Consider the following 57,671-nt stretch of genomic DNA (forward strand, 5'->3'; position numbering starts at 1 on the left):
TGCGCAGCGATGCGCAAGCTGCTGAACATCGCCTATGGCGTCTTGAAATCGGGCCGGCCATTTGACGCAAAACTGGCCCTTGCTCACTAGGAATCAAGACGGTATCTACATCGCCTGGCACCTCTTGCCCGCACGGACGTCCCCGCCGGGTAGGGTGGATAACGCTCTTTTTATCCACCGGCGGACTCGCCCCAAACACCAACGCCACGCCCCGCTCCCGTGGGAGCGAATTCATTCGCGATGGAGCTGCCGGCCACTCGCAGCCGAGAGCCGGCGGCGAGCCTTTCGCGGCTGAAGCCGCTCCCACAGGTGCCCGGCCCAGCACCGTAGCGGTGGACCGGTGAAGCGCGGTCCACCTTACATCGCCTGGCACCTCTTGCCCGCACGGACTCCCCCGCTGGGTAGGGTGGATAACGCTCTTTTATCCACCAGGCGGACTCGCCCCGAACACCAATGCCTCGCCCCTCGCTGTGGGAGCGAATTCATTCGCGATGGAGCTTCCAGCCACTCGGAGCCGAGAGCCGGCGGTGAGTTTTTCGCGGCTGAAGCCGCTCCCACAGGGGGAGGCGGTCCAACCGCGCATCGCCTCAAGCGGTGGCTTTCTTCTCGCGGATGCAGGTCGGGCCGGCGCGGTGTTCGATGGCCTGCTCGACCTCTTTGCGCATGCCGAGCATGAAGCCCAGCTCGGCGACCACGAACAGCGGGCCGACCACCAGGCCCATCAGGTCGTCGACGAACGCCGGCTTGCGGCCCTCGTAGTAGTGGCCGACGAACTGGATCACCCAGCCCACCACGAACAGGCCGAGGCCGGCGCTGAGCCACAGGGCGGTGGACTGCACGGCCAGCGCGGCGCCGGCCCAGAGGCTGAGCCAGAGGAGCGCGGTCATCACCAGGCCGAAGCGCAGGTCGAGGCGGAAGTAGAAGACGGCGGAGGCCAGCGCCACCAGGGCCGCCGGAGATATCCACAGGCCGGCGGCGACCAGGCCGGGGCGCGACAGCAGCACGGCCACGGCGACGACGATCAGCGGGATGCCGATGAAGTGGCTGAAGATGTTGCGCCGGTCGCGGTGGTATTCGGCGTACTGGGAGAGATGATCGACGAGGGTTTTCATTGTTATGTCCTCAGGTTGCAGGCAGTTGCGTCGATAATGGCGCCTGTCCTGACCTATCCTCTGTCAGCTAGCCGACAAAGCCCATCGCCCGATGCCCGAACTTTCCGACTGCCGCACCTCCCTGCTCACCGGCCACTGGTTCGCCGGCCTGCCCGCACGCCTGCAGGACGCACTGGTGAGCCACGCACGCCCCCTGAACCTGGCAGCGGGCGAATGCCTGTTCCGCCGGGGCGATCCGCCCTGCGGGCTGTATGCGGTGATCGTGGGCGCGGTGCGCGTGGGGGTCAGCGCGGAGAACGGCAAGGAGGCGCTGCTGGCCCTAGTGGAGCCGCCGCACTGGTTCGGCGAGATCTGCCTGTTCGACGGCCAGCCACGCACCCATGACGCCTTCGCCGAAGGCCCGACGCAGTTGCTCAACGTGCCCCAGGCGGCGCTGCAGAAGATGCTGGAGACGGAGCCGGCCTGGTGGCGCGAGTTCGCCCTGCTGATGAGCCAGAAGCTGCGCCTGGCCTTCATCGCGCTGGAGGAGATGAGCCTGCTGCCGGCGCCGCAACGCCTGGCGCGGCGGTTGCTGATGATCGCCGAGGGCTACGGCGAGACGAGTGGCCGGCGCCGGGTCATCCACCTGGCCCAGGAGCAGCTGGCGCTGATGCTGGCGGTGTCGCGGCAGACCACCAACCAGATCCTCAAGGAGCTGGAAGCCCAGGGCGTGGTGCACCTGAACTACGGCGAGATCGAGATCCTCGACCTCGCCGGCCTGCGCCAGGCGGCGAGGCTGTGAGGGGTCAGGCCGGCCCGCGCAGGGCCTCGGCGAGCTGACGGCCCAGCGCCACCGCGTCTTCCAGCCGGGCTTCCAGGCGCGCCATCTCCTGGCGCCAGGCCTGCTGGTTCTCGTGCTGCAGCGCCCAGTGATCCGGCAGCGGCGCCAGCGCCTCGTGCAACTGCACACCCTGCCCGTCCAGGCCGGCCATCCGATCGCCCAGGGGCTCCAGTGCGGCCACGCCCCCGGCCAGCCCGGCATCCTGCCCGGCCAGGTGGGCGACGGCGGCGGCGGTCTGCTGCTGGATGTCCTCGGCCATGCGCCCGACTTCCTCGGTGGCAACGGCGGTGCGCGCGGCGAGGTTGCGCACCTCGTCCGCCACCACGGCGAAACCACGCCCGGCGTCACCGGCACGAGCAGCCTCGATGGCGGCGTTGAGCGCCAGCAGGTTGGTCTGGCTGGCGATGGACTGGATGCTCTGGGCGACCTTCTGGATCTCGCCGCTGCGCTCGGCCAGGGCCTGGACGCGCTCGCGGCCGGTGCCGCTCTCGGCGAGCAAGGCGGCGAAGGCCTGGCGGGCCTGGTCCAGCTCGGCGCGGCCCTCGGTGCCGGCCTGCTGCAGCTGCTTGGCCAGTTGTTCGAGGCGGTCGAGATCGGGCGGCACCATCCCGGCGTCCTGCCGCTGCAGCCAGATCGCGCCGTCCTCCAGGCGCTGGCGCAACAGGCTGTCGAGCTGGCTGGCGAGGCCCTCCAGGCGCAGCCGTTCGGCGGCGTGGCGGTCGGCCTGCACCGCCAGTTCGGCCAGGCGCGGGGCCTGGTCTTCCAGCGGCTCGTCACGCGGTTCCTCCGGTACTTTCCAGGGCCCCAGCCAGGGCCACAGCGCCAGCACCAGGTAGGCCGGGATGCTCCAGGCGGGCGGCACCTGCCAGCGCGTGTAGACCAGCATCAGCAGGGCCAGGCCCAGGGTGTGGAACGCGACGGCATAGGGATGGCGGGCGTAGGCGGGACGCATGGGCTTCTCGGATGGTTCTTGTTAGTGGGGAGGATTCTGGCCGTTCGGCTGGCGACTGGCCAGTTCTGGCACGCGTGCGAAGAGCCTCTGGAGCACGGATGCCTTGCGTGAAGGCTCAACGCCCCAGGCTTTCGCGGTACTGGCTCGGCGCCTGGCCCGTCCAGCGCTTGAAGGCGCGGCTGAAGCTGCTGGTGTCGGCGAACCCGAGCAGGTAGGCGATCTCGCTGATGGAGCAGCGCGGGTCGCGCATGTGCAACAGGGCCAGGGCCTGGCGGGTGTCGCCAAGCAGTTGCTCGTAGCTGCTGCCCTCCTCCGCCAGGTGGCGCTGCAGGCTGCGCAGGCTCAGGTGCAGGGACTGGGCGATACGCTCGGCCGAGGGTTCGCCATTGGGCAGCTGGGCCTCCAGGCAGGCGCGCACCTTGCGCGCCCAGGTGGGCACCTGCAGTTGTTCCAGGGTGCGCTTGAGCACCGTCTCGTTGTGCTCGGCCAGCTCGGCGTTGGCGTCTTCCAGGGGCCGTTCGAAGTCCTCGCAGGCGAATTCGATCAGGTCTTCCGGGGCGCCGAAATGCAGCGGGCAGCGGAAAACCTGGTGCCAGGGTGCGGGGTCGGCCGGTTGCGGGCGACGCAGGTGCACGGCCAGCGGCGCGTAGTCGCGGCCCAGGCGGTTGCGGCAGGTGCGCACGTAGATGGCGGCGAAGGCGTCGACCGCCTCGGGCGCTGGCGAGGGGCCTTCCTCGGGTACCTGCAGGCGGAACTCGTAGCGCTCGCCGCGCCGGCTCAGCTGCAGGGCGAGCGCGTCACTGACCACCTGGTGGTAGCGCTCGATGCGCTCGAAGACCTCGCGCAGGCTGGCGCTGGCGATCAGCGCGTAGCCCAGGGCGTGGAAGGTGGTGGGGCTGACGTAGCCGGAAATCTTCAGGCCCAGTGCCGGGTCGCCGCTGGCCTGGACCGCCAGTTGCCACAGGCGCGTGGTGGCGGAGAGCGGGTAGCGGGCGTTGGGGTCGTCCATCAGCGCCGGGTCGAGGCCGGCCTGGCGGCACAGGCCGTCGCTGTCGAGGCCGAGGGCGTCCAGCTGCTTGCGCAGGGCTCGGGTCCAACTGGCGAGGGTGGAGGGCTCGTCGCTCATGCAGGTTGGCGTATCCGGTCAACAGGTTGGCGTTCAGGGTCAGGCGTGGCGCGCACCGCCTCGGCAGAGTGGGCACACGACGAGCAAGAGGATGTAAGCATGTCCCCGACTACCGCAAGCCCCGCAAAGCTGAATGATCAACAGCGATCAGCCCATATTCGTGAAGTGGTGATGGCCCACGGCGCAGAGCTGCGCCAGCGCTACCCGATCCTCAACCGCCAGGACCTGATCGGCGCCGGCATCCTCGCCTTCGCCCTCGCCGGCATGGTCGGCTCGGCGGTGCTCTACCTGAACGGCGCGATCGCCTGGTGGGGCTGCCTGCTGGTCAACGCCTTCCTCGCCTCGCTGACCCACGAGCTGGAGCACGACCTCATCCACAGCATGTACTTCCGCAAGCAGAAGGTGGCGCACAACCTGATGATGGCGCTGGTGTGGCTGGCACGGCCGAGCACCATCAACCCGTGGGTCCGCCGCCACCTGCACCTGAACCACCACAAGGTCTCCGGCACCGAGGCCGACATGGAGGAGCGCGCCATCACCAACGGCGAGCCCTGGGGCATCGCCCGGCTGCTGATGGTGGGCGACAACGTGATGTCCTCGCTGATCCGCATGCTCCGGGCCAGGAGCTGGGAGCACAGGAAGTTCATCCTGGTGCGCACGCTGAAGGTCTATGCACCGCTGGCGCTGATGAACTGGAGCGCCTGGTACGTCTTCCTCGGCTTCCACGCCATCAACGGCGTGAGTGCGCTGCTGGGCGCGCCGGTGGCCTGGTCGGACACCACCCTGGCGGTGATGCAGGGTGTGGATATCGCCGTGGTGGTGCTGGTGGGCCCCAACGTGCTGCGCACCTTCTGCCTGCACTTCGTCAGCTCCAACATGCACTACTACGGCGATGTGGAACCGGGCAACGTGATCCAGCAGACCCAGGTGCTCAACCCCTGGTGGCTGTGGCCGCTGCAGGCGTTCTGCTTCAACTTCGGCAGCACCCATGCGATTCACCACTTCGTGGTCAAGGAGCCCTTCTACATCCGCCAGATGACCGCCCCGGTGGCACACAAGGTGATGCGCGAGATGGGCGTGCGCTTCAACGACATCGGCACCTTCGCCCGCGCCAACCGCTGGCGGGCGCAGCCGCAATCGGTGGCCGAGCGCGCACAGACCGCCTGACGCCTGCCCCGTAACCCCAAACCTAAGATGGGCCGCCTCGCGGCCCTTCTGCGCCTACTATCGCCGCCATTCCGCCAACGACAGCGCCCCGGGCCACCCACGGCCCGGCAGGCATCGCGCCGCGGAAAATCCGCTCAACCGTGAAGAAGAACGAAGAGGTACCGGCATGAAAACCTGGATCTGTGTGGTCTGTGGCCTGATCTACGACGAAGCCAAGGGCTGGCCCGACGAGGGCATCGCCGCCGGCACCCCCTGGGCGGACGTGCCCGAGGACTGGATCTGCCCCGACTGCGGCGTGGGCAAGATGGATTTCGAGATGCAGGAAATCTGAGGGCACGGCCGGGAAGTCCGCCCGCAGGGACTTCCCAGATACCGGATATCCCGCACACACACCGCGTAGGGCGCCTGCCCCGCGTATCAGAGCGGCTGTGGATCACCCTGGCCGCGCCGCTCCAGCGCCTGCATCAGCAATTGGCGGCCAGCGCCGAGAACCTCTTCCTGCAAGGGCTCGCTGGCGAGCATGCGCGCGATCACCAGGGCGCCGGCGCACTGGGAGATCACCGCCCAGGCCAGTTCGCCGTCTTCGAGGATTTCCGCCCAGGCCTGCTGCAGTTGCAGCATCCAGTGCTCGGCGGTCTCGCGCACCGGCAGGCCGGCACGGGCGATCTCGGCGCCCAGGGCGGGAATCGCGCATCCGCCTTCGGCATTGCGCACATGGGCCATGCTCAGGTAGTGCTCCAGGCAGCGCTGCAGCCGCGCCTGGTCGAAGCCTTCACCCTGGGCGACCTGGCCGATCAGGCTGCGTGACAGCTCGCGCTCGACGATGGCGGTGAACAGGTCGTCCTTCGACGGGAAGTGGCTGTAGAAGGCGCCGCCGGTGAGGCCGATGGCTTTCATCAGGGCATCCACGCCGGTGCTGGAGAAGCCGCCGGCCTTGGCGATGGCGCCGCTGCTTTCCAACAGTTTCTGCCGGGTTTCTTCCTTGTGGGTGGGGGAATAACGCATGTCGACCTCCGCAAGACACACTGCTTGACGCGGGTTGGACTGTAGCATAACGTCCGTTCAGCTAACGACCGTTTAGTTAAAGGTGACTGCCATGAATACCGAATCGAACAACAACAAGGTGGTGCTCGTGATAGGCGCCGGTGATGCCACCGGCGGTGCCATCGCCCGGCGTTTCGCCCGCGAGGGCTACATCGCCTGCGTGACCCGGCGCAGCGCGGACAAGCTGCGGCCGCTGGTGGACAGCATCCGCGCCGAGGGCGGCCAGGCCCACGGTTTCGCCTCCGACGCGCGCAAGGAAGAAGAGGTGGCCGAGCTGGTGGAACGGATCGAGCGCGAGATCGGCCCGATCGAGGCCTTCGTCTTCAACATCGGCGCCAACGTGCCCTGCAGCATCCTCGACGAGACCGCGCGCAAGTACTTCAAGATCTGGGAGATGGCCTGCTTCTCCGGCTTCCTCACCGGCCAGGCCGTGGCCCGGCGCATGGTCACCCGTGGGCGCGGCACCATTCTCTTCACCGGTGCCACGGCGGGCCTGCGCGGCGCCGCCAACTTCGCCGCCTTCGCCGGCGCCAAGCACGGTATCCGCGCCCTGGCGCAGAGCATGGCGCGCGAGCTGGGGCCACGGAACATCCACGTCGCCCACGTGGTGGTGGACGGCGCCATCGACACCGATTTCATCCGCGACACCTTCCCGGACATCTACGCCCGCAAGGAGCAGGACGGCATCCTCGACCCCGAGCACATCGCCGAGAACTACTGGTTCCTGCATAGCCAACCCCGGGACGCCTGGACGTTCGAGCTCGACCTCCGTCCCTGGATGGAACGCTGGTGATTACCGACGGCCGGCTGCGCGACGCTCAGGCGTTGTTGGCGTGGCGCCGTGAAATGCTCATTGGCAGACGCCAACTCCGCTTTCCCGACGCCCCGCCGCCTAGCCTGAGTGCCGCTCGCTCGGCCTCGACTCCGTAGAGTTATTCGAAGGACAAAAAATGAGCAAGAACGTCGAATTCTTCTTCGATCTGGGCAGCCCGGCCAGCTACCTGGCCTGGACCCAGTTACCTGCCCTGTGTGCCCGCAAGGGCGCGACCCTGGTGTACCGCCCGATGTTGCTGGGCGGGGTGTTCCAGGCCACGGGCAATGCTTCGCCCAATGCGGTGCCGATGAAGGGCCGCTACTCGATGATCGACCTGGACCGCTACGCCAGGCGCTATGGCGTGCCGCTGGTGTTCAACCCGCACTTTCCCATCAACACGCTGACGCTGATGCGCGGCGCCATCGGCATCCAGCTGCACCAGCCGGAGCGCTTCGAGGCCTACCTGGAGGCGATGTTCAGGGCGATGTGGCAGGAGCGGCGCAACCTGGGCGACCCGGCGATCCTCGGCGCGACCCTGGTCGAGGCCGGTTTCGATCCGCAGGCACTGCTGGCGCTGGTGGGTGACCAGGCGGTGAAGGACGCGTTGAAGGCGGCCACCGAGGAGGCGGTGAAGCGCGGGGTGTTCGGGGCGCCGACCTGCTTCGTCGGCACCGACATGTTCTTCGGCCAGGACCGCCTGGACTTCATCGAGGAGGCCCTGGGCTGAGCCCTCAGGCTGCCTGCAGCAGCCGGGCGGGCAGGCGCCGCAGCAGGTCGGGGTCGAGGCGCAGCAGGCGCGCGGCGCGTTCTTCCAGCAGCGCGCCGACATCCTGCCCCACGGGCAGGCGCAGCAGCCCGGCGCAGAGGTTCATCGCCAGCGCCTCGCGGGAGAAGACCCCGGCCCCCAGGCCGTAGAAGGCGGCCACCAGTTCGCGCAGGCCGAAGGGCAGGCGCCAGCGGATGCGCAGCGCGGAGCCGAAGCTGGCGGCGCGCTTGCGCAGGGTTTCCAGCAGCTCTTCATCACCGAGTTCGCCCCCGGCGTCCTGCCAGTCCTGCAGGCTGCGCAGCAGGGCCAGTTCGCCCATGTTGTGCAGCAGGCCGGCGGTGTAGCAGAGCTCCGCATCCAGATCGAGCTCGCTGGCCATCCAGTAGCCCAGCTCTGCACTGCGCTGGGAGGACTTCCAGGCGATCTCGGCCAGCTCGGCGAGGCGCGGGTCATGCAGGCGGGCGTTGCGTTCCAGGGCCATGCCGAGCACCAGGTTGAGCACGCGGGTGACACCCAGGCGGTGCAGCGCCTGGCCGAGGGTCTGGCAGGGCACGCCCAGGTGATGGGCGGCGCTGTTGGCGGCGGCGATGAGCTTGGCGGTGATCTGCGGGTCGCGGGAGAAGACGTCGTCGAGGTCACGCAGGTCGACATCGCTGGCCTGCAGGCACTGGCTGACGGCGTCGCGCACATCGCTGAGCAGCGGCGCGCCCTGCCCTTCCTCGCGCACGCTGTCGAGGTACTCCCTGAGGGTGCCGACCAGCAGCGGGGCCACCGCACTGCGGCCCTGGTCGGCACCGGGCAGCAGGGTACCCAGGCGCTGGCGCAGGCCTTCGGCATTGAAGGGCTTGCCCAGGTAGGCGCTGGGCGCCAGGGGCAGCGCGGCGCGCACGCTGCTGGCGTCGACCTTCTCGCTGATGAGGATGAAAGGCAGCACCGGGGTACGCGGGTGGCGCCGGAGCTGGCGCAGCAGCTCGAGGCCGCCGCCACCCTGCAGCTCGCCATCGGCGATCACCAGGTCGGGCAGGCGTCGCTTGCAGCGGGCCAGGGCCGCCTGGGTGTCGGTGACACGCACCAGGCTGGCATCGCCACGCACATCCAGCACCAGTTGCGCGAGCAGGTCCGCCGTCCAGGGGTCGGCCTCGGCAATCAGGATTTCCGGGACCTTGGCATGGGCGGGCATGTGAACCTCGAAGGGCAGCGCGATCCAGGGGCGTGGCCTGGAATCCGGGAATGCGATGGAGTTGGCAAAAAAAGCGAGCGCGCAGTCTAAACCGCGCTCCACGGGCTGGATAGTGGCCTTTTGGGGATATTGACCACCTGGATAGGAACGGCTTGATCCAGGGCAAAAAAAGACCCGCCGAAGCGGGTCTCAAGTACGCCTGGCTGGTGAGCCTCAGGCGAGTTCGTCGAAGCACTCGGCGACAATGGCCAGGCCCTTGTCGAGCTGCGCATCGGGAATGGTGACCGGCATCAGGAAGCGGATGACGTTGTAGTAGGTGCCGCAGGACAGCAGGATCAGGCCCTTGTCGCGCGCCTTGGCGACGATCTTGCCGACCAGCTCGGCAGCCGGCTTGCTCTCGTCGCCGCCTTCGAACAGTTCGATCGCGACCATGGAGCCGAGGCCGCGGACATCGCCGATGACCTTGTGCTTGGCCTGGATCTCACGCAGGCCGGCCTTGAGGCGCTCGCCCACGGCCTGGCTGCGCTCCAGCAGTTTCTCTTCGTCGAACACCTTGAGCACGGCCAGGGCCGCGGCGCAGGCGATCGGGCTGCCGGCGTAGGTGCCGCCCAGGCCGCCGGGAGCGATGGCATCCATGATCTCGGCCTTGCCGCAGACGCCGGAGATGGGGAAGCCGCCGCCGACGGATTTGGCGAAGGTGGTCAGGTCCGGGATCACGCCCAGTTGCTCGGTGGCGAAGAAGGTGCCGGTACGGCCGGCGCCGGTCTGCACTTCGTCGGCGATCAGCAGGATGCCGTGCTGGTCGCACAGGGCGCGCAGGCGCTGCATGAAGGGCTTGGAGTTGACGTAGAAGCCGCCTTCACCCTGCACCGGCTCGATGATGATCGCGGCGATGTCCTGGGGCTGGGCGTCGTTCTTGAAGATGCGCTCGATGCTGGCGATGGAGTCGTCTTCGCTCACGCCGTGCAGTTCGCAGGGCGCCAGGGCGCGGAACACGCCACCGGGCATCAGGCCCATGCCGGCGGAGTACGGGACCACCTTGCCGGTCAGCGACAGGGTCATCATGGTGCGGCCGTGGTAGGCGCCGGTGAAGGCGATCACGCCGGCGCGGCCGGTGGCGGCACGGGCGATCTTCACGGCGTTCTCGACGGCTTCGGAGCCGGAGGTCACCAGCAGGGTCTTCTTGGCGAAGTCACCCGGTACGCGCTTGGCGATCTCTTCGCAGAGCTCGATGTAGGGCTCGTAGGCCAGCACCTGGAAGCAGGTGTGGGACAGCTTGGTCAGCTGCTCCTGGACGGCGGCGACCACTTTCGGGTGCAGGTGGCCGGTGTTCAGCACGGCGATGCCGCCGGCGAAGTCGATGTATTCGCGACCTTCCACGTCCCAGACGGTGGCGTTCTCGGCGCGCTCGGCGACGACCGGGTGGATCTGGCCCACGCCACGGGGGACGGCGGCGGCACGGCGTTGCAGCAGGGATTCGTTGGTCTTGCTCATGGGTTCCTCACGGCCGCTCATCGGGCGGCGCAGCTTCAAGGATGAATGCCCCCGGCAGGTTGCAGCGCAGCATTCGATGATCGACTGCGCGGGCCTGCCGGAGGCTCGATGTGGTTCATGGGTACCGCTGGGGCGCCGCGCGCTCTTTCGCGCCTTGCCCCGTCTAGGGGAGCCTGCCGGGCCCGACACTGTTCTACTGCGTGAAAGCCGGCTTTGGCCATCTTTTCCGATTTCCCTCGTCAAATAGCTCGCTATTCTCCTCAGAAACTCGAAAAACCTGTCTCAAACCGGTCTTCCCCTCGCTACGAACGGTCGAGCCGGACAAGCTCCCAATCAGATACCGCCGAGGCAGAGGTACTTGATCTCCAGGTAATCCTCGATGCCGTACTTGGAGCCTTCACGACCCAGGCCCGAGGCCTTGATGCCGCCGAAGGGCGCCACTTCGTTGGAGATCAGGCCGGTGTTGATGCCCACCATGCCGTACTCCAGCGCCTCGGCCACGCGGAACACGCGGCCCAGGTCACGGGCGTAGAAGTAGGAGGCCAGGCCGAACTCGGTGTCGTTGGACATGGCGATGACTTCGGCCTCGTCCTTGAAGCGGAACAGCGGCGCCAGCGGGCCGAAGGTCTCTTCCTTGGCCACGGCGGCGGTTTTCGGTACGTCGACCAGGATGGTCGGCTCGAAGAAGGTGCCGCCCAGGGCGTGGGGCTTGCCGCCGGAGACGACCTTGGCGCCTTTGCTGACCGCGTCCTGGATGTGCTCCTGGACCTTGGCCACGGCCTTCTCGTCGATCAGCGGGCCGGTGGTGATGCCCTCTTCCAGGCCGTTGCCGATCTTCAGCTTGGCCACGGCCACCTTCAGCTTCTCGACGAAGGCGTCGTACACGCCGTCCTGCACGTACAGGCGATTGGCGCAGACGCAGGTCTGGCCGTTGTTGCGGTACTTGGAGATCAGCGCGCCGTCGACGGCGGCGTCGAGGTCGGCGTCATCGAAGACGATGAAGGGCGCGTTACCGCCCAGCTCCAGGGACACCTTCTTGATGTCCTGGGCGCATTCGGCCATCAGCTGGCGGCCGATCTCGGTAGAGCCGGTGAAGGACAGCTTGCGCACGATGGGGTTGCTGGTCAGCTCGCCACCCACTTCGCCGGCGCTGCCGGTGACCACGCTGAACACGCCTTTGGGGATGCCGGCGCGCTCGGCCAGCTCGGCCAGGGCCAGGGCGGAGTAAGGGGTCTGCGAGGCGGGCTTGAGCACCATGGTGCAGCCGGCAGCCAGGGCCGGGCCGGCCTTGCGGGTGATCATCGCGGCGGGGAAGTTCCACGGGGTGATGGCCGCGGTGACGCCGATGGGCTGCTTGATGACGATCAGGCGCTTGTCCGGCTGGTGGCCGGGAATCACGTCGCCGTAGATGCGCTTGGCTTCTTCGGCGAACCATTCGATGAAGGAGGCGGCGTAGGCGATCTCACCCTTGGCTTCGGCCAGCGGCTTGCCCTGCTCGAGGGTCATCAGGCGACCGAGGTCGTCCTGGTTCTCGATCATCAGCTCATACCAGCGGCGCAGCTTGTTGGCGCGCTCCTTGGCGGTCAGCGCACGCCAGGCCGGCAGGGCCTTGTCGGCCGCTTCGATGGCACGACGGGTCTCGGCGGTGCCCATCTTCGGCACGGTGCCGAGGATCTCGCCCGTGGCCGGGTTGTTGACCTTGATGGTCTGGCCGCTGTCGGCGTCCAGCCAGGCGCCATCGATATAGGCTTTCTGGCGGAACAGGGTGGCATCTTTCAATTGCATCGCTGTCTCCTTCACACCGGTTACAAGGAGCCGGGGGCACGTTGTTTTTGTTCGGCCAACACGGGATTGGCCAGGAGGGGGATCCGATTGGAACGGCCTGACTTGGCGTTTGCAAGGGGCGTTTGAAATCTCAAACGAATCCTAGGGCCAGAGGGGGTAAAGGGCAATAGCCTGTTCGATAAAACAGACGAAAAAGGGAAAATTTTGCAGGTTTTACTGTGCAGAATCGAGCACGAGCGTCATTTTCGTTCGAAATCACGAACATTCGTGCCAACGTGGACGCTGGCAGCCCTTGCAGGTATCATTGCGCGCCTCTTCAAGCATCCGTAGCTCAGCTGGATAGAGTACTGCCCTCCGAAGGCAGGGGTCGTGGGTTCGAATCCCGCCGGATGCGCCAGATCGATGTCCCGACCGTCCCATGACGGTCGCGGCTCCCGGAAAGCCCGCCTCGCGCGGGCTTTTTCGTTTCCGCCGTTCGGTGCGCCCATCGCGGCGGCTCACGCCCGGCCCGGTTCGGCGCGAGTCTGCTCGCGCAGCAGCTCCAGGTAGCGCCGGGCCGCCAGCCCGAGCGGGCGGTTCTTCAGCCAGACGACATCGACCCACAGCCGCATCTGGTTGGCCATGTCGGCGAACGCGACGCGCTCCAGCGCACCGGATGCGATCAGCGGCTGCACCAGTGGCTGGGGCAGGTAGGCCCAGCCGATCCCCGCCTGCACCAGGCCCAGCGTGGCGAGGTAGCTGTCGGTCAGCCAGACCCTGTGGGACAGCACGATCTGCGGGTCCGACGCCTTGGGGTCGCCCAGCGCGACGACGATCTGGCGGCGTTCGGCCAGGCGGGATTCGCTCAGCGCCGCCTGGCTGTAGCCGGGCGCCGCGACGGCGGCCAGCAACTGGCTCCCCGCCTCGATGAAGGCCTCGCGCTCGTCGATCCCCGGGCGCTCGAACACCAGCGCCAGCTGCACGCTGCCGTCATGCAGCATGCGCGTGGCATCGGCCTGTGCGGCGGAGCGGACTTCGATCTCCAGCGTCGGGAATTCGCGCGCCAACGTCGACAGCGGCTGGCTCCAGGCACCGCTTTGCAGCTCCGGCGCCATGGCCAGCACCAGGCGCGGCTCGAGCCCGGCATGCAGCTGCAGGGCGTGCGCGTCCAGCAGGTTGAGCTGGCCCGCCACCTGCCGGGCCTGGGGCTCAAGCGCCCTGGCCGCAGCGGTCGGCAGCGCCCGGCGGGAGGAGCGGTCGAACAGCTCCAGGTCCAGCTCCGCCTCCAGTTGGGAAATCGCCATGTTGACCGCCGACGGCACGCGCCCCAGGGCCCTGGCGGCCGCCGAGAACGAGCCGGCATCCAGCACGGCGAGGAAGACTTTCAGGGATTCGCTGCTAAAGGCCATGGGGTTGTCAGTTCTGCTGATAACGGTTGTCTTTTTCTATCAGCTAAACACCTTTAGCTTCCAGCTCAACACAGCCATGCGGGAGAGCAACCATGTCCGAACCAGCATTGATGGGCCAGGTGGCCCTGGTCAGCGGGGCCGGCAGCGAATCGGGGATCGGCATGGCCATCGCACGCCGCCTGGGGCGTGCCGGCGCGAAGCTGATCGTCACCGCGAGCAGCGCGCGCATCGCCGACCGGGTGGCCGAGCTGCGTGCGGAGGGGTTCGACGCGCAGGGGCAGCCGGCGGACCTCACCGACGAAGCCGCCGTGCAGGAGCTCCTGGCCTGGGCGCAAGGGTTGTGGGGGCGCATCGACATCCTGGTGAACAACGCCGGCATGGCGATGCAGGGCAGCCCGGAACCCTTCGCCGAGGTGGCGGGCATGAGCCTGGAGATGTGGAACCTGTCGCTCGCGCGCAACCTCACCACCGCCTTCCTGCTGACCCGGGGCGTGCTGCCGGGCATGCGCGCCCGTCGCTACGGCCGCATCGTCAACATCAGTTCCACCACCGGGACCCGGGGCAGCAACCCGGGCGAGGCCGCCTACAGCGCGGCAAAGGCCGGGATGCTGGGGATGAACATGGGGCTGGCGCTGGAAGTCGCGCGGGAGGGCATCACCGTCAACTCGGTGGCCCCGGGATGGATCGCCACCGCCTCGAGTACGCCCGAAGAGCAGCATGCGGCGCAGTTCGTCCCCATCGGCCGGGCCGGCCGCCCCGAGGAGATCGCCGCGGCCGTGGCCTTCCTCGCCTCGCCCGAGGCCAGCTACATCACCGGCGAAGTGCTGGTGGTCGACGGCGGCAACTGCCTCGTGGAAAACAAGGCGCCCTGAGCACAGCCCTTAGCCATGCGAGAGAACAGCCCATGAATCCCGTAGTCCTGATCACCGGCGCCGCCGGCGGCGTCGGCCGCGCGCTGGTGGAACGCTTCATCCAGGGCGGCTGGCGTGTGTTCGCCACCGACCAGAACGCCCCCTCGCTCCAGGCCCTGGCCAGCGAACGGCCCCTGGCCGGCCACCTGGCCGTGGACATCCGCCAGCCCGGCGCCTGCCGCGAGGTGGTCGGGGCCGCCATCACGGCGACGGGACGGCTGGATGCACTGGTGAACGCGGCGGGCGTGTGGCGTGAGGGCCCGGTCGAGTCCTGCTCGGAGGAGGATTTCGACCTCGTCCTGGACGTCAACCTGAAAGGCACCTTCTTCATGTGCGCGGCCGCCATCCCGGCGCTGCGCCAGAGCCGGGGCTGCATCGTCAACATCTCCAGCGACGCCGGCCGCCAGGGCAACCGCAACGCGGCCGCCTACTGCGCGAGCAAGGGCGGCGTCACGCTGCTGACCAAGACGCTGGCGCTGGACCTCGCGCCCGACGGCGTGCGCTGCAATGCGGTCTCCCCGGGCGACATCGAGACGCCGATGCTGAAGTTCCAGGCGGAGCGCTACGGCAACGGCGATCCACAGGGCTACTACCGCGAACTGCTGGCCAAGTACCCGCAAGGCGCCGACGCGCGCTTCATACAACCGGCCGAAGTGGCCGAGCTGGCCTACTTCCTCTGCCAGCCGGCCGCCGCCTCGATCACCGGGGCCGACATGGCCATCGACCGCGGGGTGTCGGCGGGGAACTGACCAGCCGGCGCCACGAGCGTGCCCCGGTTACGCAGCGCCCGGAGCACCCCGTAACCGCGTCACAGCCGTTGTGTGCGCAACATCGAGTGGGGTGGCAGGAAGATCGTCAGCGGCTATGAATGCTCAGCTACGCGGCAATGGCAGTACGACGGCCTGACAACCCACCGCGCCCTCTCGAAGGTAGAGAATGGAACATGGCAAGCATGCCCAAACCATCATTGCTGATGCAGAGCGGGCTGAAGAGGCAGTTGTAAACCAGATGCTTACAACTGCCTTCGATGGCAAGAGCTACCCGACGGGAGCCACCATCAGCCGCCCTGCCCCGCCACCATCAGCGTGAGCCGCGCATCCACCTTGCCGGTGGCCACCTTGTCGAGGCTGGCCTCGGTGAGGGTGACGCCGCGCTTGTCCAGCTCGGCCAGCCACTTCAGCATCGATTCGAACGAGGCCTGGGTCAGGGTGACCAGCAGGCCGCCGTTGCCTTCGTTGTCGAAGCGTTCCAGGGTCAGCCCCTGCTTCTGCGCGGTGCTGGTGACCAGGCCCTGGAGCTGGTCGGGGGCGAGTTCCACCCGGGCGCTGGCGGCCTGGCGGCGGGCCTGCCCGGCGTTGGCCTGGATGTAGGTGAACAGCGCCTGCTGCTGTTGCTGGTAGGCACGGGCGCGCTCGACCCGGGCGGCGACCGGCGACCAGACCGCCAGGTAGAACAGCGCCAGGGCGAGGAAGCCGCCCAGCAACGAGAGCGCCAGACGATCCCGCGGCGGCATGTGCTGCCAGCGTTGCCACAGCGGTGATTGCTCCAGCCCGGCGCGCAGGCGCGTGCCGATCTCCGTCAGTGCGTTCATGCCCCACCTCCCAGTACCACGCGGGCGGTCACGCCCCCTTCCTCACGGCTGGCCGACCCCAGTTGCACGCTCAGGCCGGCCTTCACCAGGCGCTTGCGCAGCTTCTCCAGGTCGGCGAAATCCTTGGCGCGGACCTGCAGCGCCAGGTCGCCACGGGTCTGGCTGTAATCGACGTTGGTGACCGTCAGGGCCGACTGGGCCTCGGCGATGGCGCTGGAGGCCTGGTCCAGCAGGCTGATGAAGCCGCCCTGCACGCGGGTGCCCTGGCTGAGGTGCTCGGCGAACTGGGCCTTGAGGTTGACGATGCGCTTGTCCTCGGGGAACAGCTGGCGATAGAGCGCATGGCTGGATTCGACGTAGGCATCGCCGCTGCGCTCCAGCAACCAGGCCTGCACCAGGTTGAAGGCGAGCAACAGCACCACGGCGACACCGGCCAGGGCCGCGAACGGGCGCCACACCGTCCAGGCGCGGTTATCGCTGCGCGGCGCGAACTCGCCCTGGGCCAAATCGATGGCACCCGCGCGGCCGGCCGCGAGCAGGCGGTAGGGCTCGTCTTCCCGCCGCGGCTGGGTATCCGCCGCGCACAGGTCGCCGAGGGCCGGCCAGTGCGCGAAGGGGAAGGCCAGGCGCGTCTCGCAGGCACCGCCCAGCAGGGCACGCTCGCCGATCACCAGCAACTGTTCGCCATCACGGGGCAGCAGGTCCGCGTCCAGGTGGATGGCGGCGACCTTCACGCCGAAGTCCTCCAGTTCCTCCAGCCAGGCGGCCAGTTGGGCACGGCGTAGCACCAGCACCGGGTAGCGGCCGTCGGCCAGTTGCGCGCCCAGGGCCAGGTGGAACAGCTCCACATCCTCGGCGAGCATCTCTTCCACCGCGTAGGGCAGCGCCTGGTGCATCAGCCGCGCCTTCTGGGTCGGCAGGCCCACCACGAAGGCGCTGGCCGCCTCCATGGGCAGCACCAGCGCCACCGGCCGCCCCTGCAGCAGCGCCGCGCATTCGGCCAGCGGCAGGCTGCGGCCTTCTCCGCTCGCCTCCTGCCAGTGCACCTGGCACGCGGGGCCGAGGACCGCCCCGCCAGCGGGCGGGATGAACAGGCAATCCATGATCATTCTTCCTGTGGTTCGAGGGGCGCCTGGGCCAGGTAGCCCGGCTGCCCGAGATCACGCTTGAGCACGCGGACCACGCCCTTCGGGTCGCGCTGCAGGGTGCTGAGCAACACCACCTTGCGCTCGCCCAGGCGCACCTCGCTGCGCACCTGGAAATAGGCGCTGCCCACGGCCAGGCCCGCCGCGCGCACGCCGGTGCCGGCCATGGCCGGCTGGTCGAGGAAGCTGCGGATGTCGGTGTAGCCTTCGCGCCCACGGCCGCTGAGCAGCGACTGGGCGGCGGCCGGGTCGAGGTTGTCGGCGAGGCAGGAGAGCACCAGGGGGCTGGCGGTGTTGACGTTGAGCGGCACCCTGGCCGGCAATGCCGAGACCCAGGGGGCGAGCAGGCGGTAGTCCTCCTCGGTCATGTCCAGCAGCAGGCGCAGCTCGGAGACGTCCTGCAGCTCGCGACCGGCGGTGCGGTAGGGGGGCTGGGCGAGCAGGTACTGGTTGTCCTCGGCGCCGTATTCGCCGCTGGGCTCCTGGTCCTTGTCCAGCCAGTCCACCAGGCGGTCGGCGTAGGGTTTTTCGATCTTCAGGCGCAGCAGCAGGCGGTTGAAGCGCTCGACGGAGAGCTTGTCCACCTTGTCGCCCTGCACCAGGCTGTTGAGGTTGAAGCGCCCGGCCAGGTCTTCGATGTGCACGCCGATCTCGCCCTGGTCGATGGGGAACACCGGCAGTGGCCGGGCCCAGTCCTCCAGGGGGTGGTCGATGGGCGCGCGCGGGTCGCTGCCGGGTTTCTTCAGGTCGCGCAGCAGCACCGACTGGCCCAGGGCCTCGCCGCCCAGGGCGTAGTGCCAGGCCTGCTGGATGGCGACGCGGTTGGCGGCGCCACGGATCGACAGCTGCTGGCGGAGGATGAGCCCCGCGCAGATGACGGTGACGATGGAGACCACCAGCAGCACGGTGACCAGGGCGACGCCCCGCTGGCGGGTCATGCGCCCTTCTCCTTGCCGGCGTCGGGCTTGGGTTCGGGGGTCGGTTTCCTGTCGTCGTCGGGGGGTGTACCGCCGTCGCTGGGCTGCTCTTCGACGCCCATTTCCGGCAACCGGTAGAGCCGGGTCAGCCCGCCGTAGTGGCGGTGCTCGAGCTTGAGTTCGACCGCCACGGGCAGGCGCCCGCGGGCCTTGGCCGGGTCGGAATCGCCCAGGCTCGGCGGCCACTGTTCCTGCCACTGGCCCTTGTCGTCGAGGTAGCGCAGCTCCACGGAGCTGACGCCTTCGAGCACCTTCTGCACCCTTGGCGGGCTGTCCACGGCCTGGTCGAGCACGGACCAATAGACGCGCTCCAGGGTCGAGCCGGCCAGGCGCCAGCGCACCCGCTGCAACTGGGAACGGGTGCTGCCCAGGGGGTTGCGCCAGCCGGCACGGCTGAATTCCAGGGCGGCGGTGCCGTCGGTGGCGCCCAGCTCGCCGACCAGGGCACCGCGCTCGTCGCCATAGGCGTCGCGCACCACGCGCGGCAGCGCCTGGCCCAGGTCACGGTCGATGGAGGCGAAGGCTCGGCCCAGCTCGCGCAGGGATTTCTCGTGCTCGCGGGTCATCTCGTCGGCCTTCATCACCGTGGCCAGCATGCGGTAGGTGCCGAGGCCAAGCAGGGCGAAGATGGCGATGGCGATCATCACCTCCAGCAGGGTGAAGCCACGCTGCCGGCTCATCCACGCACCGCCAGGAAGCCGGTGAGGCTGAACACGGAGCGTTCCTTGACCGGCGCACCGCCGCCGCGCTCGGGCTTGGGTGCCACCCAGACGGTGACGCGGCGCAGGCCCTTGTCGCTGGTGGCCTCGATCTCGCTGTGGGTTTCCCACTGGCGGCCGCCGTATTCCAGCACCTTGTCCTCGCGCCCCTCGCCCGGGGTGGGCTGCTTGATCTGCAATTCGGTGATGCGGTTGTCGGCGATCCAGGCGCCCAGGGTCTTCTCTTCCAGCTGCCCGGCGACGATCAGGCTGCGGCTGGCGGCGGTCAGCACCGAGGCGGCGACCGTGGCGAAGATGGCCAGGGCGATCAGCACTTCCAGCAGGGTGAAGCCACGGGCGCGGCGCATGCTCATCGCTCCTTGGCCTGCTCGGCGCTGGGCAGCTGGTAGCCGTCGCTGGCCAGGGCATAGGCGTTGCCGTCGGCGCGGCGCTCTTCCAGGCGCAGGCTGAAGGGCGTGAGTTCGCCGCTGGAGAGGATCAGCACCTGGGGCACGGGCTTTTCCTTGCGCGTGTCCTGCTCGGGCACGTCCTTGGCCAGGCCGGGGCGGCTCTCTTCCCTGGCCTTGGGCTCCGGCAGCTTGAGGGCCTCCCCTTCCAGCTCCAGGCTCAGGCGCATCCAGGCGGCGGGGCGCCGCTCCGGGCGGGTGGCGTCGTCGGCCCAGGTGCCGGAGGCGTTGTCGTAGGCCAGCACGCGGTAGCTTTCGGCGGTCACCAGCAAGCCGTACTCGCGGCCGTCCAGCACCGCTTCGTCGGCGAGGATGGCGATCGTCGCCGCCAGGCGCTCGGCCTCGTCACGCAGCTCGCGGCCACTGCTGGCATTGCCGTTGGCGAGCACGGCCACGCTGACCAGGCAGCCGATGATCACCAGGACCACCAGCAGCTCGATCAGGGTGAAGCCGCGCGCGCCCCCCATCAGTTGTCCCAGTTACCGATGTCGGCATCGGCGTCGGTGCCGCCTTCCTTGCCGTCGGCGCCGAAGGAGTAGAGGTCGTAGGCGCCCTTGGTGCCGGGTGCCAGGTACTGGTACGGGTTGCCCCAGGGGTCGACCGGCAGGCGCTTGAGGTAGCCGTCCTTGTTCCAGTTCTTCGGCTGCGGGTTGCCGCTGGGCTTCTTCACCAATGCCTCCAGGCCCTGCTGGGTGCTGGGGTAGGCGAAGTTGTCGAGCTTGTACATGTCCAGCGAGGCACCGATGGCCTTGATGTCGCCCTTGGCGACGGTGACCTTGGCCTGGTCCGGGCGGTTCATCACCTGCGGCACCACCAGGGCGGCGAGGATGCCGAGGATGACCACCACCACCATGATTTCGATGAGGGTGAAGCCTGCTTGCGTACGACCTGATTTCACGCGGTTACCCCACGAGCTGGTTGAGGGAAAGGATGGGCAGGAGGATGGCGAGGACGATGACCAGCACCACCGCACCCATGAACACCAGCATGAAGGGCTCGAACAGCCCCACCAGCATGGCGATGCGGGCGGCCAGGTCGTTCTCCTGATTGCGCGCGGTGCGGGCCATCATCTGGTCCAGCTCGCCGGACTTCTCGCCGCTGGCGATCATGTGCAGCATCATCGCGGGGAACTCGCCGGTCTGCTCCAGGGCGCGGGTCAGGCTGCTGCCTTCACGGACCTTCTGCGCGGCCACGACCACCTTGGCGCGGATGGCGCGGTTGGCCACCACCTGGGCGGCGATGCCCAGCGCCTCCACCAGCGGCACGCCGCTGCGGGCGAGGATCGCCAGGGTGGAGGCGAAGCGCGCGGTGTCGGTGGCGCGCACCAGGCGCCCCACCAGCGGAATGCGCAGCAGGATGACGTGGAAGCGCAGGCGCGCAGCGTCCCTGCGCAGCGATGCCTTGAGGCCGCTGATGGCCGCCACGGCCACCAGCAGGATCAGCCAGCCCCAGTGCTTGACCACGTCGCTGGCGGCGATCAGGCCACGGGTCAGGGCCGGCAGCTCCTGCCCGGTGTTGACGAAGACCTTGACCACGTCGGGCACCACGTAGCCCAGCAGGAAGCCGACGATGCCGAGGGAGGCGCACATCAGGATCACCGGGTAGAGCAACGCGAGCTGGACTTTCTGCCGCGACTGCTGGCGTTGCTCGGTGTAGTCGGCGAGCTGTTCCAGCACCGGCCCGAGGTGGCCGGCGTGCTCACCGGCCGCGACCGTGGCGCGGTACAGCTCGGGGAAGGCACTGGGGAATTCCTTGAGGGCGCCGGCTAGGCTGTGGCCTTCGAGCACCTTGGAGCGCACCGCCAGCATCATGGCCTTGACCCGGCCGCTCTCGCTCTGCGCGGCGACGGCGCCGAGCGCCTCCTCGATGGGCATGGCGGCCTGCACCAGGGTCGCCATCTGCCGGGTGAGCAGGGCCAGCTCCATGGCCGAGAGCCCGCGCTGGAAGCTCCAGCGGCTGCCCACCGATTCCTGGCGGGTGCGGGTGGGTTTCACATCCAGCGGGGCGAGCTGGCGGTCGCGCAACAGCTGGCGCACCTGGCGGGCGCTGTCGCCCTCCATCACGCCCTTCTTCTGCTGGCCCCGGCTGTCCAGGGCGATGTATTCGAAGGCGGCCATTTATTCTTCCCGGGTCACGCGCAGCACTTCTTCCACCGTGGTCGAGCCTTCGAGGATCTTGCGCCGGCCGTCATCGCGGATGCTGGGGCCGCTGGTACGGGCATGGCGGGTCATCTCCTGTTCGGAGGCGCCGTTGTGCACCAGGGTGCGCATGTGGTCGTCGAACACCACCAGTTCGTAGATGCCGGTGCGACTGCGGTAGCCGGACTGGTTGCATTCGCTGCAGCCGCGCGCGCGGTGGAGCGTCGGCGGCTGCGCCGGGTCGAGCCCCAGCACCTCGCATTCGGCGGCGTCCGCCTGGTAGGGCTCCTTGCAGTGGGAACAGAGCACGCGCACCAGGCGCTGGGCGAGCACGCCGAGCAGGGAGGAGGACAGCAGGAAGGGCTCGACCCCCATGTCCACCAGGCGGGTGATGGCGCCGATGGCGCTGTTGGTGTGCAGGGTGGAAAGCACCAGGTGGCCGGTGAGCGAGGCCTGCACGGCGATCTCGGCGGTCTCGCGGTCGCGGATCTCGCCGACCATCACCACGTCCGGGTCCTGGCGAAGGATGGCACGCAGGCCACGGGCGAAGGTCATGTCGACCTTGGCGTTGACCTGGGTCTGGCCGATGCCTTCCAGGTTGTATTCGATGGGGTCTTCCACCGTGAGGATGTTGCGGGTGCCGTTGTTCAACGTCACCAGGCTGGCGTAGAGGGTGGTGGTCTTGCCCGATCCGGTGGGCCCGGTGACCAGCAGGATGCCGTGGGGCTTGCGCACCGTCTCTTCCATCTGCGCACGGTCGCGCGGGCTCATGCCCAGGTGCTGCAGGGTCAGGCGCCCGGCCTGCTTGTCGAGCAGGCGCAATACCACGCGCTCGCCGTTGGCCGAAGGCAGCGTGGAGACGCGGATGTCCACTTCGCGCCCGGCCACGCGCAGGGAGATGCGGCCGTCCTGCGGGACGCGCTTCTCGGCGATATCCAGCTTGGCCATGACCTTGATCCGCGACACCAGCAGCGCCGCCAGCTCGCGCCGGGGCTGCACCATCTCGCGGAGGATGCCGTCGATGCGAAAGCGCACCACGAGGCGCTTCTCGAAGGTCTCGACGTGGATGTCGGAGGCGTTCTCCTTGATGGCCTCGCCAAGGATGGCGTTGATCAGGCGGATGATCGGCGCATCGTCCTCCTGCTCCATCAGGTCCTCGGTCTCCGGCACCCGTTCGGCCAGGCTGGCAAGGTCCAGCTCGTCCCCCAGCCCTTCCACCATCTGCATGGCCGCCGAGGAATCATGCTGGTAGGCCGCGCTCAACGCGGCATCGAAGGCCGCCGCATCCAGCGCCTGGAACGCCAGGGGCCGCCCGACGAAACGCAACGCTTCCCCCACCGCCGCCAGGGCCGTGCCCGGCCGGTACACCAGCCGCGCCCCATCCGCCCCGACCTGGACCAGCACCCCGTGGCGCTTGGCATAGGCGAACGGCAACCGACGCAGGCTGACGGCCTCGGCAGGGGAGTCGACGGGATCGAGAGGGCTGGCGCTGGGCATCGCAGAATCCATTGCGTTGGAGGCCGACGGACAGCAGGCGGAGTCCCGGCCTGCCAAAGCCTAGAGCGCCACCGCCCCCCGGGCGGGGAGCGATGGCACGGTGCAATTAAATCACAGATGAAGTGCCCGGGAATGGGCGGGAAAGCGAGGAATGTGGGGTGGTTCCGATGGGCCGCGACGAGTGGCGCTGCCCTATGTGAAGCGATTGGCCCCGTTGTTACGATGAGCCGTCCCGATCAACGGGCAAGACAAGGCAAAACTAGGTAAGGGTGATGATGAATACATCGAGTTCCGACAGAAAGATGCGCCACCGGATTCTCTCCTTGCACTCTGTAAAAGAGCCACGACCTTGAAACCACTGAAGTTGATCCTGTCACTGTGCATACCGGGCGCCCTATACCTATATAGAGGCCGGCTGTACCTCGCGATGCTGGCCCCGGCAATAGGCTTATTGACGCTCGTACTGCTGACGGCAACGAGAGCGATTACAACGACAACGGGAATAATTGTCTGTTTGTCCGCGATGGCCCTGGCTCACGTCATCTCTTGGGTTCATGGCGCCAGCCTGCCGAAGCATAAAGGCCTGTCTCTGCCCACTTGGCTCCTGGGCTGGGCGGCACTCGGTATCTTGAATGCTCTTGTGCCTCTGGCCTTCCACCCCTATCGGGCCCAGGCCCTGGGGATGGAGCTTTATTACATTCCGTCCAACTCCATGGCACCCACGATGCTTCCGGGCGATGTCGTCATCGCCGACAAGTGGCATGACCCTGCACGACTGAACGAAGGGGATATCGTAATTTTCGACCACCCGGAGATGCATGGGATCAACGTCATCAAGCGCATAGCCGAAATAACGCCCGACAATGTCTACGTACTGGGTGATAACAAGGAAAACAGCCTGGACAGCAGAACCCTGGGGTCTATTCCCCTGTCAGCCATCCAGGCGAAGGCCACAGCTGTCATAAGCGGGACAGATTACATGCCCCGCTCACTTACTCGCTGAAGTTAACGCTGACGTTGAATGCGTCACCGGTGACGGGGCTGTTCCGGTAGAAATACTGCTGCGCCATTTTATTGCAGCCCTCAGTCAGCGCACGCTTCTGCTCCTGACTCAACGCCCCACCGTCCACCACGACGTCGACATGCCCATCAAACAACAGCGTCTCCGGGTTACGCTCGGAGAAGTAGCCGAAGGCCTCATCCACCGCAGCGAGGGCCTGACGAACCAGCGCATCGTAGTGAACAGTGCGGGCAAATGTGATGACACAGGTAAACGACTCACCAGTGCTGCGCTTTTCAAATTCGAACAGCCGCTCTTCACACTCGATATCAACTGCATCGCCACTCAGGGCTTCTGTCAGGTACAGGACATACGCCAGGCCGTTCATCCGCTCCGCGTTGAACAGGCAGCATGCCAAGCCATCGCCAAACGCCTCCAACAACGCAAATCGAAACCCTTCAGCGGGGGAAAGGAGACGGGCGCGAACGTGCGACAACGCGGTGTCGTAGAGATAAAGAACAGGTTCTTCTTCGAACGATACGTATACGCCTTCCTGCGCTGGCAGATAGGACCGAACCTTCTTGCCCGGGAAGACTCGAGTCAGGCCATCAGGGCCCAGCAAGAACAATTCGTCACACCACAGAACTGTCCATGCGCCGTTGATCTCTATGGGGGTAGAAAAGCCGTCACTGTCCGAGTCGATAACATAGCTATCGACCACTGCCCTCTTGCCCAGGTCATACACGTCGCACCGGGCCTGGCCGTCTGCCAGCTGAACCGACATCAGCATGCAATTGCCGACGCACTGGGTGTGGGTCAGTTCATCGGCCTGGTAGAGCCGTTGCTCGCGCCCATCCGCCCCGACCGCAAAGAACTCCTTAGGGCTCCAGCGATGGAATATGAACACCCCACCCACGTGCCCCACGAAACTCAGGTAGCGCTCTTTGATTTCAAATATAAGGTGCCCATCTACGCGCGTTAGCCTGTGCAGCAGCGCCGGATAATCGCTTTCGTCTTCCGTGTGAATCACATCCCCATAGGCGACAGACTTCACCGGCTCATCGGCTTGAACAGTGGCAGGTGCCTTGGCGTTTACATCAGCCGCATCCAACCGATAGATACCATCAGACCGAACGGCAAATACCTGCCCATCGTCGTCGGTGAAACTCCCTTCCTGTGCGTCGCTGCTGTAGACGATGGGGCTGCCTTCCTTGGCCACGTTCCAAAGAAAACCAGAGGCCCGCACGAACAGCTTATCGGCACAAATCTGAAAATTACCTTCGGACCCCGAGCAGATGACTGCTTTACCGTGAACGCTCATTACTCACCCTGCCACATCAGATAGCTTGCCACCGGATTTGATGACTTTTTCCAGAACAGGAAGGAATTCCTGACGCATGAACGCCTTTATGGCCGCCTCATTGGATCCCTGGCCCTTCTGGATGATTTCAAGAAGCTTTTTATATTGTCTGTTCGCACCCGCCTTGTTAAGCACGGCCAGTACACGGTCAGGGTTTCTATTGGCGGAAGCCATCATGGCGTCAATGATCTTGCTGGCCTCTCCCGAGCGGGCGCCGAATATCCACTGCACATCAATCTTGCTCAGTTCCCCGCCATAGGCTCTTACCATATCGTGGAAAAGCTGGCCGGGCTTCTTGTCCGCTGCCTCGGTCGCACCCCGCATGGAGGTCCACAGATAGCCCGCGCCTTCGGGCATCATCCAGTTCTTCACCTCGATGTACATGTGCTTGCCGTCTTTGATCATGACCAGGTCGTGCACATGCGTGGTGGCAACGTCATCGAGGAATTTCGACTCCGTCCTGACCAGGGTCCACCCCTCGTCCATCATCTTCGTCATCTGGATCAGCGCTTCAGTTGCACCTTGCGCCGAGCGCAGTCCCTGGTTCTTGTCACCCGCCCGCCCCATGTCCCGGATGATCTCTTGAACGCTGGCCAATGCGGCATCATCTTTGAATTTATCGGCGTGCTTCGTGGCGATCTTGTCAAACAGACCGAAGAACGCCTTCATCGAATCAATCCCGCCAGGCCAACCACACGCACTTGGCGTGCAATGGAAGCGCCGAACCGATTCGATGATGTCCTGAGAGGGGATGGCTTTCTCGCCCTTCGACCCAATGTGCTGCATGTATATAAGGGCCGAGAGGAACTTGTCGTCCGCAACGATCTTGATCAGGTCTTCGTTGGTCAACTCATCGATCTTGCTGCCAAACTTGCTCAGCCCGTCCGTGAACAGCTCGCCGATATAGCTTGTATTGCCCTTGAAGAGGGGTGACTTGTTCGCTTTGGTCTGAGCCGCCTGCATATCGAAGATAAGCTTCTTTATGCCCTTCCCTGCCGCATCGGAGTTCCCCAGCAGCTTGAGCAAACCATCCTTGTCGATGGCATAGGCCCGCACCAGGTAGTGCCCGCCTGAGCCCTCCTCGGCGATCAACTCGGCGCCGGCCTGCTTTAGTGCGAAGTGGGCATAATTCATCATGCCCACGAGCTGTTCAGGTTTTATATTACTGAGTGCCTGGTACAGCTCCTTGACGTCGTCCTTGAACAAGATAACCGCCGCCGTCACCTGCAACAGTGGCATGGCAACCTTTATCGCCGGGATCAACTTGTCGACGTTCATCAGGTCGCCGTCCATCCTCTTGTAGAGGAATTCGGCCATGGCCCTCATGTAAGGCCCACGCATTATCTTGGCACCGGTCTTCGCACCCGCCAGCCCCAGGTTTATCGGGATACCCACACCCAGCAGGCTGGCCGCATCTGCAGCAATGCCAAGGCCAGAGAATACGTAGGTCGCGTAATCGAATTTCTCCATGTCGTTATCCCAGTAGAAATACTTACTGTGGATAGCGAAGTCCCTGAGATCGCCGATCAGGAAGAACGAAGTAATGATGTCGCAGACCGCACTTCCAACATCTTTTACATCACCCGTGATAGCCCCCTTCAAACACTGGGGCCCCAGGATCATCTGCAGCTCGACCATTTTCGTCTGCATGTAAACGCCGGTTAAAAGCCCCAGTTCCGCTACCGCAAGGCTTTTCTTGAAGACACCCGACTCTGTCCTGACGCTGATCAGCGCCTTCTTCATTCTTGGCAGTAATTTGCAGTCCGCCACGAAGTGTGCGTAAGCCGCACCGGCACCGATGATCTGGTCGAACTCATTCATCTTGGTCGGGTCAACAGGCTTGCAATCCTCTTCGGCGGCATAAGCCACTTCGAAGAACGTCGACCCTTCTTTGTCTTTCCAGTATTCAAGCCTGCGCTGCTTGGCCACAGCGAACAGATTGGCGGAGGACGCCCCTACGTTTATAACCGCCGTACCGCTGTTCCCTACGACGACGCTGCTCTCCAGACTACCGCCGTCGAAGCTGGCGACCTTCTCCGCGTCCCAGTCATACAGAGACAGATCGGATACCTGGCCCTGCATCCCATTGCCCAATACGAACCGGGTCGAGTCACCCGATGTGATCAGGGGGATCAGCTCGTCGCTTTTATAGACCGCGTCGTCAACCTGCAGTACCAGTTGCCCATTGATGAAGTGCGCACCCACTTTGTGCCAAGTGTTCAGGTCGACTGCAGCAGACGCCAGATCCAGTGTCTGATTGCCCTCTGTACGCGACAGCACCAGCCTCGAGGCACTATCCAGCTTCAACTTGAGCCCCAGGGCCGTCCACTCGGCAATGGTGCCGGGCTTCTGCGGGCGAATATTGACCACGACGCCAGGGTTTCGAATGGCTTTCAGGCGGCTGTAGTCGAGCGTTATCCGCCCACTGGCGCGCAAGTCATACGCGAATATGTTCTGTTCGAACTGACTCAAGACGCGCTCGGCATTCGATACCTGTGCGGGAACGCCGATGATGCTGTCTTGGATCTGTCCTTCCGTTGTTAACGACTGCATCGAGTAGTTAAGTTCTGCCAACAACGGGGGAGCCAGGTAATCCATCAAGGAGGCGGTCAGTACTTCGCCTGGCCTGCCCGAAACGGCAACCCCTGTCTGCGACGTGTATTCATAGGTGCGCCCCTCGAAATTGAAGGAGCCCTTGCCAGGGACGCCCGCCACGACCACGCGGTCAAGCAGTTTGACGGGCGAAGTGTCGACGACCTCGAAGTCCTTCCGCTCAATCCTGTCGGCGAAGGAGGCAAATACACGCCCCTCCCCGATGAAGTCGCCAACGAAGGCGCTGACGGTTACGGAGTTGCTGCTATCCAGCGTCTTTATGCGGCCCTGGACGGCCGCCCGTACGGTCCCGAGCTCAATGGCGAAGCCCTGGAGACTTCCATAACTACTCGATGCCGTTACCTTCAGGGGAACCGTGCTGCCTATCTCGATTTTCGAGGGGAAGTCGATCGTGAGCTTAACGTCGTGCACGTTGACAGCGATGACCTTCTTTATATCGCCGACCGTGATTTCCAGGTTCTGTACGCCCGGCGTAAAACCACCCCGTACCCGGATCGTGGCGAGCCCGGAAGTCGTGAACCGATCGGCATCTATTGTCAGATCGGAAGAACTGACATTGACGGCAGTACCGTCGCCAACCGGGTTATTGAATTGGTCCCTTACATCGATATCGACCTTGAATTCGCCAAAGCCGGTTACCGCGGTCTTGCCGGTCTCCTTGGCCTCCAGTTTCGCGGGCACACCCGGAATGATCTTGTAGGCCGCCGAGAAGAACTTGTTCTTTGCATTGTTCAGGTCACTGGCCAGGACCTGCACCACGGTGTCCGACTTGGTTGGCAGCTTTGCCAGGGTGTTGAACACACCACTAGGCGAATTCTGAACCGGAGGATCGAACGTGACTGATTCACTGCTGATCGCACTCCAGCGCATACCGACCGGTGCCTCGGGGGTCACCGGGTAGACGGCACTGTAGGGAACCGCGCCCGCATCATCGGCAGACAGGTCAACCAACGGAATCCCTGGGGAGGTTTCGGGGTACATGTACACCTTGTTGAAGGCGTACTCCCAGAGCACGTTGCCCATGTCGTTGTTGGTATAGAGCCGAAGCGTGAGGAAGTCGCTTTCCTCCAGGCTGGCCAGCTGCGCAATGTCCTGGAAGCGGATCGTCTTATCCGCGCCCACGGTGGCTTTTACTTCCCCAGCCCCAAGGGCCAGCACCATCTCTCGTTCGCCTTTGAAGTCCCATGACTCCAGAGCCCCTATTTGCGACGCCATCAGGTCGTAGACAAACGCCAGGTACTTGTCGCCCGCGCCGATGGTCGGGTACTTGTTGGGCAGGACGTTGTAAGAGTCGCCATCCAGGTACTCGCGCCGGATCTCCTTGACGTTCAGCTCATAGAGGCTGAACTGCATCTCCGGCCGGTAGCTCCACCCGTATATGGGCTCCGGCTGCCTCAACTTCAGGTCCGGTTTCTCGCTGGACGCCTTCCTGTACGACTGGCGCGCCAGTTCGGTGCCCTCTTCGTCATGCAGGGGCACCCGGACCGGAACATAGTGAGTGGGCCGGTACTTGAGGATCCCCGAGGCCTGGCCATTGGATGAGAAGTCGGGATTGCGGTTTTCAGGCTGCCCGGTTACCTGCAGATAGAGGTGCTGTTTCGCCAGGACCTTTTCCGGTAACTGGATGACCTGGACCTGCTGCCCAGGCTTGATCTTGAATTGGGACAGGTTGTTGGCCCCGACAGGCGCCAATTGGTTCGCCGCGACGATCTTCGCCAAGCGCCCGGTAAAGCCGTAGTCGGCCAACTCCTCAGGCAACGCACTGCCATCGATATCGCGCCAGTCGGTGTAGATGGCGATGCTGATATCGCTGCCCAGGCCCGCCCCTTCGTTGCCGATGACGTGCTTCTTCACCTCGCCCTTAGTCATGCCCTTTTCGATCTTGTTCTTGCGCTCGGCCCAGACTTTCAGGTTCGGCGGAGACAGCTCGATACGTTGACTGGCGAAGTTGAGAAAATTGCCGCTGGCCGTGGCGGATTGCAGCTGTAGCTTGACGCTGCCCATGTACCCGGTCGGGCGGTTGATGGCGATGATGCGCACCGTCTCGCCGGCCTTGAGGTGGTTGGCCGCGCGCTTCTGGAATTCCTCCTTGAAGCCGCCGGCGCTCTGCCATTTGCTGAAGGCCGCCTCGCCGGTGCGGCCGACGATGGCGTAGTTGTTCTCCTTCGAACCGCGCAGCTGGATGGTGTAGCGGAAGCTGCCGGCCTTCTCGTCGACGCCGGAGTAGTTCTTGTACAGCTCGTCCTCGTGCAGTCCGCGACGCTCGGCCACGAGTTGGCCGTTGGATTCGCGGAATACGTAGATGTCCGTGTCTTTCAGGTCGTCCTTGCTGATGCTTTCCAGCAGGCCGCGGTTCTGCATATCAGGAGCGGTGTCGATCAGTCGGGTGAAGTCGGGCGGTGTCTTTTCGGTGTCCGCCGGGGCACTGCCATAGCGGCTGGACAGGTAGATACCCTGCAGTTCCGCTGACTCCAGGGAGGTTCTGGTAAAGACTTCCTTCTGCTTGCCCTCGATCTCCTTGGTCACCTTCTTTCCAGGCACCACCCAGTCCGGCTTCTCGTCGCCGTCGAAGTCGTATTTCTCCTGCAGGTAGTGATCACGCTTGCCGGTCTTATCGCTGTAGGCGGTCTTGTCGCCAAGCTTCACGCCGCCACCGAACTGCGCCGAACCGTCCAGCACCATCAGGTCGATGGGGAAGTCCATGGCCTGCTTCATGGGCGTCGCGGCGGTGAGGACGACCATCGCGGCGTCCAGGCTCCACAGGCCCATGCCGTTGCAGGTGTCGTAGTCCGGCCGGGTCAGGTAGTAGGGCATGTTGGAGCTGCCCCGGGGGTTGAAGCGCTTGTAGTAGAGCTCCAGGTAGGCCGGGGTGGTGTATTCGAAGAAGAACCCGGGGCAAGGCGGCAGGAAGTAGTTCATCTTGTACTTGCCGTCGTCGTCCGTCAGGGCATAGCCGCCGGTGACGTGGCTGCCCAGGGTGACGCCCACGCCCGGTAGCGGGCCGTAGATCTTGGCGTCGCGGTCGCGGGTGTTCTTGTCGTCGACCTTGCCGTCCTTGCCGAAGAAGCCCGCGCGAAAGCCGATGCTGTTGGTGCCCTGGTGGAGGATCTGCCCTTCCTTGGACAGCAGCAGCGCCTTGCTGCTGGAGGACGGGGTGACGTTGCTGTCGATGGGCATCTGCAACAGCAGCAGTTCATCGCCCTTGGTGCTGAAGCGTTCCTTCTCGCCGCGCACCAGCACGGTCAGGCTGCTCGGGCTCAGGCTGGGCTTGTCGATGGCCTTGCCATCCACCGTCTTGAAGGACGTGCCCCGGTAGGTGGCGGCGGTCATCACCTCGCCGTTCGGATAGCGCTCGCGGGCATCCTTGAGCCGTTGCAGGTAGGCGCGGTAGACGTCGCCGGACATCACCTGGGCCTGCTCCAGCGGGCCGGTGGCTTCGCCGATCTCGCGGGCTTCCTTGCCGTCGCTGCCGTATTCCACCCAGATGGGTTTGCCGTTGGGGCTGAGCACGACGGCGCGGGTGTAGACGGCCCCGAACTTGTAGTAGGTCTGCGGGACATAGATGCCGGGGATCAACCCGAAGCCGAAGAACGCCTGGGCCGTGGCGGTCCAGCCGGCCAGCAGTGCACCCAGGGCCAGGCCCAGCCATGCGCGACTGCGGCGTTTCGATTCGGAAGGCATGACCAACATATCCATCTGTCAGAGATTCCCTTGGCCGCCTCAGCGGCCCTTGTTCAAGCGATAGAGTTCGGCCTGCAGCTGGCGCAGGTTGAGCTCGCCGTCGGCATAGGCCTTGAGCGCGGGCTGCGCTTCGAGGCCCGCCAGGGCGAAGCCGAAGAGATCGAGGTTGTCCTGGGCCAGCACGCCCTGGCTGCGGATGCGGCCGTTGCCGATCACGCCCACGCCCACGGGGACGATGCGCGCGGCCTGGCGATCCAGCCCCACCATCACCACGTAGGAGCCGTCCGGCGGCAGGTAGTCGAGGGTGTTGCCCAGGCGCAGGGCAGCGAGGTCGACGCTGAGCGTGCCTTGCACACTCACCCCGGCGGGCTGCAGCGCGTACATCCAGTAGGGCATGGCCAGCGGCTCGACCGGGTACGGCAGCTCGCTGAACTGCAGCATCTGCGCATGCAGGTCGCCTTCCTGGCGGCCATCGGGGAACACCAGGCGTGCGCCGCCGAGGTCGAGCTTGAACTCGCCCTCCAGCAGGCTCAGCTGGCTGCCGCCCTTCACCGGCACGTAGGGCAGCGTGGTGTTGAGCTGCGCCAGCTGCATCTGGCCGAAGTCGTTGCGCTCGCCACCCTGGACCGTGACGCTGCGGCTGTCGGCACCGTAGCCACGGTTGCCCGAGCCCGGGTTGAGCAGCAGCCGGTACTGGCCACCGGGAATGGCCTGCTCGGCGGTGTCGCCGAAGCCGAAGTTGAAGGCGCCGTCGCGGTTGGTACGTACGCTGCGGTTGAGCTCTTCCAGGCGCACCTCGATGTTGGCCACCGGCTCCTGCAGCTGGTCCAGCACCACGCCGGAGATGAAGGTCGGCAGCGGCCGGGTGCGGTAGCGCAGGCGCTCCAGTTCCTGGCCGTCGTAGCGCACCTCAACCGACACCTCGGCGTCGTAGGCCAGGTCCTTCTCCGGATAGAAGGCGATCACCTGGCTGCCCGGCAGTTCGGAGAGCGCGCCGACCACGGCCTGGTGGTCGCGGTCGACCCGCACCAGCTGGTAGCCCTGGGCCTTGAGCGCATTGGTGCCCAGCCCGTCGAGGTCCACGTAGCTCATGCCGTGGGCGGTCTCATGGACCTTGATCTCCAGCTTGGCCAGGTCGATGGCCTGGTTGAAGTAGAGGCTGATGAAGCCGTTGGGCTCGACGAAGCGGGCGTTGTTCGCCGGCTCGACACGCTCCAGGGCCACCGGCACCTGCTGCGGGGTGACCAGGGAGATGGACCGCGCGCTCTGCGCAACCACCTGGCCATTGCCGCCCTGGAGCACCGCCAGCAACTGGTACTGGCCGCTCTGCGGCGGAATCTGCAGGGTGGCGCTCTTGAGCGTGGTGTCACCGGTCAACGGTGCGTCGGCGATGAGGTCGCCGTTGGCCGCCAGCAGCATCGCCCGGGGCGCCAGCAGGCCGCTGAGGTCCTCGATGCGCGCCGCCACCTGCAGGGAGACCGGCTCGCCCAGGTTGAGCAGTTCGGTGCCTTCGGTGGGGATGACCCAGTTGATCGCCGCCTGGGCGGAAAGCTCCAGGCTGTACTCGCGGCGCAGCTGGTTGCCGGCCTGGTCGCGGGCTACCAGGGTCACGCTCACGGGCTGGCCGATGGGCAGTGCGATGCGGCTTGCGAAGCGGAACTCGCCCGCCTGGCCACCAGGCTCCAGGGTCACGTCGTTGCCGTTGATCTGGAAGCTCGACAGGTTGGCCTCGCGCAGGGTGCCCTTGAGGGGATAGGGCTGCTCGCCGACGCGGTTCTTCGCCGGCAGCTCCACCAGGGCCTGGTCGAGGGTGATCTGCGGCGGCTCCTGGTCCAGCTTCCAGCTGAGGGTCTGGCGGGTCTCCTGGCCGCTGCGGTCGCGGGCCAGCAGCTCGACGGAGTAGCTGTTCTGCCCCACCGGTACGTTCAGCGCCTCGCGCAGGTCGTACAGCTGGGCGCCCGGCTCGCGCAACACCAGGTTGCGCCCGGCGACGCTGACGCGCTCCAGGCCCGCCTCGGCGAACACCTGGCCGCCGAGCATGAAGCCATTGCCCGGCAGCAGGCTGCCGTTGGCGGGCGACAGGTTGTCGAAGCGCGGCGGCTTGAAGCTGGCCTGGGGCGGCTGGTAGGTCACCACGATGCTGCGCTGGATGCTGCGCTGGTCCACCCACGCCTGGAGGGTCAGGGTATTGGGGCCCGACTGCAGGGTGACGGGGGCCGACTGGAAGCCGAACAGGGTCACCTGGCCGGTGGCCGACAGGCTGGCGGGCTGGCCATTGACCAGGACTTCCATGCGCTGGGCGGCCTTGTCGCTGCGCAGTTGGCCGCGCACCACCAGGCTGGCGTCCTTCACCGTGGCGCCCGGCAGCGGGTAATCCACCGTCAGGGCGATATCGCTGGCCAGCGGCTGGCGTTCGACCGTCCGTACCAGGCTCGCCTGGTTGCCGGCCTTGTCGAAGGCGGTCAGGGTCAGCCGGTTGGTGCCTTCGAGCACCGGTACGCTGGCGGTCCACTGGCTGCCTTGCAGGGTGACGGCGAAGCGGGTGCCGGGGAAACGATCGGAGGCGAACTCCAGGCGCGCCATGCCCGAGGCGCTGTCACTGGCGCTGCCGCGCAGGGTGACGCTGTCCTCATTGACGCTGATGACCTCGGGCCCTTCGATGGCCACGACCGGCGGCTGGCGATCCGGGAAGCTGCTCGGGTCGTTCGGGTCGGTGCCGGCAGCCACTTCGTCGTCGTTGCTGACGCCGTCGCCGTCGCGGTCCGGGTCCGAGTTGTCGCCGATCTTGTCGCCGTCGAGGTCGCTGCTCTCGGTGGGGTCATCCGGGAACGCATCCTGGGCATTAGGCACACCGTCGCCGTCGCGATCATCGTCCAGCGCATCCGGGATGCCATCCTTGTCCAAGTCCGGCGGCGTGCTGGTCTTGTCGTTCGGGTCGAAGCCCAGCTGGGTTTCGTAGTCGTTGGAAATGCCGTCGCCGTCGCGGTCGGTATCCGCGTTGTCGCCGATCTTGTCACCGTCGAGGTCGCTGCTTTCCGTGGGGTCATCCGGGAAGGCGTCCTGGGCATTGGACACGCCGTCACCGTCACGATCATCGTCCAGCACGTCCGGAATGCCGTCCTTGTCCAGGTCCGGCGGCGTGCTGGTCTTGTCGTTCGGGTCGAAGCCCAACTGCGTTTCGTAGTCGTTGGAGATGCCGTCGCCGTCGCGGTCGGTATCGGCGTTATCGCCGATCTTGTCGCCGTCGAGGTCACTGCTCTCGGTGGAATCGTCCGGGAAGGCGTCCTGGGCGTTGGGCACGCCGTCGCCGTCGCGATCGTCGTCCAGCGCATCCGGGATGCCGTCCTTGTCCAGGTCCGGCGGGGTGCTGGTCTTGTCGTTCGGATCGAAGCCGAGCTGGGTTTCGTAGTCGTTGGAGATGCCGTCGCCATCGCGGTCGGTGTCCGCGTTGTCGCCGATCAGGTCGCCATCGAGGTCGCTGCTCTCGGTGGGATCGTCCGGGAACGCGTCCTGGGCATTGGGCACGCCGTCGCCATCACGGTCATCGTCCAGCGCGTCCGGGATGCCGTCCTTATCCAGGTCCGGCGGGGTGCTGGTCTTGTCGTTCGGGTCGAAGCCCAGCTGGATCTCGATATCGTTGGCAATGCCATCGCCGTCGCGATCCGGGTCGGTGTTGTCGCCGATCTTGTCGCCGTCGAGGTCGCTGCTCTCAGTGGGATCATCCGGGAAGGCGTCCTGGGCGTTGGGCACGCCGTCACCATCACGGTCATCGTCCAGGGCATCAGGGATGCCGTCCTTGTCCAGGTCCGGTGGGGTGCTGTTCTTGTCGTTCGGGTCGAAGCCGAGCTGGATCTCGATGTCGTTGGCAATGCCGTCGCCATCGCGGTCGGTGTCGGCGTTATCGCCGATCTTGTCGCCGTCCAGGTCACTGCTCTCGGTGGGATCGTCCGGGAAGGCGTCGTCAGGGTTCAGAACACCATCGCCATCACGGTCGTTGTCCAGGGCGTCGGGAATGCCGTCCTTGTCCATATCCGGCGGGGTGCTGGTCTTGTCATTGGGGTCGAAGCCCAATTGGGTTTCGTAGTCGTTGGAGATGCCATCACCGTCGCGGTCGGTGTCGGCGTTGTCACCGATCTTGTCGCCGTCGAGATCGCTGCTCTCGGTGGGGTCGTCCGGGAACACGTCCTGGGCGTTGGGCACACCATCGCCGTCGCGGTCGTCGTCCAGCGCATCCGGGATGCCGTCCTTGTCCAGGTCCGGCGGGGTGCTGGTCTTGTCGTTGGGGTCGAAGCCCAACTGGGTTTCGTAGTCGTTGGAAATGCCGTCGCCATCGCGGTCGGTGTCCGCGTTGTCACCGATCTTGTCGCCGTCGAGGTCGCTGCTTTCAGCCGGGTCATCCGGGAAGGCGTCCTGGGCATTGGGTACGCCGTCGCCGTCGCGGTCATCGTCCAGCGCATCCGGGATGCCGTCGCGGTCCAGGTCCGGCGGCGTGCTGGTCTTGTCATTGGGGTCGAAGCCCAACTGGGTTTCGTAGTCGTTGGAGATGCCGTCGCCATCGCGGTCGGTGTCGGCGTTGTCGCCGATCTTGTCGCCGTCGAGGTCGCTGTTCTCGGTGGGATCGTCCGGGAACACGTCCTGGGCGTTGGGCACACCGTCGCCGTCGCGGTCGTCGTCCAGCGCATCCGGAATGCCGTCCTTGTCCAGGTCCGGCGGCGTGCTGGTCTTGTCATTGGGGTCGAAGCCGAGCTGGGTTTCGTAGTCGTTGGAGATGCCGTCGCCATCGCGGTCGGTATCGGCGTTGTCGCCGATCTTGTCGCCGTCGAGGTCGCTGCTTTCAGCCGGGTCATCCGGGAAGGCGTCTTGGGCGTTGGGCACACCGTCGCCGTCACGGTCGTCGTCCAGCGCATCCGGGATGCCGTCCTTGTCCAGGTCCGGCGGCGTGCTGGTCTTGTCGTTGGGGTCGAAGCCCAGCTGGATTTCGATGTCGTTGGCGATGCCGTCGCCGTCACGGTCGGTATCGGCGTTGTCACCGATCTTGTCGCCGTCCAGGTCACTGCTCTCGGTCGGGTCGTCCGGGAAGGCGTCCTTGTCGTTCTCTACGCCGTCGCCATCGCGGTCGTAGTCCAGCGCATCCGGAATGCCGTCGCGGTCCATGTCCGGCGGGGTGCTGTTCTTGTCATTGGGGTCGAAGCCCAGTTGGGTTTCGTAGTCGTTGGAAATGCCGTCGCCATCGCGATCCAGGTCGGCGTTGTCGCCGATCTTGTCGCCATCGAGGTCACTGCTTTCGGTGGGGTCGTCCGGGAAGGCGTCCTGGGCATTGGGCACGCCGTCACCGTCGCGGTCGTCGTCCAGGGCGTCCGGGATGCCGTCCTTGTCCAGGTCCGGCGGGGTGCTGTTCTTGTCGTTGGGGTCGAAACCGAGCTGGATTTCGATGTCATTGGACACGCCATCGCCGTCGCGGTCGGTGTCGGCGTTGTCGCCGATGCCGTCGCCGTCCAGGTCGCGGCTTTCCCTGGGATCGTCCGGGAAGGCGTCCTGGGCATTGGCCACGCCGTCGCCGTCACGGTCATCGTCCAGGGCGTCCGGGATGCCGTCCTTGTCCAGGTCCGGCGGCGTGCTGTTCTTGTCGTCCGGGTTGTAGCCGAGCTGGATCTCGTAATCGTTGGAGATGCCGTCGCCGTCGCGATCCGGGTCGAGGTTGTCGCCGATGCCGTCGCCGTCCAGGTCGCACAGCAGGCCGAAGTCCAGCTTGCCCAGCGCGGCCAGGTCCTGGCGCGCCAGGGCCTGGGTCTCCAGGGACAGGTTGGCGGCCACGGCCCCGCCGGTGAGCTGGGACGCGTACTGCTGGGTCAGGTTGCCGCGGGCATAGACGAAACCGGACACCGTGGTGTTGGAGCCCAGCACCACGTTGCCCTCGGCCAGCACCAGCAGCTGCGAGGGGTCGCGGGCCTGGCCGGAAGCCTCGGCGTTGAAGCGCGCCTGCCAGGGCAGCTCGAGGTTCTGCGCCACGTGCAGCCGCACGGTGCCGGCGCCACGCGGAACGATGCGCGCCTCGCTGGCCAGTGTCAGCTTCTCGATCCAGTAGTCGCCGGCGGACAGTTCCAGGGTGCCGCGGTAGCCCACTTCCACTTCCCGCAGGCGGTAGGCGCCCGGCTTGGTGAAACGCGCGGTGGCCATGCCGGCGACATTCAGCCGGCGCCACTCGGTGCGGCTGCCGTCCATCACCTGCGTGGCGCCGTAGCCCAGGTCCTGGCTGAAGCTGGAGCCGGTCTTGAGGAAGGCCGGCAGTTGCGGAACGGGCGCAGGCGTGTAGCTGGGCTGGCAATCCTGGGTGCCGCAACTGCGGCTGAGGGAGGCGAAGCTGCTATCGACCCGGCTGGCCGGCAGGTAGGCGGAGACACCATCGCGCAGCTGGGCGTTGAGGCCGAAGCTGATGCGGCCGCCGGCGGCGTGGCTCTGCAGGCCCTTGGCGAAGGCCGCGGTGCACTGGCTCGGCTGGGGAGTGGGCGGCGCCACCTGGGGCACGCTCTGGGCGTTGCGCGGGTCGCTGCCCGCCAGGCGCTCGGTCTCGTCGTCATGGCCGTCGCCATCGGTGTCCGCGTCGAACAGGTCGAGCACGCCGTCGCCATCCAGGTCGCGGCGCTCGCTGCATTGGGTGTTCCAGCCCAGGGTGGCGACGGCGTCCATGCGCGTTTCGATACGCGCGGCGGTGTCCACCACGGCGTTGCGGGCGTTGAGGCCGCCACGCAGGCGCGAGGCGAAGGCCCCGCGGTAATCCCCTTCCACATAGGCCAGGGCGCCGACGGTGGCGGACGACTCGAGGCTCAGGTTGCCGCGCACGAAGAGCTGCAACGCTTCGGCGCTGCCTTCGCCATTGAGGCTGGCCTGGTAGGGCAGGTTCAGTGACGAGCCGACCATCACCCGTGCGTTGCCGCCGGCGATGAGCAGCTGGCTGCTGGAGGCCATGTCCAGCTGGCCGATCCAGTAGCGCCCGGGTGCCAGGGTGACCTTGGCGCCATAGCCGATGCTCAGGCGCTGGATGTAGTAGGCCTGGTGGCGGGCGTTGAAGGACAGGGTCGCGCCGCCATCGACGCTGATGGTGCGGTAGCGGTTGAGATCGCCGCCGCCCGCCTCGCCCACGCCCAGGTAACCCAGGCTCAGGTCATGCTCGCCCTTGATCTCGGGCAGTGCCAGGCCGGCGAAGTCGGCGGCCGCCATGCCGCTGGCCTGGCAGTCGCGGCTGCCGCAGCTGGGCGCGCCCCAGGGGTTCTGCACACGGGGGGTGTCGATCAGTTGGCTGGGGTTGTTCTGCAGCGTGCCGCCCCACTGGAAGACGACACCACTGGCGCCATGGGTCTGCAGGCCGCCGGTGAACAGGGCGCGACAGGACTCGGCCGCCTGCGCCAGGCCGCCACTGGTCAAAAGGAGCCATGCCAGCCCCGCCAGCAACCGGCACCGCTTGCCCTGCCCCCCCAGCATCCCCATAGTTCGTCCGTCCACTGTTGTACAGGCTGCCCTGCCGTTTCCCTTTGCCGGCACCTATCGGCCGGCCCTTTGCAATCGGCTCGTCTAGCGCGAGCTGTATTGCACCTTCACCTGGCGCGTCGCCTCTTCGCTCAGGCGCTTCACCGCCTGCTTGAGGGACTGCGGCGCCAGCTTCTCGCGTATCTCGCCACTCACGTCGGAAAGCGGCCTGGCCGGCAGGCGCTCCTCACCCGTCACCCGCACCAGCAGCAACTGGCCATCCGCATGGAGCGGCGCGATGCTGCCCACCTCGGTGGACTCCACCAGGCCGCGCAGCGGCTGCTCCAGCAATTCGGGCTTGATGCGGTTGCTGCGGTACTCCAGCGGCTTGCCGGCGGCGCGCCAGGCGGCCACCTGCTTCTGCCAGTCGCGAGCCTTGGCCTCGGCGCCGCTGAGCAGTGCGATGAGTTCTGCACGCTGGGGCTCTTCCAGCGCCTGGTCGCTGGCGATGATCTCGAAGCTCTTCTCCACGCCGCCACCGAACTCTTCGGGGTGGCGCTGGTAGTAGTCGGCCACCTGCTCGCTGGTGACCGGTTCCGGCGTGGCGTGCTGCTCCAGGTAATGGCGCACCAGCAGTTCCTCGCGGTAGGCCTGGGCCTTGAGGTCCAGCTGGGCGCGCTCGCCGGCGTCCAGCTCGCGCTCGGCCAGCAGGGCCATGGCGCGGCTGGCCACCAGGCTGTCGAGGATCTTGCGTTCCACCTCATCGTTGGCGAACAGCGGCGCCGACTCGCCCAGCGTGCGCTCGACGGTCAGTTCCAGCTGGGCCCGGGTGATGGGGCTGTCGTCCACCGTGACCAGGGTCGCCGAAGGCTCGACCGACACCTGCGCCAGGGCTTCGGCGCCGTCGTCGTCACGGCAGCCGGCCAGCAGCGCCGCCGCCAGCAGGCAGCCCAGCGGCCATTCAACCCGCGGCACGGTCTTCGCCTTCCTTGGCGGCGGTGCCCTCGGCCGCGGCCGGTGGCGTCTTGCGGTCGATCTTCGCCGCTTCCTTGAGGCGCTCCAGCTCGGCCTGCTTGGCTTCCTGGCGCAGGCGATAACGGATGTCGCCGCTGACCGCTTCGAACGGCTGCTTCACCACCTGCGGCCCCTCGATCACCTTGATCACGTGGAAGCCGAAGGGGGTCACCACCGGCTCGGACACCTCGCCCGGCTTCATGGCGAATACCTTGCCGCTGAAGGCCGGGTCGATGGCGCCTTCCTGCAGCCAGCCCAGGTCGCCGCCCTGCTTGGCGGACAACTGGTCCTCGGAGAAGGTGGCGGCCAGCGCGGTGAAGTCCTCGCCGGCGTTGATCCGCGACTGCACTTCCTGGGCCTTGCTCAGCAGGGCCTGGCGCTCGTTCTCGCTCATGCCGGGGTTGGTGCGCAGGAGGATATGGGCGACGTGCACCTTGCGCGCCTGGAACTGGTCGGGGTTGGTGGCGTAGAAGTTGCGCACCGCCTCGTCGGTCACCCGCTCGCGGAGGAACTCCTCGAAGTAGCGGCTGATCAGCATCTGCTTGCGGAACTCGGCCACCTCGGTCTCGACCTGTTCGGCGGGCAGCAGGCCCTGGGCCTCGATCTGCCCGGCCAGGCCTTCGCGCTCCAGGTACTCGTCCAGCTCGCGGCTGACCCACTGGGTGTTCTGCGCCGGCACCCGCTTGAATTTGAGGAAGGCATCGAATTGCGCCTGGGTGACCGGCTTGCCGTTCACCTCGGCGATGGAATCGCTGGAGGAATCACAGCCCGCCAGCAGCAGGGCCAGGATCGAGGACGCCAAGGCGAGGCGTGGGAACTGCTTCATGGATCACCACCTTAATCAGGTCAAATTCCTTTTATCGCGGGTGCGATATACAGGTCGGCCACAAACAGGGGTGTGACTCGACTCACAAATCAGCTAGGAACGATATCAATTGGCCATTTCGGCTGATTCTGGAAGCCCCGGAACTTCACCGAGATCGACTTCACGCCGATCGGCACCTCACCCAGGCGTTTCACCTGCCCGGTCTTCAGGTCGACGAAGCCGAGGCTGCGACGCACATTACCGTCCACTTCATCCTCCACCAGCAGCATGGCGCCACCGGCCTGGGGCATGTCGTCCATGGAGAGCACTTTCGGGGCGCTGCCGAAGCCATCGCCGAAGGTAAGCTCGGCCAGGGTCACCCAACCATTGTTCGCACTCAGGCGGCTCAGCGAGCAGCCGTTCAGCAACAGGGGCTCGCCCTGCCATTGAGCCAGGCCGGCGCCGCAACGGAGGTCCGCCTCGTGCTGGGAGAGGACCTGCACCTCGTTCTGGCCCCAGGAGGTGCGACGGAGCTGGCTCAGCGTGAGGAAATACTGGTCATCGATGTTCTCGGACATGAGCATATAGGCCAGGTTGCCCCGGGCATCGTCCAGCAGCTGCCCGCTGGGACTGGCCCAGGCGCTGTCGTCGAGCCGCGCCAGGGAGGGCAGCTCATACGCCTCGTAGCCGAAGCCTTCCGAAGAGCCTGAGGTCGCCGTCCAGAGGTCGCCGTTGTTATCCACGTCCAGGCTGACATACCAGCCATTGAGGTCACCGGCCGTCGTCATCGGCCCGGTGAAGCCGGACTGTTTCAGCACGCGGCTGGTTTCCATGCCGTCGGCATCTTCCAGCCCGAAGACCTCGAATTCCGGCAGGGACGCGGGGTCGCTCGGGTCGCTGCCCACCTGCACTTCCAGGGCATCGTTGAAACCGTCGCCATCGCTGTCCGGGTTGCTGTCGCTGGAGCCGTGCTGGGCTTCGGCGGCATTGCACAGCAGGTCCAGGTCGTCGTCGCGGCACGGTGTGAAGTTGACGAGACGCTCACGATCGGCGGCAGAGATGCCCTTGAGCGCGTTCTCGCTCAATCCCTGAAGCACACTGGCCATGTCCTGGGCGCCGGCTTCGGCGTTTTCAACGGCCAGGAACGACATCACCACGCGGTGCTCGTTGGCAGGTATCTCGAAGCGATAACCGATGCGCCAGCTGTAGTAGGCATCGCTGTACAGCTCGTCGCTGTTGAGCGAGGCGCGCCCTGCCGGGTCCGCGAAGACATGCACGGTGGAAATCGGGCCCGGCATGTTGCCCTGCTCTCCATAAGTCAGCTTGCGCAGGCTCAGCCAGCTGTCATCGGCGGTGAGCTGGTCGTCGCCGCTGGAGGTTTGCTGCAGGTTGCCCGGCCCCCAGTAGTGCGGGCGAGAACTGAGGATCGGAGCGATGGTCCGGGCCTGGCCGCTAACGTTGTAGTAGCGGTCCAGCACCCGCAGGAAGCTGCGGCCGGTAGCCGGCGCGTAGTACTCGCGGCTGACCAGCAGGCCTGCGTCCACCGCCTTCAGCGGCGAGCGCCAGATCGGCTCGTCGCCCATGCGGCTATAGAGCTGGGGCTGCAGCGGTGCGGCCTGCACACGCGCCGCCACCCCTGCCTGCGAGTTGCCGAGGCCTTCGAGCTCCAGGGCATATTCCACGCCGAGGTTGCCGGACCCATCAGTACGCTGGATGCGCACGCGGCCATTCTGCTCGACGAACAGGCTCAGGCCGGCCTCCATCTGCATGGAGGGGGAATCGCCTTGGCCCAGCGGGAGGCGGTCGTCGGCACGGTTCTCGGGGTCGGTGCCGTCCGCGAACAGCTCGTCACCGTCGCCACGGCCGCCGCCATCGCTGTCGAATTTGTTCGGCGACAGGCCCAGCTCCAGCTCCAGCTTGTCGGGCAGGCCGTCACCGTCGCCGTCCAGCAGGCGCGGGTGAGTGCCCTGGCGGAATTCCTCGATATTGCTCAGGCCGTCGCCGTCCTCGTCGCCATCCGGGCTGGTGCCGTCCATGCCGTACTCGACCTCGAAGGGGTCCTCCATGCCGTCATCGTCGCTGTCGCGCTTGTCCGGGCGGGTGCCGTACTGGCGCACTTCCTGGTAGTCGTTGAGTCCATCGCCGTCGGTGTCCGCCTTCAGCGGGTCGGCGTTGTTCTCCACTTCTTCGCGGTCGTTCAGCCAGTCACCGTCGGTATCCTGGCGGGTCGGGTCGGTGTGGTGCAGGCGCACCTCGTCGGCATCCGACAGGCCCTCACCGTCGGTGTCGGAGCTGTAGGGGTTGGTACCGTGCTCCTGCTCTTCCAGGTTGCTCAGGCCATCATCGTCCCAGTCCTCGCCCGCCGCTTCCGGGTTGGCTTCCAGCGGCGCCGGGCCGTAGTTCAGCTCGAAGTAATCGTCCAAGCCGTCGCTGTCGCTGTCGATCACGTCCAGGCGAGTGCCGAGCAGGGTCTCGCGGATGTCCGAGAGGCCATCGCCGTCGGTGTCCGCGTGGCCCGGCAGGCGGTCGACGTCCATCCGGTAGTTGCCTTCGGCCGTGGGCACGTAGGTGACGGTGTAGCCATGCAGGTCGAAGTTGCAGTAGCCGCTCTGCTGGATGGCGTAGTCCGGGTAGACCAGACGGCCATTCACACTCGGCAGGTTCTGCGAATCCACGGCGCCGTACCACTCGCCATGGGCGAAGCGGGTACGGGTCTGCAGGCCGCAATGCCAGCCATTGAGCGGCAGCTTGTAGTAACGGTTTTCGATGCGGCCGTCACGGTGGATCACGGTCTGCACGTCTACCAGTTCGTCGCTGCTCACGCCCTCGCGACCCCAGTCGGTCCAGGTGAGGACCAGGCGGTCCGGCAGCGTGGCCAGGTGGAAGGCCTGGCTGCCCTGGTCGTTCTCCACCAGGCGCTGCAGCGGAATGTCCTGGATGCCGTTGCTGCCGCCGATCTCCACCTGCTGGTCATGCACACGGATCGTCAGCGCCTTGTCGGCGAAGGCGAAGTCAGCGGGCAACTGCAGGTCGAGCTGGGTGTTGGGGTCGTCGTAACGCTGGCCGAGGTCGCCGCTCAGGGGCTCGACATAGTTGTCCTCGCCACCCAGCATCACATCACCGGCGTCGTAGGGCCCGTCGATGTTCAGCTGCACGGCCTGTTCGGCGTGCACCGGGTAACCCAGCACGTCCTTGTCGAGCTTGATCAGCCACTGCGCATTCTCGCGGCGGTTCAGGTCCTCGAAGAGGAAGCGACCATCGGCACCCGTGGTCACGGTGCTGGAGTCGCCCAGCAGGCGCGCCATGAACGCCGGGACTTCGCCGCCCTGGTCCTGGTGGCGGGCCAGGCTGACCTGGACATCCGCCAGCGGCACGCCCAGCTCGTTGACCACGCGACCGGCGATGCTGCTCGGCGGTACCGCCACCACATCGATATCCAGGGTCTGGCGACCGACGTTGTGGTTGCTGTCGGTGGCGCGGACTTCGAAGCGTACGGTGCCCTCGCCCGGCAGGGTCAGCTGCTGCTGGTGCTGGCCGGCGCCGTTGAACACGGCCTGCTGCTCGCCGTCCATCAGCAGTTCGACTTCACCGGCGATGCCGGCGTCCTGCACGTCGAAGGTCAGGGTGATCGGATCGCCTGGGTAGAACGGACCTTCGCTGTGGGCGATGGTCACAGTGGGCGCCTGGGTGTCCGGCACGCTCGGCTCGGGGTCGCGGCCATCGGGGATGCCGTCGCCATCGACGTCCGGGTTCTCCGGGTCGAGGCCCAGCGGCACTTCATCGGCGTCCGGCATGCCGTCGCCATCGGAGTCCACCAGGCCACTGAGGTTGACCAGGTCGCGCACCTCTTCACGGGTCATGCCGACGTCCACGAAGCTTTCCGAGGCCAGCTCGCGCAGCACGCGTTCGGCTTCGCTGCGGTTGTAGTGCTGCACGGCGTAGTGCATCAGCACCTGGCGGCTATGGGGCTTGAGCGTCAGGTTGTACGCCACGGAGTAGACGTCACCGCTGAGGCTGACCGAGCTCGGGCGCACCCGCGAATTGGCGCTGCCGAACATCAGGCCCACGGCCGGGTCGCCGCCGCCGTTGCTGCCGTCGTCGGTCAGCAGCCAGTTGTCGGCAGTGGTGAAGACCTGGTCGCCGCTGGAGGTGGCGATGGTGTAGGTGCCGCCATCGGAACCCAGGTTGCCGCTGATCCGCACCGGAATGGTCATTTCCTGGTCGCTGGTGTTCTCGATCCGCTCGATGAAGCGCGCGTAGTTGCCGTTGTCCGGCACGTAGACGGTGCGGCTGACCTTGAAGATGCCGTTCACCAGCTGCGTGGGCGCCAGCGTCACTTCGCGGCCGGCCAGGCGCAGCAGCCCCTGGTTGACGCCGGGGAAGCCCTGCCCGTTGACGGTCAGGGACTGGCCGCCGTCGTAGGCGTCGCTGGTGCCGTCGCTGATCCCGCCGTCGGACTGGATATCCCAGCGGTAGCCATTGCCGAAGAGGTTGTAGCCGAAGCCGGTGCTGCCCTCGTAGCTCAGCTGCGACTCGGCGATGGGGTCACGCACCAGGCGGCCCTGTGCCTTGAGCACCAGCGGCTCGACATGCACGTCTTCCGAGTCGACCGGCACCGGCGCAGTCACCAGGGCAGTCATCGGCTGCTTGCCGAACAGCGCGCTGGCTTCGACCTGCAGGACCGTATCGATGGTCAACACCTGCAACTGGTAATGGCCGGTCTCGTCGGTGGTGGCCTGGACACCCTTGACCTGTACCCGCGCGCCGGCGACGCCCTTGCCGAGGACATCCTGCACCTGGCCGGAGACCTGCAGCTCGGGCACGGTGGCGATCGCCACGGTCAGGTCCGCGGTGCGCACGTTGCCGTTGCTGTCGGTCGCGCGGACCTGCAGCAGGGTGCTGTCCTGGTTGGGCAGGATCACGGTGAAGGTCTGGCTGCCGCCGCTGGTGCGGGTCTCGCGCAGCAGGCCGTCCTGCAGCAGCTCGACCTTGGCCACCAGGCCGTTGTCGCTGATCAGCGCGGTCAGGTCCAGGGAGTCGCCGCCATAGCGACGCGCCGGCTCCAGGGGCTGGAAGGTGACGTTCGGCGCGGTGGCGTCCGGCACCAGCGGCTCGCTGTCCTTGCCATCGGGGATACCGTCATGGTCGCTGTCCGGGTTGGCCGGGTCGGTGCCCAGGCGCGCTTCGTCGGCGTCGCTCAGGCCGTCTTCGTCCTGGTCGTAGAAGGCGAAGAAGTTCACCACCTTGCCGGCCAGGGTCGGGTCGAGGTTGTCCAGGCCCAGGCCCTTGAGGCTGCGCAGGCGGGCGCCGGTCTGCATGGCGGCATCGGTCGAGCCTTCCAGGGTGGAGAAGTGCATGACCACGCGGCGTTCGCCCGCCGGGATGCGCACCTGGTACTCCGCCAGCCATTGACGGCCGTTGCGGCTGACCAGGCTGGTGCCCTGGCGACGGTTGGCGTTGCCGCCCAGCACCTGCAGCAGCACCGGACGGGTCGGCGTGGCGGTGTCGCGCAGCGCCAGGTAGTCGTCGGCGAGGGTCAGCTGGTCGTCGCCACTGCTGGTGACGATGGCGGTCTGGGCATCGTTGGCGCCGTAGTAGGACTGCAGGCGCAGGGTGACCACCTGCTCGGTACCGCTCGGGTTGTCGAGGATCTCCAGGTAGCGGGCATAGGCACCGCCGACGCTGGGCACCAGTACGCGGCGGCTGACCACCAGGTTGCCCATGCGGCGCCCTTCGTAGTGGTACTCACGGCCGTTGGCGCTGCTGGTGGCATGGTTGTAGGAGTAGCCATAGCGGTTGCCGTTGACGAACAGCAGGTTGGCCCAGTAGCTCGAGTCCACGGCAGAACCTGTGGTCGAGTGCAGCTCGCCACCGTAATAGAAGTTCCAGTCGCGGTTGTTCTCGTCCTTGGCGGTGCGGTAGCCATTGATGTTCGCGCGGTCGTCGGCGGCCACCTTGGGATCGGTGCCATCGACGAAGCGTTCATTGATGTCGCGGCGGCCGCCGTTGTCGCCATCGGCCTTGAGCGGGTCGCTCGGCGGCATGCCCAGCACTTCCCAGCCGTCCAGCAGTTCGTCGCCGTCGGTATCGACGTTGCGCGGCGAGGTACCGGCCTGGAATTCGGCCAGGTTGCTCAGGCCGTCGCCGTCGGTGTCGTCCTGGGCGCCGACGTTGAGCAGGTTGTTGTCCACCTCGTACTTGTCGGGCAGTCCGTCGTCGTCGCTGTCCGCCTTGAGCGGATCGGTGCCGTGGCTGAAGAGCTCGGCGTAGTCGCTCAGGCCGTCGCCATCGGTGTCGGCCAGGTCCGGACGGGTACCACGGGCGATCTCGTCCGGATCGAGGATGCGGTCCAGGTCGGTGTCGCGGGTCAGCGGGCTGGAATGATGCACCAGCACCTCGGCGCCGTCGGTGAGCCCGTCGCCGTCGGTATCGGCCAGGCGCGGGTGGCTGCCGGCTTCCTGCTCCTGAAGGTTGGTCAGGCCATCGCCGTCGCTGTCCTCGGACGCCTCGCCATCGGCCTGCCTGGCATCGAAGCCATAGCGCTGCTCGAAGCCATCGCGCAGGCCGTCACCGTCGCTGTCGGCCTTGAGCGGGTCGAGGCCCAGCAGGTATTCGAGGGCATCGGCCAGGCCGTCGCCGTCACTGTCCGCCTGGGTGGTCCAGTTGACGATGCCACGCTGTTCTTCGAGCGTCAGGTTCGGCTCCTGCACATCTCGGCTGGCCAGTTGCTCCAGGGTGCTGCGCACGCGCTCGCGGCTGGCGTCCTGCACGAGGTACTGCACCAGCACCTGGCGGCTGCGCGGCGCCAGGGTGACCTGGTAGTTGGCGCGGTACTCGTTGCCGTTGCGCCAGGTGGAAACCGGGCGCAGGGGCGCATCCGGGCTGCCCAGCACCACGCCGGCGGCGTACAGGCCGCCTTCCGGCGCCGCGTCATCGGTCAGCAGGTAGCTGTCTTCCGGGTCGAAGCCCGCGTCGCCGGACGAGGTCTGTACCACCGGGCGGGTCGCGTAGAAGTTGCCGTACACATAGAAGGGCACGGTCACCGGCTGGTCGCTGGGGTTCTCCAGCACGCTGATGAAGCGGGCGTAGTTCTGGTCCGCCGGCACATAGGCCTTGCGGCTGACCATGACATTGCCGAGCTGCTTGGCCGGGTAGATCAGCTCGCGCCCATCCAGGCGGGTGCGATAGGTGCTGCTGCTGTAGTTGGTGCCATTGACCACCAGGTACTGGGCACCGCTGAAGGTCCAGTTGGAGGCGTAGGTGCCGTTGTCGATGCCGCCGTAGCTGTTGAAGTCCCAGCGGACGTTATTGTTCACCTGGCGGTTGTAGGAGGTGCTTTCCTCGGCGGCGGCCACATGGCGCTCTTGGATCGGTTCGAACGCCGTGCGGCCGTGTGCGGCCAGAACCAGGTCGCCGATATCCGAGCTGCCGCCACGGGCCAGTTCGAACACCTCGCTGGCAGCGGAGACCAGCTGGTTGCCGAAGCGCGCCTCGGCCTTGACCCGTGGCTCCAGGGCCAGGGTGGACGCGGACAGGGTGAAGCGGCCCTGGCTGTCGCTGGCCACGGTGGCCGAGGACGGCATCGGGCCGGTGCCATTGCTGAAGGCCACTTCGTCAACAAACGACCACGGCCCATTGGCGCGGAAGCTGATACGCACATAGCGGCTGTTGATGTTCATGCCGGACAGGGTCAGTTGGGCATGAGCCTCGCGGGACTCCTGGTCACGGTTGTTGGCGTTGTTTGGCGCGGTGTTCAGCGTGCCGACAGCGACCCACTCGTTGCCGACCTTCTGCAGGACATCGAAGGATGGCAATACGACGTTGCTGAGAGTGTCCTGGGTCGACCCGACTTTGACATCGGTGAGGTTGACCGTCCGACCGAAGTCGAAATCGATATTCATGGTGCGAGCGGTCCAGCCCAGCCACTCGTAGGCCTTGCCCATCCCCAGGTCAGCCACGAAACCGGCTGTCCCCAGCTGGCCATCGATCAGTTGGCGGCCTCGGTCATCGCCGTAGCAATAGGTGCCACAGCCCGTACCCTGGTCCAGGGTGTAGGAGACCGGCTTGATACGGGCGGCTTCGTAGCCGTCGACCAGGGTCACCTGGGCGCCTTCCACGGCGCGGCCGTTGCCATCCAGCACGCGGCCGGTGACCTGCGTGCCGGCGTCGTCCACCAGGCTCAGGCGGCGCACGCCGCTGCGGCTTTCGTTGCCGTTGGTGTCGCGGGCGCTGGCTTCGATATCCAGCTGCGCGCCAACGGCCGGCACGCGGATCACATGCTGGTAGGGCGCGCGGTCGTAGGTGGCCACGGCCACGCCGTTGACATAGAAGGTCACGCTGGCCACGCGGCCATCGTCGCTGGCATCGGCGCGCAGGCGCAGTTGCTGGCCGTGAGCCAGGCTGGCGCCGGCCGCAGGCGATACCAGGCTCACGCTCGGTGCCTGGGTGTCCTTCTCGGTGGGCGCGCTGTCTTCGCCGTCGAGCAGGCCGTCCTTGTCCATGTCCGCGTCCAGCGGGTTCAGGCCACGGGCCACTTCCACGCCATCGGACAGACCGTCGCCGTCGGTGTCCGCCACCTTCGGATTGGTGAGGGTCTCCAGCAGCTCCTGCTTGTTGCTCAGGCCGTCATTGTCGTAGTCCTGGCCGGCGTCCTGGGCGTAGCGCGGGTTGAGGATGTCGGCATAGGGGCCCTTCAGCTCGATGAAGTCGGAGAGGCCGTCGCCATCGGTATCCGCCAGGTCCGGGCGGGTGCCGTAGCTGTTGATCTCGTCGTAGTCCGGGATGCCGTCGTCGTCGCTGTCGGCCTTGCGCGGGTTGGCCTTGTACTGCACTTCCTGGGCATCGAGCACGCGGTCGTAGTCGCCGTCTTCGTTCAGCGGGTCGCTGTTGTGCTGGTTGACCTCGGCGCCATCGGTCAGCCCGTCCTCGTCGCTGTCGACCTGACGCGGGTGGGTGCCCAGCTCCTGCTCGCGCAGGTTGCTCAGGCCGTCGCCGTCGCTGTCCAGGTTCTGCTCGCCCGCCACCAGCGGGTTGAAGCCGTACTTGACCTCGAAGCCGTCCAGCAGGCCGTCACCATCGCGGTCGGCGATGAAGGCGCTGGTGCCGTTGGCGTATTCGTAGACGTCCTTGAGGCCGTCGTTGTCGCTGTCCTTGAGGGTCAGCTCGTGCATCATCACCAGGATGCCCGGGTGGTAGATGGTGAACAGCGGGTCGTTGTCGCCCGGGCGGCCCGACTCGGTCGGGGTGAAGCCGAAATAGACCTGGCCGGCGCCATAGGCATAGCGGATGGCGACCACGCGTTTTTCCGCACGGGTGCCGGTGAACATCAGCGGTGCGGTACCGGGCGCCAGCTTGTCCATAGGCATGTAGGCGTGGCCGGAATAGTTGGTGTTGCGATAGGGCCACCAGGAACCGACGCGGCTTTCACTGGCATCGGACCAGCGCAGCACCGGCGTCAGGCGGATCGAGCTGCCCGTCCACACCGACTCCGCAGGCTGGCCGGGCACATCCGCCAGCACGGCATTGGAGCTGGTGTTGTAGTTCTCGCTGAACAGCAGCGTGCCGCCGTTCTGGACGAAGGCGAAGACCTTGGCGCGGTTGCTGGAGTAGTTGCTGTTGCCGTAGTAGTCCCGCGAGCTGTCCACCATCAGCATGTCGACTTGCGACAGGTCGAAGCTGGCCAGGTTGCTCACCTGCACCGGCTCGTAGCCGGCACGCTCGATGATCAGCCGCTGCGAGGGCTGCCCGGCGTTGAAGCGCGCGTTGAAGTAGCCCACCCGCACCTTCGGCTGCTGCAGGGTGATGGTGCCGACGTCCGTGGTGCCGCCCCAGACCGGGTCGGTGGGTGCGGAGACGGCGGTCACCGCCTGGTTGCCCAGCAGGCCGCTGGCGATGACCGAGACCACGCCCGGTGCCACCGGCACGCGGGTGATGACGAAGCTGCCGTCGCCGCCGCTGACCGCGGTCTGGCCGCCGACGTCGAGCTGGGCGCCCACCACCGGCTGGCCGTTGCTGTCGAGCACGCGGCCGATCACGGTGGTCAAGGGGTCCTGCACCAGGGCGAAGGCATGTTCGCCGCTGCTGCCGACGTTGTTGTTGGTGTCGGTGGCGATGATTTCCAGGCGCAGGCTGTCGGCGTCGCCCGGCAGGTTCAGGCTGTAGGTGAAGGGCGCGGCGTTGACCAGCGCGATCTGGGCGCCGTTGAGGCGGAACGCCACCTTGGTGACCCGGCCGTTGTCCAGCAGGGTCGGCACCAGGGTCATGCGCAGGCCCTTGATCAGGGTCTGGCCGACCTTCGGAGTGTCCAGGCCCACGCGGGGCGCCTGGGTGTCCTTGACCAGGGGCTCGGCGTCCTCGTCGTCGCGCAGGCCGTCGCCGTCGGTGTCGGCCTTCAGCGGATCGGTACCCTTCTGGTTGACCTCGACGCCGTCCAGCAGGGTGTCGCCATCGCTGTCCGGGTTGTTGATCAGGGTGCCCAGCTGCGCCTCGCGGGCGTTGCTCAGGCCGTCGTTGTCCTTGTCGGCCTGGCCGTCGGCCGGATCGCTGGGGTTCAGGCCCATCTGCAGTTCGAGCGGGTCGGGGATGCCGTCGCCGTCGGTGTCCTTCTTCAGCGGCGAGGACGCCGGGATGTTGCTGACCTCGGCACCGTCGGACAGGCCGTCATCGTCGGTGTCGGCCTTCAGCGGGTCGGTGTGGTGGGTGCGCACTTCGGCGCCATCGGAGAGGCCGTCGCCGTCGGTGTCGGCCACGCGCAGCTTGGTGCCCAGGGCGGCTTCTTCCAGGTTGCTCAGGCCGTCGCCGTCGAGGTCCTCGGCGCCATCCTCGATGCCGTTGCCGTCGGAGTCGCGCAGCGCCGGGTCGAGGCCCTGGGTTTCCATTTCCAGCTTGTTGCGCAGGCCGTCGCCGTCGAAGTCACCGGCCGGGTCGAAGACCTGCAGTTTCAGGGCGTTGCCCAGCACCACCGGCTTGGCCGGCGTGCCCGGCAGGGTGCCGGTCAGGGTCAGCGGCAGCAGCGCGCCGTCGGCGATCGGCTCATTGGCCGCGCCGAAGAGGGCCGGAACGGTGAGGGTGCGCGTCGGGCCGTAGTACCAGTTGAAGCCCTGGCTGGTGCCGCCCAGTTCGGCGCGGCCGTTGGCGACGTTGTACCAGCTGATGTTGTCGGCCAGGGTCAGCGGGATCTGCACGCTCTGGCCGGCCAGCACCTTGAGCGGGCCGGCGAGGCTGAACAGCGCATGGGGCGCGCACAGCTCGGCGCCCTGCTCGCGGACCTGGTCGTCGCGGGCGACGCCGCGCAGGCCGGAGCCGGTGGTGTCGTAGCGGTAGCAGCGGCCCAGGGCCAGCGCGGGTTGCGCGTCGAAGCTCAGGGTGCGGCCGTCGCTGCTGAGGGTGGCGCTGCCGCCACGGGCCGCGTTGCCCTCGAAGAACTTCAGGGCGTCGCCGCTGGCCAGGCGCACCGGCTCGTCGAAGTCGAAGTAGGCGCGCAGCGCGGTGCCCTGGCGGGCCTCGATCAGGGCGCGGACGACTTCAGGCGGCTGCACGGTGAAGCTGATGCGGAAGCGGCTGGTCAGGTCCAGGTTCGGCAGGGCCTGCACCGGGCCGGCCAGGCTGACGGTGACGTCCTCGAAGGTTTCGTCGCTGATGGCCATCCAGCCCAGCCCGGCGTTCAGCTGCACGGTGGCGCCACCGGCCTTGCCGTCGACCAGGGCGGAGCCGCTGGCCTGGACGTTGACCGCGAGGTTGGCGGGCTTGCCGTCGACCTGGGTGATGGGGTTGCCGAAGCGGTCCTGCAGCATCAGTTGCAGGCGCACGTCCTGCTTGATGCCACGGGTGAGCACCGCGCCGTCGTCCTGCACCCGGCCCTGGTCGTTGAGCAGGCGCAGGTGGCTGGCCACGGCCGGCAGCACGGTGAGGTCGAGGTTGCTGTAGCAGCAGTTGACATTGCCGCGGGCGTCGTAGGTGTAGCGAATGCTGTTGCCGTTGCTCGACAGCGGCAGGCTGAACTGGCCGGCCTTCTGGCCGACCTGCAGGTTCAGCCGCGCGCGGCCGTCCTTCACGGTCACCTGCACCCGCTCCACGGTCTGGCCGTTGAGGGTGGTGCTGCCGATCTGGATGCCGGCGCCAGGCTGGGCGTGGTAGTCGGAGGCCGGCAGGGTGAGGATCAGCACGCTGCTCTGGTCGTCGGTCACCGGGTTGAGCACCAGGTCCTGGGACTGGATGTCCAGCGCCACGGTCTCGCCCGCGGCCACCGGCGGCAGGTAGCTGAGCAGCAGGTTGCGGGTCGGGCCGGCGAGCAGGCCGATGGCCGCCTCGGCACGGGCCACCTGGGTGAACTGCGGCAGGTCCGCCCACAGCTGGTAGTCGCCCAGGCTGCGGTCGGCGTTGAAGGTCAGGCTGGCGTAGCCACCGCTGTCGCTGTTGCTGGTGCCGAGGTTTTCCACATAGCCGTCGGCCAGGCGACGCAGGCGCCACTGCACCGGCTGCTCCGGCACCGGGCGCGCGGCGGCGTCGAGCACCTGCACGCGATAGACCGGGCGCTCCTGCACCCGCGCCTGGGCGGGGTTGTCGCTGCCCTGCACGGCCTTGAAGCGCAGCTGGTTCGGCGACTGGGTCAGGGCCACGGCGTATTCGCGGCTGAGGGTCTGCTGGCCGATGCGGTCGGTGAGCTCCACCTGCACGCGGAAGCTGTCGCCCGGCAGCGCGGCCTCGGGCATGCGCAGGTCACGGCTGTGGCCGTTCCAGTAGGCGCCGTTGCCGCAACGGAAGTTGCCGGTGTCCTCACGCAGGCAGTTGAACAGCTCCTTGCGCTCGCTGCCCACCAGTTGCAGCACGCGCAGGCCCAGGCCGCCGGTGTCGTCCAGGGCGTTGAGGTTGTTCAGTTGCAGGGTGACCAGGCCACCGTAGACGCCACGGGCCGGCAGGCTCACCTGCAGGGCGGCGGCATCCGGCGCGCGGTCGCGGACCACGCGCAGGGCCTGTGCCGGGGATTCGCTGACCTGGCCGCGGCTGTCGGTCAGGCGCACCTTGAACGGCTGGTTGACGCTGCTGGCGACGCGCTCGGTGCGGCGGTCCTGGACGCTGAAGCTGCGGTTCAGGGTGGTGCCGGTGACATCGTAGTGGTCGGTGAAGCCGTTCCACAGCAGGTCGACGCCCTTCAGGCCGACGTCGTCGCGAGCGGCCAGCTGGACATCGAAGCGACCGCGTTCGATCACCTCGGCCGGCAGGTTCAGGGTGGTGACCTCGGGGAAGGCGTCGTCGATCACGGTGACGCGCAGCTCGGCGCTGGTCACGTTGCCGGCGCGGTCACGCACCTCGACGTTGTAGACCTGCTCGCCAAGGCTGGTGGCGGCATCCTGGTAGCTCAGCTGGTTCTGGCCGAAGGCCACCGCCACCACCTGGCCGTTGCGCATCAGCGTGGCCTTGTCGAGGGCGCCCTCCTCGTCCGCCATCTGGGCGGTGACGGTGAAGGGGTAGCCGCGCACGGCACGGTTGTTGTCCTTGAACACCGCGCTGCCCTGGTAGCCGAGGCTCACGGTGGGGGCCTTGGTGTCCTGGTGGCGGTAGAAGCGCTTGGCCGCCGACTCGGCGCTGTTGCCGAACACGTCCACCGCGCGGGCCTTGAGGTACTGGCCGGAGAAGCTGCCGTCCAGGGCCAGGTTGGCCTGGTACGGCTGGGCGCTGCGCAGGGCGACGCGCTGCCAGGGTCCGTTGCTGCCGGCGGCGACCAGGAACTCCACCTGGGCCAGGGGCTGCTGGCTACCGCTGACCTGGGCGCTGACGGTCAGCGGCAGGGGCAGCCAGGAATGTTCGTCGGCCACCAGGGCGATGCTGAAGGGGTTGGCCACGCCATCGCCCGGCTCCATGAACAGGTCGCGGGCGCTGCCCTGGCGGATCACCCCGAAGGCGTCCTCGACGCGCAGGCCCAGCGCCAGGGACTGGCCGCCCGGCAGGCTGGCGGGCAGGCGCAGGCTGGTACGGCCGAGGCCCTGGCCGAGGGTGCCGGCCGGCTGGCCGTTGATGCTGAATTCGACGCCGCGCAGGCCGTCTTCCGCGAGGCCAAGGGCCAGCGCCTGGGCCGGTTGCAGGTGGCTGCCGGCCAGGGGTTCCAGCAGCGAGGTGGTGCTGGCGCCGAGGCCGTAGGGCAGCTCATAGACCAGCACGCCCTGGCTGCCGAGGCCGACGGCCAGGCGGTTGTTCTCCACCGCCAGGGCGCTGATGCGCTGGGCGAGACGCAGCTCGCCACCGGCCATGGCCTGGCCGCTGGCCGGGTCCAGGGCCAGCAGGCGCACGCCCTGGGCCTGGGGTTGTTCGATCCACAGCAGGTTGCCGCCCAGGTACAGCTGGGTGACGGTCGCGCCGGCCAGCAGCTCGCTGCGCTGGCCGCTGCGCAGGTCGTAGCGCCAGGCGCGCTCGGCGGAGAGGTAGAACAGCGCATCGCCATCGAAGGCCAGTTGGCGGACCTCGCCACCGAGCTGGGCGCTCAGTTCGCTGACCGGCTGGCGCGCGTCGCTGCGCAGGTCCACCAGGAACACCCGGCCGCTCTGGCTCAGGGCGGCGACGCGGCTGCCGTGGGCCGACAGCTGGCGCAGGCTTTCCTGGGCGGTGACCAGCAGGCTGCGGCGGCTGGCCAGGTTGTCCAGGGCGGCGATCTGCAGGCTGCCGCCGCTGGCCGCCAGCAGCTGGCCACGGGCGATGGCCAGGTCGTTCACCGGGGTCTGGGCGAAGACGGTCTGCGCCGCCAGGGTGGAGCGCGACAGCGCCACCACCTGCTGTTGCTGATCCTGGGCGAGGAACCACAGGTCCCCGGCACTGGCCACCTGGCTGGCGGCCTGGGTGAAGGCCTGGCTCGGGTAGAGCGTGGACTGCCAGGTGCCGGCGTCGTCCTGGCGCAGCAGCTGGGCGCCGAAGTTGTCGGCGGCGACCAGTACCTGGCCGTCACGCAGGCCCAGGTCTTCCACGCTGCCACGGGTCGGGGTGGCCAGGCTGCGGCTGTCGTGCAACAGGTGGAAGCCCGCGCTGCCGGCCTGCGGACGCAGCACCAGGCCTTCGCTCCCGCCCAGCCAGAGGCGGCCGCCGGTCCACTGGGCCGCGGCCACGGGCGCGTTGCCCAGGCTCCAGTCGGCGATGCGCTGGCGGGTGGCCAGGTCGATCAGTTGCAGGCGGCCGTCGGCCAGCGCCAGCAGTTGGCCCGGCAGGGCGAACAGGCGCTTGGCGGCGGTGCCCAGCTGTACGGAGGTGCCCTTCAGGGCGGCGTCCAGGCGCCACAGGCGGCCGGCGGCATCCGACACCTGCAGCTGGTCGCCGCTGCGGGCCATGGCCAGCAGGTTCTCGCCATTGAAGCTGGCGATGACCTGGCCGCTGGCGGACAGGCGCAGGACCTGGCCGGCGGTGAGCACCAGGAAGCCGTCGTCGCGGGCCAGCAGCTGGCGGACCTCCGCGCCCAGGGTCTGGGTGCCGGTGGCCTTGAGCTGGCCGCCCAGGGCGTCGAACCAATGGAGGTCGCGGCCACTGGCGCCGAGGACGCGCTCGCCCTGCACCGCCAGGTGGTTGATCGGGGCGGCCACGGCCAGGCTGCCGGCGCTGCGCAGGCCGTCCTGCGGGTCCAGCAGGGTCAGGCCGAAGCCCTTGATGCTCAGCAGCAGGTAGCGCTGCAGGTTGTCCATGGCGGCGATGGGGCCGTCCAGGCGCTGGCGCAGGCCCTGGGCGTCGTGCAGTTCGGCGCCGCGTGCCAGCCAGTAGCCGCCGACCTGCGGCAGCATCAGGTCGAAGGGCAGCCGCGCGCTTTCGCTCTGCAGGTTCCAGGCGTCCACCACCGGCGCGCTCCAGCGCTGCTCCTGGCGGTTGCCCAGCTCGTCGTCGATCAGGGCACGCACGCGCAGTTCGCGGATGCCGGCCGGCAGGCGCAGGCCGAGGCTGCCGGCGCCGCTGGCGAGCAGGCGGTCGTCCTGGTCCAGGGCTTCCAGGCTCATGCGGAAGCGGCTGGCGTCCACGCCGGAGAGGCTCAGGTCCACGCGGCTGCCGGCGTACAGCAGGCTCGGCAGGCCGGCGAGTTGCGGCTGGGGCAGTTGCTGGGCCGGCGCGACGCGCAGGTTCAGCTGCTGCTCGCTGTAGTGGAAGTCGCCCGGGAAGTAGGCGCGGGCGCGCAGCACATAGCTTTCCTGCACGGCCACCTGGGGCAGGCGCAGGCTGAAGCGGCCCTGCTGGCCGGCGTCGAGGATGCGCTGCACGGACTGGCCGTTGAAGCTCAGCAGTTCGATCTCCACCCAGGCCGGGACGTCGCCCACCTGGTAGGCCAGGGACAGGCTGGAGCCTTCGGCGAACACCTGGTTGTTGCCGGCACCGCTCAGGGTGACGGCGCTGGTGGACGGGTTGGCCTTGGTGAACAGGCCGATCTCGCGGGCGCCGGCCGCATCCTGCCAGGCGTAGCGGGCTTCGCCGCTGGCGGGCAGGCCGATCCAGCTGAAGCGCTGGCGCAGGCCATTGATGCCCGGCTGCACCTGGCCCTCGCGGGACAGGGTGGCGCCACGGCCGTCGCTGCCGGCAGCGAACGCGGCGGCCAGCGGCAGGCGGGCTCCGGCGGCGAGCACCGCGCCCTGGTCGGGCGTCAGTTCGGCGGCGGCATGGGTGGCTGCAGGTACGGCCAGGTCCAGGGCCTGCTCACCCGCG

General features: G+C 67.0%; 30 protein-coding genes, 1 tRNA gene and 1 pseudogene (1 of these 32 running past the window's edge). 9 read left to right on the forward strand and 23 right to left on the reverse strand.

Annotation, left to right across the window (positions count from 1 at the left end):
- Positions 1 to 587: 587 nt before the first annotated feature.
- Positions 588 to 1,112, reverse strand: coding sequence for an Mpo1 family 2-hydroxy fatty acid dioxygenase (locus WFQ67_RS29540; protein WP_173176997.1), 525 nt, complete (start codon positions 1,110 to 1,112; stop codon positions 588 to 590).
- Between the two features lie 91 nt (positions 1,113 to 1,203).
- Between WFQ67_RS29540 and WFQ67_RS29545 the strand changes: the two genes are divergently transcribed.
- Positions 1,204 to 1,893: a Crp/Fnr family transcriptional regulator gene (locus WFQ67_RS29545; protein WP_337058938.1), complete on the forward strand. Its 690-nt coding sequence runs from the start codon at positions 1,204 to 1,206 to the stop codon at positions 1,891 to 1,893.
- A 4-nt stretch (positions 1,894 to 1,897) separates the two neighbouring features.
- On the opposite strand, the pseudogene WFQ67_RS30590 reads toward WFQ67_RS29545, so the two are convergent.
- Both WFQ67_RS30590 and WFQ67_RS29555 read right to left on the reverse strand, forming a co-directional pair.
- Positions 1,898 to 2,347 (reverse strand): annotated as a pseudogene (locus WFQ67_RS30590) (methyl-accepting chemotaxis protein); the annotation flags it as partial.
- A 652-nt stretch (positions 2,348 to 2,999) separates the two neighbouring features.
- On the reverse strand, positions 3,000 to 4,010 hold the full coding sequence (locus WFQ67_RS29555) for an AraC family transcriptional regulator (protein ID WP_337058941.1): 1,011 nt from the start codon (positions 4,008 to 4,010) through the stop codon (positions 3,000 to 3,002).
- Between the two features lie 99 nt (positions 4,011 to 4,109).
- On the opposite strand from WFQ67_RS29555, the gene WFQ67_RS29560 reads away from it, so the two are divergent.
- On the forward strand, positions 4,110 to 5,177 hold the full coding sequence (locus WFQ67_RS29560; protein WP_337058942.1) for a fatty acid desaturase: 1,068 nt from the start codon (positions 4,110 to 4,112) through the stop codon (positions 5,175 to 5,177).
- A gap of 166 nt (positions 5,178 to 5,343) precedes the next feature.
- Positions 5,344 to 5,508 (forward strand): rubredoxin, encoded by a 165-nt coding sequence (locus WFQ67_RS29565; protein ID WP_021220460.1) that lies wholly within the window; start codon positions 5,344 to 5,346, stop codon positions 5,506 to 5,508.
- An 86-nt stretch (positions 5,509 to 5,594) separates the two neighbouring features.
- Here WFQ67_RS29565 and WFQ67_RS29570 read toward each other — a convergent pair whose 3' ends face one another.
- Complete coding sequence (locus WFQ67_RS29570; protein WP_337058943.1) at positions 5,595 to 6,182, reverse strand: TetR/AcrR family transcriptional regulator; 588 nt, start codon at positions 6,180 to 6,182, stop codon at positions 5,595 to 5,597.
- Between the two features lie 91 nt (positions 6,183 to 6,273).
- Here WFQ67_RS29570 and WFQ67_RS29575 point away from each other — a divergent pair, with 91 nt between their 5' ends.
- Both WFQ67_RS29575 and WFQ67_RS29580 read left to right on the forward strand, forming a co-directional pair.
- On the forward strand, positions 6,274 to 7,014 hold the full coding sequence (locus tag WFQ67_RS29575) for an SDR family oxidoreductase (RefSeq protein WP_337058945.1): 741 nt from the start codon (positions 6,274 to 6,276) through the stop codon (positions 7,012 to 7,014).
- A 157-nt stretch (positions 7,015 to 7,171) separates the two neighbouring features.
- Positions 7,172 to 7,762, forward strand: a complete 591-nt coding sequence (locus tag WFQ67_RS29580) for a 2-hydroxychromene-2-carboxylate isomerase (protein ID WP_213627224.1) — start codon at positions 7,172 to 7,174, stop codon at positions 7,760 to 7,762.
- Between the two features lie 4 nt (positions 7,763 to 7,766).
- Here the strand turns inward: WFQ67_RS29580 and WFQ67_RS29585 are convergent, their stop codons facing one another.
- The 3 genes from WFQ67_RS29585 to gabD form a co-directional block, all read right to left on the reverse strand.
- Entirely contained in the window at positions 7,767 to 8,981 is a 1,215-nt protein-coding gene (locus WFQ67_RS29585) for an HDOD domain-containing protein (RefSeq protein WP_213627226.1), read from the reverse strand.
- Positions 8,982 to 9,194: 213 nt separating this feature from the next.
- Positions 9,195 to 10,475: a 4-aminobutyrate--2-oxoglutarate transaminase gene (gene gabT, locus WFQ67_RS29590; protein ID WP_111263944.1), complete on the reverse strand. Its 1,281-nt coding sequence runs from the start codon at positions 10,473 to 10,475 to the stop codon at positions 9,195 to 9,197.
- A 333-nt stretch (positions 10,476 to 10,808) separates the two neighbouring features.
- Positions 10,809 to 12,260 (reverse strand): NADP-dependent succinate-semialdehyde dehydrogenase, encoded by a 1,452-nt coding sequence (gene gabD / locus WFQ67_RS29595; protein WP_111263943.1) that lies wholly within the window; start codon positions 12,258 to 12,260, stop codon positions 10,809 to 10,811.
- A gap of 320 nt (positions 12,261 to 12,580) precedes the next feature.
- Between gabD and WFQ67_RS29600 the strand changes: the two genes are divergently transcribed.
- A tRNA-Arg gene (locus WFQ67_RS29600) sits at positions 12,581 to 12,657 on the forward strand.
- Between the two features lie 100 nt (positions 12,658 to 12,757).
- Here the strand turns inward: WFQ67_RS29600 and WFQ67_RS29605 are convergent.
- Positions 12,758 to 13,648: a LysR family transcriptional regulator gene (locus WFQ67_RS29605; RefSeq protein WP_337058947.1), complete on the reverse strand. Its 891-nt coding sequence runs from the start codon at positions 13,646 to 13,648 to the stop codon at positions 12,758 to 12,760.
- Between the two features lie 92 nt (positions 13,649 to 13,740).
- Here WFQ67_RS29605 and WFQ67_RS29610 point away from each other — a divergent pair, with 92 nt between their 5' ends.
- Together WFQ67_RS29610 and WFQ67_RS29615 are read left to right on the forward strand one after the other, a co-directional pair.
- The gene (locus WFQ67_RS29610) at positions 13,741 to 14,520 is read left to right on the forward strand and encodes an SDR family NAD(P)-dependent oxidoreductase (RefSeq protein WP_337058948.1); all 780 of its coding nucleotides are present in this window, start codon (positions 13,741 to 13,743) and stop codon (positions 14,518 to 14,520) included.
- A 32-nt stretch (positions 14,521 to 14,552) separates the two neighbouring features.
- Entirely contained in the window at positions 14,553 to 15,308 is a 756-nt protein-coding gene (locus tag WFQ67_RS29615; protein ID WP_213627230.1) for an SDR family NAD(P)-dependent oxidoreductase, read from the forward strand.
- 308 nt (positions 15,309 to 15,616) lie between these two features.
- On the opposite strand, the gene WFQ67_RS29620 is transcribed toward WFQ67_RS29615, so the two are convergent.
- The 9 genes from WFQ67_RS29620 to gspE are packed head-to-tail and all read right to left on the reverse strand — an operon-like array spanning position 15,617 to position 23,072.
- The gene (locus tag WFQ67_RS29620) at positions 15,617 to 16,150 is read right to left on the reverse strand and encodes a type II secretion system protein M (RefSeq protein ID WP_337058950.1); all 534 of its coding nucleotides are present in this window, start codon (positions 16,148 to 16,150) and stop codon (positions 15,617 to 15,619) included.
- Positions 16,147 to 17,253, reverse strand: a complete 1,107-nt coding sequence (gene gspL / locus WFQ67_RS29625; RefSeq protein ID WP_337058951.1) for a type II secretion system protein GspL — start codon at positions 17,251 to 17,253, stop codon at positions 16,147 to 16,149. Before gspL ends, WFQ67_RS29620 begins: the two co-directional genes overlap by 4 nt.
- Before the next feature lie 2 nt (positions 17,254 to 17,255).
- Positions 17,256 to 18,233, reverse strand: coding sequence for a type II secretion system minor pseudopilin GspK (gene gspK, locus WFQ67_RS29630; RefSeq protein ID WP_213627236.1), 978 nt, complete (start codon positions 18,231 to 18,233; stop codon positions 17,256 to 17,258).
- Positions 18,230 to 18,952 (reverse strand): type II secretion system minor pseudopilin GspJ, encoded by a 723-nt coding sequence (gene gspJ, locus WFQ67_RS29635; RefSeq protein WP_337058953.1) that lies wholly within the window; start codon positions 18,950 to 18,952, stop codon positions 18,230 to 18,232. The genes gspK and gspJ overlap by 4 nt, the downstream gene beginning before the upstream one ends.
- The gene (gspI, locus tag WFQ67_RS29640; protein ID WP_442969640.1) at positions 18,949 to 19,338 is read right to left on the reverse strand and encodes a type II secretion system minor pseudopilin GspI; all 390 of its coding nucleotides are present in this window, start codon (positions 19,336 to 19,338) and stop codon (positions 18,949 to 18,951) included. Before gspI ends, gspJ begins: the two co-directional genes overlap by 4 nt.
- A 2-nt stretch (positions 19,339 to 19,340) precedes the next feature.
- Positions 19,341 to 19,904: a type II secretion system minor pseudopilin GspH gene (gene gspH, locus WFQ67_RS29645; RefSeq protein ID WP_213627239.1), complete on the reverse strand. Its 564-nt coding sequence runs from the start codon at positions 19,902 to 19,904 to the stop codon at positions 19,341 to 19,343.
- Positions 19,904 to 20,335 carry a type II secretion system major pseudopilin GspG gene (gene gspG, locus WFQ67_RS29650; protein WP_175384289.1) on the reverse strand — a complete coding sequence of 144 codons (432 nt, stop codon included), beginning with the start codon at positions 20,333 to 20,335 and terminating at the stop codon, positions 19,904 to 19,906. Before gspG ends, gspH begins: the two co-directional genes overlap by 1 nt.
- A gap of 4 nt (positions 20,336 to 20,339) precedes the next feature.
- Positions 20,340 to 21,554, reverse strand: a complete 1,215-nt coding sequence (gene xcpS, locus WFQ67_RS29655; protein WP_263151697.1) for a GspF family T2SS innner membrane protein variant XcpS — start codon at positions 21,552 to 21,554, stop codon at positions 20,340 to 20,342.
- A complete protein-coding gene (gspE, locus tag WFQ67_RS29660) occupies positions 21,555 to 23,072 on the reverse strand; it encodes a type II secretion system ATPase GspE (RefSeq protein WP_213627243.1) in 1,518 nt (505 codons plus the stop codon).
- Between the two features lie 349 nt (positions 23,073 to 23,421).
- Between gspE and WFQ67_RS29665 the strand changes: the two genes are divergently transcribed.
- On the forward strand, positions 23,422 to 24,075 hold the full coding sequence (locus WFQ67_RS29665) for a S26 family signal peptidase (protein ID WP_213627245.1): 654 nt from the start codon (positions 23,422 to 23,424) through the stop codon (positions 24,073 to 24,075).
- Here WFQ67_RS29665 and WFQ67_RS29670 read toward each other — a convergent pair.
- The 6 genes from WFQ67_RS29670 to WFQ67_RS29695 all read right to left on the reverse strand — a co-directional run.
- Positions 24,065 to 25,393 (reverse strand): hypothetical protein, encoded by a 1,329-nt coding sequence (locus WFQ67_RS29670; RefSeq protein ID WP_337058955.1) that lies wholly within the window; start codon positions 25,391 to 25,393, stop codon positions 24,065 to 24,067. The genes WFQ67_RS29665 and WFQ67_RS29670 overlap by 11 nt on opposite strands.
- 3 nt (positions 25,394 to 25,396) lie before the next feature.
- Positions 25,397 to 31,741, reverse strand: a complete 6,345-nt coding sequence (locus tag WFQ67_RS29675) for a hypothetical protein (protein ID WP_337058956.1) — start codon at positions 31,739 to 31,741, stop codon at positions 25,397 to 25,399.
- A gap of 24 nt (positions 31,742 to 31,765) precedes the next feature.
- Entirely contained in the window at positions 31,766 to 39,148 is a 7,383-nt protein-coding gene (locus WFQ67_RS29680) for a hypothetical protein (RefSeq protein WP_337058957.1), read from the reverse strand.
- Between the two features lie 147 nt (positions 39,149 to 39,295).
- Positions 39,296 to 40,165 (reverse strand): peptidyl-prolyl cis-trans isomerase, encoded by an 870-nt coding sequence (locus WFQ67_RS29685; protein ID WP_337058958.1) that lies wholly within the window; start codon positions 40,163 to 40,165, stop codon positions 39,296 to 39,298.
- Entirely contained in the window at positions 40,152 to 41,030 is an 879-nt protein-coding gene (locus tag WFQ67_RS29690; RefSeq protein WP_173179056.1) for a peptidylprolyl isomerase, read from the reverse strand. The genes WFQ67_RS29685 and WFQ67_RS29690 overlap by 14 nt, the downstream gene beginning before the upstream one ends.
- 89 nt (positions 41,031 to 41,119) lie before the next feature.
- A protein-coding gene (locus WFQ67_RS29695) for an Ig-like domain-containing protein (RefSeq protein WP_337058960.1) crosses the window boundary here: on the reverse strand, positions 41,120 to 57,671 show its 3' portion. The gene runs 26,333 nt beyond the window's last position; the window shows 16,552 of its 42,885 coding nt (coding positions 26,334-42,885); its start codon lies off the right edge, out of view — the gene reads right to left on this strand; its stop codon occupies positions 41,120 to 41,122.

Origin of the sequence: Pseudomonas sp. USHLN015 (genome assembly GCF_037153275.1) — a bacterium.
Classification (GTDB): Bacteria; Pseudomonadota; Gammaproteobacteria; order Pseudomonadales; family Pseudomonadaceae; genus Metapseudomonas; species Metapseudomonas tohonis.

What these genes read in the sequence shown, in the direction of transcription:
- WFQ67_RS29540 (WP_173176997.1), bottom strand. Translation starts at nt 1,112, where the DNA reads ATGAAAACCCTCGTCGATCATCTCTCCCAGTACGCCGAATACCACCGC.
- WFQ67_RS29545 (WP_337058938.1), top strand. Translation starts at nt 1,204, where the DNA reads ATGCCCGAACTTTCCGACTGCCGCACCTCCCTGCTCACCGGCCACTGG.
- WFQ67_RS29555 (WP_337058941.1), bottom strand. Translation starts at nt 4,010, where the DNA reads ATGAGCGACGAGCCCTCCACCCTCGCCAGTTGGACCCGAGCCCTGCGC.
- WFQ67_RS29560 (WP_337058942.1), top strand. Translation starts at nt 4,110, where the DNA reads ATGTCCCCGACTACCGCAAGCCCCGCAAAGCTGAATGATCAACAGCGA.
- WFQ67_RS29565 (WP_021220460.1), top strand. Translation starts at nt 5,344, where the DNA reads ATGAAAACCTGGATCTGTGTGGTCTGTGGCCTGATCTACGACGAAGCC.
- WFQ67_RS29570 (WP_337058943.1), bottom strand. Translation starts at nt 6,182, where the DNA reads ATGCGTTATTCCCCCACCCACAAGGAAGAAACCCGGCAGAAACTGTTG.
- WFQ67_RS29575 (WP_337058945.1), top strand. Translation starts at nt 6,274, where the DNA reads ATGAATACCGAATCGAACAACAACAAGGTGGTGCTCGTGATAGGCGCC.
- WFQ67_RS29580 (WP_213627224.1), top strand. Translation starts at nt 7,172, where the DNA reads ATGAGCAAGAACGTCGAATTCTTCTTCGATCTGGGCAGCCCGGCCAGC.
- WFQ67_RS29585 (WP_213627226.1), bottom strand. Translation starts at nt 8,981, where the DNA reads ATGCCCGCCCATGCCAAGGTCCCGGAAATCCTGATTGCCGAGGCCGAC.
- gabT (WP_111263944.1), bottom strand. Translation starts at nt 10,475, where the DNA reads ATGAGCAAGACCAACGAATCCCTGCTGCAACGCCGTGCCGCCGCCGTC.
- gabD (WP_111263943.1), bottom strand. Translation starts at nt 12,260, where the DNA reads ATGCAATTGAAAGATGCCACCCTGTTCCGCCAGAAAGCCTATATCGAT.
- WFQ67_RS29605 (WP_337058947.1), bottom strand. Translation starts at nt 13,648, where the DNA reads ATGGCCTTTAGCAGCGAATCCCTGAAAGTCTTCCTCGCCGTGCTGGAT.
- WFQ67_RS29610 (WP_337058948.1), top strand. Translation starts at nt 13,741, where the DNA reads ATGTCCGAACCAGCATTGATGGGCCAGGTGGCCCTGGTCAGCGGGGCC.
- WFQ67_RS29615 (WP_213627230.1), top strand. Translation starts at nt 14,553, where the DNA reads ATGAATCCCGTAGTCCTGATCACCGGCGCCGCCGGCGGCGTCGGCCGC.
- WFQ67_RS29620 (WP_337058950.1), bottom strand. Translation starts at nt 16,150, where the DNA reads ATGAACGCACTGACGGAGATCGGCACGCGCCTGCGCGCCGGGCTGGAG.
- gspL (WP_337058951.1), bottom strand. Translation starts at nt 17,253, where the DNA reads ATGGATTGCCTGTTCATCCCGCCCGCTGGCGGGGCGGTCCTCGGCCCC.
- gspK (WP_213627236.1), bottom strand. Translation starts at nt 18,233, where the DNA reads ATGACCCGCCAGCGGGGCGTCGCCCTGGTCACCGTGCTGCTGGTGGTC.
- gspJ (WP_337058953.1), bottom strand. Translation starts at nt 18,952, where the DNA reads ATGAGCCGGCAGCGTGGCTTCACCCTGCTGGAGGTGATGATCGCCATC.
- gspI (WP_442969640.1), bottom strand. Translation starts at nt 19,338, where the DNA reads ATGCGCCGCGCCCGTGGCTTCACCCTGCTGGAAGTGCTGATCGCCCTG.
- gspH (WP_213627239.1), bottom strand. Translation starts at nt 19,904, where the DNA reads ATGGGGGGCGCGCGCGGCTTCACCCTGATCGAGCTGCTGGTGGTCCTG.
- xcpS (WP_263151697.1), bottom strand. Translation starts at nt 21,554, where the DNA reads ATGGCCGCCTTCGAATACATCGCCCTGGACAGCCGGGGCCAGCAGAAG.
- gspE (WP_213627243.1), bottom strand. Translation starts at nt 23,072, where the DNA reads ATGCCCAGCGCCAGCCCTCTCGATCCCGTCGACTCCCCTGCCGAGGCC.
- WFQ67_RS29670 (WP_337058955.1), bottom strand. Translation starts at nt 25,393, where the DNA reads ATGAGCGTTCACGGTAAAGCAGTCATCTGCTCGGGGTCCGAAGGTAAT.
- WFQ67_RS29675 (WP_337058956.1), bottom strand. Translation starts at nt 31,741, where the DNA reads ATGGATATGTTGGTCATGCCTTCCGAATCGAAACGCCGCAGTCGCGCA.
- WFQ67_RS29690 (WP_173179056.1), bottom strand. Translation starts at nt 41,030, where the DNA reads ATGAAGCAGTTCCCACGCCTCGCCTTGGCGTCCTCGATCCTGGCCCTG.